We start from the raw sequence: 57,671 nt of genomic DNA, 5'->3' as shown, positions 1-57,671 counted from the left end.
ATCAGGATAAAAGCAAGTCGTTGAAGTATGATGAAATGCAATAGTTGAACAAAAGCATCCGTTGTTTGAAAGCAAAGGGTTGAAACGGCGAATCTCCATTAAACCTGCCTGGTGGCCCACGCAATGAACTTTAAAAAAAGGGGATGTAGAAACACCCCCTAAACCAAAACTAACTGTATATGAGAAAACTGATTAAGTTATTAGCTGTTTTGAGCAGATGTCGATTGTGATTTCATGTTCTGATGAAAGTCACAGTTATCTATGAGCTTGTAGGGATCGGGCTGAAAGGTGTTCGGGCAGACTGACCTTTGCGGTGTCTTTTTTGTTTGTTGTTTTTGTGAACGAACTGCATATCGACAGTCCGCCCACAACTACCGCGGCGGCTATGCCAACACGGGCAATATTCCGTCTGTCAGAATACGCTGCATTATCTATCCCCATTATCATTTCCCTCCTGATCTGTGCAAAGTTATGATCATGACCAGGGTATCCCCGGTTTCCTCCATCGTCGATGTCGTTATCATCCAACGACTCCCTGATAAGTTCCCTTAGTTCCGGCTCATTCAGTCTGTTCCGAAAGTAGCTTAAAAAACGGCTTACTTCCTCAGGCGAACACTGATCATTAAGGTATCTTCTGAATAAATCCTGCATACTTTGAGAAAGGTCACTAGCTATTACGATCGTTTCCAGGTTTTCCTCTGCTCAGCCGCGGGAATTATTTCGCTTCTTTATTTCAAACAGCGGATGGATTACTTTTTAAAAGCATTTTCCGGACGATGAGTGAATCAGCTATTTTTATCAAAATGATCCCTGATGGATTTTGTGCCTTTGACAATATGGTCACTGATAGTTGACACGCTGATGCCCAGCATTTCGCTCACTTCTTTATAACTTTTGGCATCGAGCTTGCACAGCCGGATAACCTGTCGACGTTGGGGTGGAAGCAATTCAATCGCCTGCCTGAGCATTACCAGGTGATTGCGATCGGCTGTGTTTTCAACGGTTACACACTGATCAACAGTTGCCAAAGCAAGCAGATTCGATTCAATAGTTTTCTCCCTCGCTGCTTTTCTGAAGAAATCATAAATTTTATTCTCGGCAATCTTAAACAGGTAAGATCGAAATGATTTTTCAGGGTCAATAAAACTTCGGTGTTCCCATAACTTAAGAAACACATCCTGTAGGATCTCTTTTGCCTGGGATTCAACCTTGACGAGCCTTATCAATTTTGCAAATAAGCGCGGGCTATACAAATGGTAAATTTTCTCAAAGGCTATCTCACTGCCCGAAACCATTTCCATTAAAAGGCTTTTTTCTTCCTGGATTGAGTGTAACAAAATTTCGATGATTTAAGTGAAATCAATGCATCAGACAACCTATCTGATATTTATCATTTTAAAGTCTGATAACCATTGCTTACTAACCAACCTCAAAACTATCTGATGAATACTTGTGTCAATTTTACAGAAAGTGTCGTCTGTGCCGGGAGTGAATGAAAGCACCAAAATGCTATAGGATTAGACGTATACAAATCCGCTTGCGTTTCTGTCGATGTGAAGGTAAAACCAATTCTGAATCCGATGCGTCAGTTCTTTGCCAAAATATCCAACCTTGCCCGTGTTATTGCCAAAAAAAACAACGGGAGCAGAGCATTTCTTATGAAGCTACGTAATAGCTATATCTATAGCTTCCACACCACTTAACAATTTATCATGGAAACGAAAACTGAATTTTCAGTAGAAGCCATCACCCAGCAAGCCAAGCGCATCCTTAGTTTTTCCATTTTTGTCAACTCCCCCGTGCTAAGCAGATTTCTTGAGTTTATTATTTATGAAACAATTCATAAAAAAGAAAGCCAGATTAAAGAATATGCTATTGCAATACACGTTCTTCACCGCTCAAGGGACTTTAATCCGAACGGAAATTCCATAGTCAGGATCCATGCAGGGAGGCTCAGGAGAGCCTTAAATGATTATTATCTTACGCAGGGTATTTATGATCCCATCATTATCCATATTCCCAAGGGTTGTTATGTACCCGAGTTTTGCGAAAGTGGAACGGCTAAACCCATCGACGAAGTATTACCCGTAATGTTGGAGCCAGCTTACAAGCCGCTGGTGGCTATTTTCCCATTCAGGGTTAGTACACAAAGAGAAGGGAACAACGAAATAGTCCTGATGCTTAAAGAATTGCTTTGCGAAGGGCTTTTAAGTTTTCATGACATTTCAGTGGTTGGTTACTATTCCCTCGAAATGAAAGCAAAAATCCGGGAGAACATTCTTGAGGCGGGGAAGGTGCTTGGTGCTGATTTCATTATTACTGGCAGCCTGATGTATATCGGAGAGCGGATCCGGGTGCTGATAAGTCTGCTCGTAACCGAAACCGGAGAACTGTTGTTATGTAAATCTTACGACAAGTCCGTTGATTGTAATTCAGTGTTTGATGTTAAAGATGATATTGTGCAACATTTTTCCGGTTTTGCAACCGATTGTTATGGAATACTCTTCCATGAATGGCAGAAGCATGTGATTTGATTTAAGAACATCCAAACGGTGAGAAACTATCCGGATGAAACAGGCTGTCAATGTTGCGCGGCCTGCTTTTTTTTTTTGGAAAGATGCTCTTTTAACTCATCGATTATCAATGTATTTAACGGTTAATCACTGAGCCGATTTCTTAACTGTTATCAGATTAGGTACATTGTCTTATATCGCAAGTATTTTCTTTACACCTAATAACAACAACCGTTATGAAAAGTATTATTCTCCTAGCACTTCTATTTGTCGTCACCCAGGCTTTCGGTCAGAAAAAAAAGAAAGTCGACCCCAAGGATGCCCAGATCGATTCTTTGACCAAAGCTTATAGCGCCTTGTCACTCCAGCTGGATTCCGTATCCAAAGATCAAAAGTTATATTATGGAGTGTACACAACCATAAAGGACAAGGTGTTACTGAAGGATTTCGATCCAGAGAAACTGCCTGTAATTATAGATTCGATAAGGGCGAGCCGGGATTCCACCTCTTCTCTGCTGGCGGCACCGATCGCTCCATTGAGAGATTCACTGGCCGCAGTATTAAAAGAGAACAATTCATTAAAGGCAAAACTCGACAGCATGAGCCTGGCCGGGGCAGCAGTAGCCGACAAATCCAAACTTGTTGCAGAGTTGAAAGAACTTAAGGGACTGCTCGATAGTAAACTGATCAGCCAGGAGGAGTTTGAAGCCAAGAAAAAACTGGTTATGGACAAGTGGAAATAAAACGCGGAATTTGTGAATAATTATAAGTATTGGCGTAATTGGTTACCTGTTTTCATTGAACAGTCCGTTTTGCTTTGATTCGGTTCCCCGATAGGACCGGAAAAAGAAGGTGCCGTTTTTTGTGTTCCAGAACATTTTCTGTAATTGATCGATCCCTTCTTTCGTGTACTGACTTTTATGACAATCCCAGGCCGTCCTGGCTTTCTGCATTTCTGCCTGGGAAACGGGAACTCGGATATTGAGGTAGGAACTGTCGACAGTAGCCACATACATTCCCCCCTGGGCTATCGATCCGGTGGGGACCTCGGTATAATATAAATTGGTTGGTTTGGCCCATTTCTTCATCGCAAAAACTTCGGTCACTACGTCACTTACACTACGATGATCAGGATGACCGGTTAACCCGGAAGAACCCCACGTAATGACCAGGTCGGGTTTGAGATCGTTAAATAACATGGTTATACTGCTGCGCATTTTTGCAAGCTGGCTGCTCAGGCTATCCATTCCTTCCTTCATGCGCATCTGGTCATGCAAACCCATGATGATCGGCTTGTTGATTCCAAGCGTGGTAGCCAGGCAATTGAGCTCTTCAGCCCGGACAGTGGCAAGGCTGTCCGGATCACGCATACCAAAATGCGGGGTGAAACCATAACGGCCGTCCGTAGCTACTGCAATGTACACGGCAGCTCCCGATGCGGCATATTTTGCCAGCACAGGCGAAACGGTTGATTCATCATCGGGATGCGCAAAAATCGCCAGGATTACCTTGTTTTGCTGACCGACACCCGGAATATATACCTGGAGCAGGCTGATCAGCATTCCTAAAGACAGGATTAAAGACTTTGGAGATTTCATATCATCCAAGTTACTAAATATGCCTGATGCCCGGGCTTGTGATTCAAGCAAGAAGTCAATGGCCTGGTGCCCTCGAAACTATGACTTAGGCCCCGGATGCATTTGCCTGAGGCCTGGTATTGGTGGCAGATCTTTTGAAAAAATTCCAGATGTACAGAAAGACGTCAATGTCGTTCGGATAATCATGATGTCCGCCGATCACTTTTAGCAGGGTGACTTCGGGTTTGTTCGGGGACTTGAAAGTGTAAGATTCGATCCGCTTTTTGTCCTCAGGATCAACATCCGGCAATAACTTTTTCACCGGCTTTCCTGTATAGCCGGCGAGGCGGGCCCAATACTCAAAACTTTTTTCGGTGCTCTGCACCACGCCAAAACTTGATTTGTTTACAAACATCTCACCGCCATTATAGGGGTTAACCTCATCGAGCGTGCCATTCACAATCATCACAGGCAAGGCTTTGCCCGAGGGTACGCAGTCCATAGATGCCGAGTCTGGCAGATTAGCAATAATCGCAGCTATGGCTTGAATTTGACCTGGCATTGTTAACCCTAGTTTGTACGCCATATGCCCACCCCCGGACATACCGGCAGCGAAAACCTTGTTTTTATCAACCTGGTAAAGGCTATCAAAATAATTGATCATTGCCTGGAAAAATGCCTGTTCATTCACATCTTCCTGGTTCGCCCGGGCGGTAGAATAGCGACGACATTCGTTCCAGAAATGCTGGTACCCGTCAGGATAAACAATGAGGAGTTTTTCTTCGGCAGACTTTGCCTGCAGTTTGGTACTGGACTTCGCCATATCTGATCCGGAACCTCCGGAACCATGCATGAGGAACAACAGGCTGCCGCCGGGTTGCGGATTGGCTGGTTTATTATAATGGAAACTTCTGTAACGACCTTCTATCAAAATGGAATCAGTCAGAAACTGGGCTTTGAGACTAGTGAAATGGAACAAGAAAAGGGGGATATATAGCAGGCATTTGCTCATGATTCAAATATAAGATGGTTGTCTTAAACAACCATTTCAATCATGCTGCAACCTTTTCATAGCCGGTGATACGGATTTCACTGATCTCCGAACCCGGGGTGACCGCAATCTTAATGCCCACCGGTCTGCCTTCTTTGAGCGCTGACTTATAATGTCGGATCTTATGATCACTATCAATAGTGTGCCAGCGAATCGAAATATTATTTTTCATTTCCGGACGCATCATGATGTGAACCTCGACCTTGTTTGAAAATTTTTCCTGGAATGCTTTGATGACTGTTATCCCATCCCAGCCGGTAATTGCTGTTCCTGTAATAACGCGATGGTGACCGGATCTGAAACAACTTAATAATAGCAGGGCAGATAGCAAGATGAATACTAATCTCATAGTCCGAATTTTAAATGAACGGAAGCTTTAGTGGCATATTGAGAAAGCCACCTTGAGATTAGTCGTCAATTGAAATAAAACAGTAACAGCTATTTTTTCTTTCTACCCAGTTGAAACGATCTTGAGATGTTGAAGCCAAACTGGATGTCTCCATCGAGCCAATCGTTGAAGGTCTCGGTAAGGAAAACTTTTTCATTCATGCCTGCGGCATTTGTGAAATGAAGCTGGAACACGTGCCCGCCGGTTTCGATATCAAAGCCAATGGAAAAGGGGTTATGGAATTCGTAGCTGACTGGCTGGTTAAAAACATAATAGTAGTCAACGTTCAGCGAAACGCGTTTGGACAGTTTTAATCTTCCACCAAGGCCTGCGGCAAAAACATCGTTTGGATCCTCAGCTGTCGGTACGAGGTTGCGATGAAGGTAAGTTGGATTCACTTGTAGTGTCAACGTCTCATTAAACTTCCTCCCGATGATAGCCTGAAAATAATATCCAAGCCGGTGCTTGAATTCGGGCTCCGGATCCTTTGAGCTCCATGATTCACCTATCATCGTCATACCTCCTACAAACACCAACGAAACAGGAACGTTTACAGAACCAACAGACTGTTGTAATGCGCGGTACTTCAAAAATCCATCTACCTCTTTGTGAAAACTGGCACGACCGATCCCCACGGTCAGATCTTTCGTAATTCCATAATCGAGACCAAGCCTGATCGTTGCTTCGTCCAGTCCAAAAAACTCTGAAATACCCTGGTTCACATTACCAAACCGGTGAAGGATGCGGAAATCCAATACGCCGGGCTTCAGCATCTCCAGGCTTTGAGACATAATAACCCGTGTTGACTTATATGCACCGGTAACATATTCACGCGATTTCGTACTGTCGGCAATGCCTTTCAGAAGATCATCATCCTGGCTATAAACATTGATATTTACGGAAAGGGCAAGCAGCAAATAAAAAACGCATCTCAACACTGGCTTATTGGTTTGATCTGAATTTTTCCGGGGTATAGGTCTTTTGGAAGAAATGTGCCTGCTCATAGGTTTGATTTGGTGCTGCATAGGTTGTCATTAACGGTTATATGGTTCGAGCCTGATCATTACGTCTGTTCTGACGGTTTTTGAAATCTTATCGGCCACCAATGATGGGATGGATATTTTATAATCTGCCACTAAAAGATTGAAGGTGGTTTGTGCCTCGATATTTTTTTCTGATATCTTCATTTTTGCTTTGGTAGATATAGGTTTAGTGACGCCATGTATGGTAAGGTCGCCCTCTACGTTTGCATCATAGCTGCCCGGTTTGGTATAATTTATGTCAGCATTGTTTGTTATTTTTCCCTTGAAGGTTGAATTCGGATATTTATCACTTTCGACGTAATTTTCGTTGAAGTGTTCCTGCATCAAACCTTTCCTGAACTCGAATGCTTTCATAGGTGCCGAAAATTGAATGGCTCCTGATTTTATATCAAGCACAGCAGTTACTATCTTATTGGTGGCTTCGACATTTTCAAGATCTGTACTGGCAAAAAAACTGATGGTACCAGTTTTGGTGAAGTACCTGTCCTGAGCATGAGCCAAAGATCCGGCGAGGATAAAACCTGCGAGTACGATTGCTACCTTTGATTTCATCGGTAAATTATTTTTGTATGTCTTTGATTCCTCCTGCCCGGAACCTGAGCGTTGCACCGAGTCCGGACAGCATATCATCCGCTGAAGCTTCATCCTTTGAATAACTGGCACAGATACCCTGGATAACTACTGCTTCTGATGTTGTTCGCCCTGCCAGTGTTTTCTTGTATCGGGGATCAATGGCTACGATGATCTCCCCTGGGTTTTCTGCCGAACCGATGGTCACCGATCCCGACGTGTCAACGGTTTTTATCGTGCCCGAAAACCTGATGATCTTGTCGATGTATTTTGCAGAGGCAGAAGCAGCATCCTTCTCAAATGCCGTTAGCAGGTCATTTGCCGTGACGGTATGATCAGGAGTTTTTGACACCTGGTCTGGGTTCTCCCGGTTATACATGAAGTAAGCCGTTAATGCTAACCCAAGTACCAGGAAGATTATAATAAACAACGCGGTTTTTTTCGACCTTTGCATCTTAGTTGTTTAAGGCACCCCGGTTGATCCATGCCCTGAATTGGTTGATATCACATTCAGGCATCTTGTTTCCACCCTGTGGCATGGGGCTGAAACCATTTGCATGAGAAATAGCTCCGAGGAGCCGGCCGTCATTGACCTTTGCCTTTACAGCGTTATAGCTGGTAAGAACAAACCCGCCAACCGGAGCCGTACCACTGTGACAACTTAAACAACCATGTTTCGTGATCAGGGGAGTAATGGTTGCCGAATAAGTGACTGTAGTGGTGTCGCAGGTGTTAGGCGTGGGATCATTCAGCATGTCTTCAGAGTCTGAGCTGCAGCTTGCCAGGGTGAGACATAGTGCAGCGAAAGCAAACACGGATTTTTTCAACATTCTTTGGTGATTTTATAGGTGATTGATACGATCAAACGGTTTGAATGATCGTTTGATAGTTAAAACGGCAATATTTGCGAAGGGTTGCCTTGATAATCACCCCGGATCCATGTTTTTTTATCCCAGGCAGCGTCAAAAATGCTGTCAGTCCATCCAATGAATGCGTAATTGTTTTTTTGGTTCGCCCAGGCAACCATCCATGAATATTATCGTATTTTGTTACAATCTGAGGTTACCAATTGGAAAATTTAAAAGAGATCATTTTAAACTGCGTTCTTAATAACCATAGAGATCAGAAGATCCTCTATGAGCAGTTTTATGGCTATTGCCTTAAAACTGTTTTCCGCTATATATACCACTACGACAAAGCTGTGGATATCGTGAACGATGGCTTCATTAAAATTTTCCGCAACCTGCACAAATTTGAATTCAAACAAGATGTAAACGTACAGATGCTCCTGATGGGATGGATGCGGATGATCATGGTGAATACAGCTATTGACCATCTTCGCCAGAATAATTTTATGCCTGAAATAGGCGAGATCTCAGAGCATGTCTGGGAAAGCCAGGATAAGTCCCAGTCCTCTGATCAGCATTTATTGTATAAGGAATTGATAAAAGAAATCAAGAAACTTCCACCGGGATACCGGGCAGTTTTTAACCTCTATGTAGTGGATGGATTTACTCATAAAGAAATATCGGAGTTGCTGGGAATTTCCATTGGCACATCAAAGTCAAATCTTTCCAAAGCAAGGGTGATTTTACAGAACATTATTAAAAAAAATGAGCAGGTTAGGGTATGCAACATCTGAAGGACGATATGGATGAGCTGTTCCGTAAGGCGGCGGATGAGTATCCGCTGAACACGGGAACCCCTGACTGGAACAAGGTGGCACAGGGTCTCGCGCAGGAGCAGGTTCCTGAACCTCCGGTAAAGAAAACTTACAGAAGATATACCTGGCTGCTCATATTGTTGCCTCTTGGCTTCTTGCTTATGGAAACAGTGAAACCCGGTGCGTTGAGGCGACTGGTTTCTCTTAACAGTGCGGAGATAAACACCGAAGCCCTTAGAAATCCAGTTCCGGCTGTCGATGACAGAAACAGTAATGAGAAAGAAAATGCTGCAAAGAAGACTATTGATGCTACGAAAGATAACGCTACCGGAGATGCAAAGATTGTTGAAGGTGTTAACACTAATGATAATGGAGTTGCAACCAACGAAGGAGTCGTCCGGGACAAACTAGATGCATCTGCAGAAGCAAACGCTATTAAAGAAGGAAACGATATTGAAGACGGTAACGATACTGAGGGAGGAGACCTTCCAAAAGAATTAAGCGATAACAGGGAGGCAAATGCAAATAAAAAAGGAAACAAGTCTGGTAAGGCTCCCGGAGAAAGAAATATCGCCGCACAAGGGCAAAGCCAACAAGGAACAACCGGAAGCTTGCCGGGGAATCTTCCGGCTGCGCCAGGAACGAAGGGTGGGGGAGCAACTGCATTCGCGACCAGTAAGCAAATTAACGAGCCCGGTATCACAGATCCTTCAGCAGCAGGCAATGATGCCGGAACGGTAAGTGCATTAATCTCACCATATACAAAACTTGGCCTGGCTGCATCCACGAACTCACCTGACCCCAGTCAGATCGCAATGCCGCAACTGACAAAGCTCGAGCCTGGCCCGATAAAAAAACAAAAGATCAAAACCAAAAACTTTTATGTCGGAACCATTGGGGGATTGGATCTGACCACCGTCAGCTTCCAGAAAACCTCGGATATCGGCTATCACTTTGGTGGATTAGCAGGATACACTTTCTCAAGGAAGTGGAGTGTTGAAGTTGGGTTTATCGTTGAGAAAAAGTCTTATTATACTGATGGCAAATACTTCGACAAAAGCGGGCTCCGCCTGGGTCCCAACACAACCGTTGTGTCTGTTGATGGCGACTGTAAAATGTTTGAGATTCCATTCAGCGTGAAATATGATATTACAAACACGTACAAATCAAACTTTTTTGTAACCGGGGGCTTCTCTTCTTATATCATGAAAAAAGAAGAATATGAAATGGTTTATCAATATGGTTCAGGTTCCCGTGGTACTCATTATTATCCATACAAAAATTCGTCAAAAAACTTCTTTGCTGAACTTCGGCTCACTGGTGGTTACGCTTTAAAGCTTCCCCAACATTTCTCGTTACGCATTGAGCCTTATCTCAACATCCCGGTAACAGGCGTTGGATATGGAAAACTTCACCTGATGAGTGCCGGCCTGAACGCAGGAATATTCAAAAGGATCTTCTAAATAATTTTTATCCCGGTTTCTCCAATGGCCAGCGTCTGTTTTTGTCGCGCTTATCCTGTGTGCATGATCCAAAGCCATGGCCTTCCGCTTCGCCGGGCGCCGTTTCTTTATTACCAACCAGGCCCTCACTTAGTTAGCCGGATAACCTGGCAATCATTTATGCATTGTAATTTCATCAACAGAAATCCACCATTTCAGTAGATTTGTATGCTCTTTAACAGCAAAACCTTAAAATTCAACAAAATCTGACTTATTTTTAATGCCTGAATGACCCTGTGTTTGCTGCGTTTGGTATCATATTAAAAAATATCGCTTTTGGATAAGAACTTTCTTTTAGAACTTCTTGCGCGTCAACAGGACAAGGAATCGGTACCCTCCAATGATGTGATTGCGGGATGGGCAACCCGGTTGATTCATTTGTTATACCCTGAAATGTCGACCAACAAATTCAGTTCGGTTGAAGAGATGAGCTATGCATTCACGAAACTCGAAAACGAGTTGCTTGATATATTGAATGCCACTACTGCCTGCGTCGATTGTAATAACAGGTTCGTGGTAAAACGTTTCTTCGAACATGTGCCGGAACTGCTTCGGTTACTCAATACCGATATTGATGCAATTATGAATGGTGATCCGGCGGCAAAAAATGAGTTTGAAGTGATCAGGGCGTATCCGGGTTTTTACACATTAGCCTTTTACCGGATTGCGCATAAGTTACTGAAACTGGATGTGCCTCTGCTGCCGAGGATATTGAGTGAGTTTGCACATTGCCGCACGGGTATTGATATACATCCTGCGGCGGAGATCGGTGAATATTGTTTCATCGATCATGGCACTGGCTCTGTGGTTGGAGAAACAGCAAAGATCGGCAACCACGTTAAAATGTACCAGGGAGTAACGCTTGGTGCACTGAGTGTTGATAAAAGTATGGCCAATACCAAGCGGCATCCCACCGTGGAGGACCATGTAATTTTATATGCAGGTGCCACGATCCTTGGTGGCGATACCGTTGTCGGGCATCACAGTATCGTGGGCGGCAATGTTTGGTTAACCCGGAGTGTTCCACCCGGTTCGCTGGTCTATCACAACCCTGAGATCGTCGTAGCGGAAAACAAAATATTAAATTAACTACATGGCAAGTGTCCTGGATACTGTTGGAAATACCCCGATAGTCGAAATCTTAAAACTGAATAAAAATCCCCGGGTCAAAATTTTTGCAAAGCTCGAAGGCAATAATCCAGGCGGAAGTGTAAAGGACCGGCCGGCACTGAATATGATCAGGAGTGCTGTTGAAAGGGGAGAAATCAATAAAGATATCACGCTTATCGAAGCCACCAGCGGCAATACCGGTATAGCGATGGCGCTGATCGCGAATCTGTTTGACCTGAAAATTGAACTGATTATGCCTTCCACCTCTACAAGAGAAAGAGTCCTTTCTATGGAGGCATTTGGAGCCAAAGTGGTCCTACTCGATAACATGGAGGTCTGTCGCGACTACGCGGAGCAACAGGCTGCCACGGGCAAATATTTTATGCTTAACCAGTTTGCCAATCCCGATAATTATCTGGCACATTATAAATCAACCGGGCCGGAAATCTGGCGTGACACAAATGGCGGAATTACTCACTTTGTAAGTTCAATGGGTACTACCGGCACCATCATGGGTACGTCGATGTTTCTCAAAGAAAAGAACCCTGATATCCAGATCATTGGGTGCCAGCCAACGGAAGAATCCTCTATCCCCGGGATAAGGCGGTGGCCGGAGGCATATTTGCCAAAAATCTTTGATCCATCGCGGGTTGACCGTGTGATGGATATCTCTCAAAAAGATGCGACAATGTTTACCCGCCGGCTGGCCAGGGAGGAAGGAATTTTCGCCGGGATGAGCAGTGGAGGCGCACTTTCTGCTGCCTTGAAATTAAGCGAAGAGCTTGACTCAGGCGTCATCGTTTTCATTTGCTGCGACCGGGGCGACAGGTATTTGAGTTCAGAATTGTTCGGATAACAATTTAAAGCAAGATGACAGTACAAATAACAGGGAATTTGCTATTGTGGTCTTAAGCTACTGATTTCCGGGTGCTGAAGTTATTCTTCTTCCAAAACAGATTTTCTTATTCCGATTACAAACAGTTTGTCCGATATCGGACAAATTTTTCCTTGCGATATCGCTTAAAACGCTGTCTTTCAACTTATTGACTCTGGCATTTCGATTGGAACCATTTGAGGCAAATACGCTTTATAATGGACATCGATATTGAACAGCAGGTTAACAGTAAGAAAAAGAAACGATTGGTGTTTTCAGTGCTGATTACCGTTCTCATAATAGCTGCGGTCATCTTTCTCCTTCGAACCGGGTTCTCGGCTTCTATTGCTCCTTCGGGCTTCAGTACAGCCATTGTTGAAATGGGCACCATTGAAAATACGCTCAATGCTTCCGGTGAGGTGGTGCCTGAATTCGAAGAAATCATCAGCAGTCCCATCGTTGCTTCTATAAAAAACGTGATCAAAAATGCCGGGAGCCCAGTGAACGCCGGTGAGTCGATACTGGCGCTTGACAAATCTGCTACCGCGAACGAACTGGAAAAACAAAAATTCCAGCTGGAATCAAAAAAGAACAATATCAGGAAGCTGAAACTTGAGCTTGAAAAAAGCTTCTATGATATAAAATCCAATAACGATATAAAACAACTTCGTATAAACAGTTTGCTCGCTGAAGTTGAAAATGCAAAACGTTTATACAAAGCCGGCGGTGGCACTCAGGAAGATATCGACAAAGCGGAACTTAATCTCAAGGTTGCAAGACTTGAAAAACAACAACTCGAAAATGAGATCAAAAGCAAACAGCAGACCATGCAGGTTGAAATGCGTGAGTCAGAGATTGAGGCTGCGATTCAGCAAAGTTCAGTTGCAGAGCTTGAAAGAAAGTTAAGTAATGCAGACATACTTACAACCCGGCCTGGAGTGATCACCTGGATAAATAAAAACATAGGCGCCCAGGTGAGTGAAGGTGAACCCCTGGCCAGGATCGCAGATCTGTCAGGGTTCAAAATAACCGGCAGCATATCTGACAATTATATGAACGACCTGCAGGAAGGGATGGTCGCCATCATTAAGATCAATGAAACCCAACTTCGCGGCCATGTGTCTCACATTTATCCTTCTGTTCAGAATAACATCGTTCAGTTTGATGTGAAGCCAGACAGCCAGGCTACAAAGCTGCTGCGACCCAATCTCAAGGTTGACGTGTTCCTGGTGACCTCATCCAAAAACAATGTTATGCGTGTCTCCAACGGCGCGGCCTTCAAAGGGAGCTCCCCGCAGGATGTTTTCATTGTTGAAAAAGGTAAAGCGCTGCGGAGAAAAGTGAATACCGGCATGTCCAATTTTGATTTCATCGAGTTGAAGGATAATGTAAAGCCGGGCGATAAAGTCATTATTTCTGATATGACCCGGTTCAAAAATGTAAATGAGATCACCATCACTGAATAATTGCCTGAGATGAAAATGATTTTATATAAACCCGTGTTGTTCGCCGGCACTTTGAGATTGCTTGTCTGTGCATTATTATCTAACCTTTCGCTTCATGCACAAACAGATTCAGTGGAGGTTGAGTTATCACTCGATCAGATTGTTTCAATGGCTAAAGCGAAGTCGATAGAATCCAAACAGGCATCTACACGTAAAGAAACAAAGTACTGGGAATATCGCGTGTATCGTTCGAATTACCAACCCCAACTATTGTTAAGCGGCACTGTGCCGGCTTATAGCAAAACTTTCAGCCAGGTGGTCCAGCCGGATGGTACGATCCTGTTTCAACCGATCCATAACAACAACTCATCGCTCGAATTGAACTTTAGTCAAAGCATTGCTGCAACAGGAGGAACAATCTTCGGTACTACACAGCTGCAACGATTTGATGATTTCGACCGGAAGACCCAATTGTACAACTCAGTTCCATTCGGTATCGGGTACAGCCAGCCATTGTTTCAGTTCAATACATTGAAATGGGATAGAAAGATTGAGCCCCTGAAATACAATGAGAGCCGGCAGGCATTTATTGAATCGATGGAAAACATTTCCATCTCTGCAACTGATTATTTTTTCGACCTGTTGATCGCACAGGTGAATTTCGACATTGCAAAAACCAACTTTGAGAATACCAAAAAGATAATGGCCGTAGCTATGGAGAAACTGGAAATCGGCAAAATTTCCAAGAACGAAATCCTCCAGCTGCAACTCGAACAATTAAAAGCAGAGAAATCGATCGGTATTTCGAAAAGAGATATGGAAATAGCACTGCTGAACCTCAAAGCTTATACAGGTATGAATGCGGTGAAAAGCATCAAACTTGCTCTGCCTGCAGAGATAACAACCATGACGGTGGAAACAGAGAAAGTGCTGGCCGAAGCTTATGCCAACCGCTCCGACGCAATCGCCTTTATGCGGCAGATTGCAGAAGCAAAAAGAGATCTTACCAAAGCAAAAGCAGATAACGGCCTGAACGCTGCTCTTACAGCCAGGCTTGGTTATTCCCAGGCAGGTGTCTCCATACCAAAAGCTTACCGGTCACCACAGGATCAACAGCTGCTTCAACTTGAATTTACCATCCCGATCATGGATTGGGGAAGATCAAAATCGAGAACAAAAACAGCGCAGGCAAATCTTAAGCTGGCCGAATACACCGTTGAGCAGGACAGGCAAAACTTCACACAGGAAATTGTTACCCAGGTAACGTTGTATGAAATGATGAAAGGGCAGGTTGCACTTTCTGCAAAGGCGGACAGCATAGCTTCTGAAAAATATAACATTGCACGGGAAAGATATGTACTCGGAAATCTTAGTATTACGGATCTCAGTATTGCGTTCCAGGAGAAGGACCAGGGCAAACGGGATTATATTGCCGCGCTGCGCGACTTCTGGGGTGCTTACTATCAGCTGCGTTATCTTTCTTTGTATGACTTTGAGAAAAACCAGAAAATAACCTATTGAAATACTCAAACCGGAGGTTATATACCGAACTATTAACTAAGTAACATATATACCGAAACAATTAAGTAACATCTATACTGAATCAATTAGCTAAGCAACCATATACTGAATCAAATAAATCACTAACCATCACAACACAATTATATGATAACACTAAGAAATATCGAAAAAGTATACCGGACAGACACCGTTCAAACACAGGCGCTGAACCAGGTAAACCTGGACATCGAAAAGAAAGAGTTTGTTTCTATCATGGGCCCTTCAGGCTGCGGTAAAAGCACCCTGCTTAATATTATGGGTTTGCTTGACAATCCCACAAGTGGTATGGTTACAATTGCAGATCAAAACACCACTAAGCTTAACGACAAAGACCTGGCCCGGTTCAGGAACAAAAAGATTGGATTTATTTTTCAAAGCTATCATCTTATCAATGACCTGAACGTGATAGATAATGTTGAGTTACCACTGCTTTACAGGAATACATCTGCAAAAGAGCGACGCGACCTGGCAAAAAGCGCTCTTGAAAAAGTGGGTCTGAGCAACCGGATGCGGCATTTTCCTTCACAACTGTCCGGCGGTCAGAAACAACGGGTGGCCATTGCCAGGGCAATAGTCGGTAACCCGGAAATCATACTCGCCGATGAGCCTACCGGGAACCTGGATAGCGCTATGGGTAACGAGATCATGAATATCCTGCTTCAACTGAACAGCGACGGAAACACAACCATTGTTATGGTCACGCATGATGAGTCCATGGCAAAAAGAACACACCGCCTGATCAGGTTATTTGATGGGAGCCAGGTTCAGTAAATCGTTCTGCTTTCAACCTTTCAACAATTTTTATGCTTAAGAATTATTTTAAAATTGCGATTGCGGTGTTGAGAAGACGCAAGTTCTTCACTTTCATAAGCCTTTTCGGCATCAGCTTTACCCTGACGATACTTATTGTACTCGCCGCGTTCATCAACAACATTGCCCGTTCAGATTATCCGGACCGCAAAAGGAACCGGAGCCTGTATATTATGCTCATGGATCAGCGCCAGGCAAAAACCGGTTATCGGATGACGGGCCCACCCAGCTTTTATTTCCTCGATAATTACGTGAAGTCCATGAAAACACCAGAGAAAATCTCTATTGCATCAGTGTTCAGTCCCACCAACACGTATATCAATAACAAGAAACTGGTGATCAATGTCAAATACACAAACGATTTATTCTGGGATGTAATGGAGTTTGATTTTATTGAGGGCAAGCCGTATGTGGCCCAACAGATCAACAATGCTGATAAGGTTGCGGTAATTACCCGCGACACCAGGGACAATTATTTCGGCGAAGGTGTTCCGGCAGTTGGCAAATACATTGAAACCGATAATGAATTGTACAGGGTGACCGGTGTTGTGGAAGATGTTCCTGTCACCATGTTATATGCCTATGGTGATATGTACCTGCCATATACACTTTCAAAGAGAGATTACAAAAGCAAAGAATTAGGTGCAGATTATACAGCGGTGCTGCTGGCCAGGTCCGAATCAGATCTTGACCAGATGAGAAACGAATACCAGGACGTTATTTCAAAACTTCCCACAAAAGGTAAGGAATACGATAAGATCTACAGTCATGCGGATAGCTATGTTGCCAGCTATACGCGAATGATCCTGGGAGATGGTGTGGATTCAGGCGTAGGAACACTGATAATCATACTTTCTTTGTTCGCCTTTCTGTTTATGTTGTTGCCTACTCTCAACCTCGTAAACATCAATACCAGCAGGATCATGGAAAGGTCGTCAGAGATCGGCGTCCGGAAAGCTTTTGGAGCTTCATCGGGAACGCTGGTGTTCCAATTCATAACTGAAAATATCATCCTGACTTTCCTGGGCGGTTTTATCGGTCTCTTATTATCATGGGGAATCATTGCCTATATCAATCAAAGCAACCTGATACCGAACATCAGGCTTACGATTGACTTCCAGGTATTGTTCCTCGGAATACTCTGTTGTTTGGTTTTTGGATTTTTATCAGGCGTATATCCGGCGTGGCGGATGTCCCGTCTTCATGTTGTTGCCGCGCTCAAAGCAAATTAATAATCAATAAATCTTCAGCCATGATAAGGCATCTGTTCAAAATGATCTGGAACAAAAAGAAGCAAAACTTTCTGCTGATGCTGGAAATGCTCGCTTCGTTCCTCGTAGTGTTTGCGGTTTTTACTTTGCTGGTCTATAATTATCAGAATTACAGGCGGCCAATGGGTTTCGACTATAATAATGTCTGGGTAATCAATTACAATAATTCAATAGACAATACCGGGCTCGATAGTGTTATTATGTTCAGGGAGGCTATCAGGAACCAGTTGAAGTCGATGCCTGAAATAAAAAGTGTTTCCTATACAAGCAACAACGTCCCTTTTTCCATGTCTACCAATAATGGAAATCTGACGGTTAACAAACAGTCAATCCCCTCGGTAAACCGTTACACGGCAGAAGACGACTATGATGATGTGCTGAATCTTGAAATAAAGGAGGGCCGTTGGTTCACTAAGGATGATCTGAGTTCCAAGGACTATGCTGTTGTCATCAACTCTGCGCTAAAGGAAAGGATCTTCGGATCCAAACCCGCAATAGGTGAATATCTGGGTGATGTTTCCGGTGAGGAGCGCCGGAATAAAATTGTGGGGGTTGTAGCCGACACAAAATTCAAAGGCGATTTCCAGGCTGTGGAATATGATATGTTCCACCGCGCAGACACCGGTGGGTTCAGGTGGCTTAACAGGATCATCATAAAGGTGGCTCCGGATGCCGGTGCTGATTTTGAAGGCAGGCTTCATAAAACCATGGCTTCTGCCCTGAAAAATTCAAACGTTGAAATTGAACATCTCGCAGAAAAAAGAGAAAGCCGGAACAACCTGTCCCTGGTGCCTATGGTTATATTGCTGGTTGTTGCCGGGTTCCTGATCATCAACGTTGCGCTCGGATTGTTTGGCGTGTTGTGGTATAATATCAGTAAGAGACGCGGTGAGATAGGACTGAGACGGGCAGTGGGCGCAAGTGGAAATGCTGTCTCGAAACAGCTGGTGGGTGAGGCCCTGGTATTATCAACCTTATCACTGATCGTTGGATCGTTTTTTGCCGTGCAGTTTCCCCTGTTGAATATTTTTGATCTCCCCTCCGGGGTTTACCTGATGGCATGGCTGCTATCATTGTTATTTATTTACATACTCGTAATGTTCTGTGCATTTTACCCCGGCAGACAGGCTGCCGCGATCAATCCCGCGGTTGCACTGCATGAAGAATAATTATTAATATTGCCCTCAACTATGATCCTGATTATTGACGACGATATTGCCGTTAGAACTTCGTTGGAGTTACTGCTTAGAGATAATGGTTATGAAACAGTTGCTGTTGGCAGACAATCAGAAGCGTTGGAGCATCTGGGTTCACACCCGGTTTCACTGATCATACTCGATCTTAATTTCAGCATTGAAACATCGGGCAGGGAAGGGATGCAGCTACTTACTGAAATACGGAAGGCAAATGCCGCGGTTCCGGTAATTCTCATCACCGGATGGGGAAGCATTGACCTGGCCGTTGAAGGAATGAAAAAAGGCGCAAATGATTTTATAACCAAACCCTGGACCAACGATTACCTGCTCCAATCAATCAAAACCCATATAAAGTTACAGACCCAGTCCAAAAACCGTTCGGGAAGGAAAGAACTTGACAGCATCTATAACCTGATGCATATTATCGGGGAAGACGAGAAGATGCTTGAATTACTGGAAACAGCGGGCAGGGTAGCAGCAACTGATGCTTCAGTACTGATCATGGGAGAAAGTGGAACGGGTAAGGAACTGATCGCTGAGGCAATACACCAGAACAGTACGCGGCTCTCCAAACCATTTGTGAAGGTGAACCTGGGAGGTATCTCAACGTCATTATTTGAAAGCGAAATGTTTGGTCACGTAAGAGGTGCGTTTACCGATGCACGCACTGACCGGATAGGGCGCTTTGAGATGGCCAATAAGGGAACCATCTTCCTGGACGAGATAGGTGACCTGGATCCGGGAAGCCAGGTGAAATTGCTGCGGGTATTACAGGATCGGACCTTCGAAGTGCTGGGTAGCAGCCGCAGCAAAACGGTTGATTTGCGCGTGGTAAGCGCTACCAACAGGGACCTGCAGGAAATGGTTGCAAGAGGTGCATTCCGGGAGGACCTCCTTTACCGTATAAACCTGATTACCCTTCATGTTCCGCCTCTTCGCGAGCGCGCTTCAGATATTCCAAGACTGGTTGATTTTTTTGTCACCAACCTCAAGGTAATCTATAAAAGGCCGGCTCTTACGGTTAACCGTGACGCGATCAGGTGGCTGCAAAAACTTCAGCTGCCCGGAAATATCCGCCAATTAAAAAACCTGGTCGAAAGAACTGTTCTGGTCAGCAAAAATGATGAACTTGGAATCGCGGATTTCCAGAAGCACCTGGAACTATCACCAGGCAAAAAGGGTGCAGTTCAGCTTCCCGACGTGGGAATGCTGACCCTCGAAGAACTGGAAGTGCTGATGATAAAAAAAGCCATGGAATTTCATAAGAAAAAAGTTTCGCGCGCTGCTGCTTCTCTTGGTCTCACCAGGAGCGCGTTATACCGGAGGCTGGACAAGTTTCAGATTCCCTACGACGAAGAGCAGGATTAAATAATGAAGATCAGTACTAAGTATATATTGTTCGTTGTCCTCATCCACCTGGCCGCGCTGGTACTTTCCTATTTTGTTTTCATTGATGAGAAGTGGATATTCCTTGTATCAGAGGCAGTGATACTGATCTCAATATACCTATGCTGGCAAATTTACCTGCAACTTATCCGACCGCTTAATCTGCTGGTGCAGGGGGCCGAGGCTATAGCTGACCGCGATTTCAATACCAGTTTCCTCGAAACGGGAAGTTATGAAATGGATAAACTCATAAAAGTTTATAACCGTATGATGGAAGAGCTAAGAGTTGAAAGAACCAAACAACAGGAACAGCATTATTTCCTGGAAAAGCTGATCCATACTTCACCAACGGGTATCCTTGTGCTGGACTATGATGGCAGGATTGAACAGGTTAATCCTATGGCAGCGACCCTCTTGCAAATCAGACTGGAAAATCTGGTTGATAAAGACATCAACGCGCTGGATCACCCGGTAATGATTAAGCTAAGCAATATGCAATCCGGTGAAGCAGCTACGGTGAAAATGGCGGCTGCCACCTATAAAGTGCATAAATCACATTTTATGGATCGCGGCTTCCCGCGGTTTTTTGTGATGATCGAAGTGTTAACCGCAGAGATCCTTGAAGCCGAAAAAAACGCCTACGGTAAAGTGATCAGGATGATGGCTCATGAAGTAAACAATACCATCGGGCCGGTGAATTCAATCATGAATTCGGCTTTGAACAAAATTACATCAATACAGGGGGTTACACCATTGAGTGAAGCATTGCAGATTGCAGTTGAAAGAAACAGTAATCTCAATATTTTCATGCGGAATTTCGCAGACCTTGTTCGTTTACCGCCTCCCAAAAAACAACAGGTCGATATTATGTCGGTTCTGATATCAACAGCAAAACTTATGGAAACCCGCGCAGTTGATAAAAAGATTCGTTTTATTTACCCGGCTAATGTTGGTCCCGTTTTTATTTCGGCCGACCAGCAACAAATAGAACAGGTACTGATCAACATCATAAAAAATGCGGTGGAGTCTATCGACGAAACGGGGGAAATAAGTTTCAGCCTGGATCCCGTTTCAAAGATCCTTATCATTTCCGATACCGGTAAAGGCATTGATGATGAACTTGCGCAAAATCTGTTCAGACCATTTTTCAGCACAAAAAAAGATGGCCAGGGTATTGGACTAACCCTCATACGTGAGATCCTTTATAATCACGGGTTCAATTTTTCCTTAAAAACAAAAGAAGAATTATCAGGCGATGAGGAATCACCAAAAAAACACACCGATTTCCAGATTCAATTCTCCACGCAATAACGCAAAATATCCTTCCCCAAATCAGACACAACATTCACCCCTGAATTACGCATAACATTCCCCCTAAGTCAAGTACACTATTCTCCGTTAATTTCGAACAATTCTCACCTCAATAACGCACAACAATTGTATCGAAAGCGTACAGCATTTTGCTGCCATGAAATGATAACTTTTTAGGAACCAGTAATTTGCTCATCGGGCATCCAAATTGGTACGATGAGATCATACCCTTAAGCATTAATCAACTCAAACATTGGTATGATCAGGAATTATTTTGTTACGATTTTCAGGAACCTCACCAGAAACAAACTCGGCACATTCATAAATGTAACGGGCCTTGCGGTCAGTATTGCCTGCTGTATCGCTATATATGTTTTCCTGAAGCATGAAAAGACCTTCGATCATTTTCATTCCAAAGCCGACAGGATCCACCGTATTGTTTTTGAAGATAAAACATCACAGGGACTCGAATTCGGCGGGTACACGAGCTTTCCGGTGGCCAGGGCGCTGAGAAACGATTTCCCGCAGCTCGAAACCGTTACCCAGGTGTATGTGCGGAATACCGTTGTAGTGCAGATCGGAGAGGGAGCTGGTCAACGAAAACTGTTCGAAGAAAAAGAAGCTACTTATGCTGATGAATTCTTTTTCAATACTTTCGATTTTCCTCTTATTGCCGGGGATCCCAAAGGACTACTATCTTCTCCGGACGAAGTTGTGCTGACCAAAAAACTGGCAGACAAGTTTTTTGGGCAGGGTACAACTGATTACGGAAGCCTGGTGGGCAAGTCTGTTATTGTTAATAAAGAGCCTTATCGTATTTCTGCTGTCATTGCTGATATGCCAAGAAACAGTAACATCCCCTGTAATTTGTTGCTCCCATTTAAAGATTTTGAAAGAAAGAATCCGGCTACTGTATCAAAGTGGCTTGACAATTATTCTGAAAGCTATACGTTTGTGACCCTTCCTGAAAACTTAAGCGCCACAAAATTGGATGCACAGCTTGTTGGTTTTAAAAATAGGTATCTGCCCGCTGATTACGCAAAACGGATAACCTACCACTCCCAACCGCTTAAACAGGTGCACACTGATGAAAAGTATGGTGGAACCCTGTATGCCACCCCAGGTATCCTGGTGATCGCTTTTATTGTTATGGGTTCAATAGTGCTGTTAACAGCCTGCATAAACTTTGTAAACCTGGCAACGGCCCAGTCTATCAATCGTTCACGGGAGATTGGGATCCGCAAAACGCTGGGAAGCCGGAAATGGCAATTAATCACGAGGTTCCTTAGCGAAACCTTCATCCTTACTTTGCTGGCCTCTGTACTGGCTGCATTGATGGCTGACTGGTTCCTGGACGCCTTCAATAATTATCTCGCTTTTGTTGTTGATTTCGGATTGCACCTGGATTGGACCGTGATTGTCTTCCTGTTTGTGCTGGCCTTGTTTATCACCTTTGCGGCAGGTTTTTATCCGGCCAGTAGAATGGCTTCCTTCAAACCGATCCTGGCCTTAAAAAATGGCATCAGGTCAAAAAACACCGGGTTCACAAACCGTTTCTCACTTAGGAAAGCACTCGTGGTTACCCAATTTATTGTGACGCAGCTACTCATCATTGGAACAGTGGTTGTTGCTACTCAAATGAATTATTTCTATAGCAAGGACCCCGGATATCAAAAGGAGGGAGTGCTGACGGTTGAAATGCCGGGTAATGACCAGCAGAAACTGGAGCGGTTCAAAACATTACTCGGCTCAAGACCAAAGATTGCTGCAGTCAGTTTTAATTCCGGCCCCCCGACTTCGGCAAGCACTGGGTTCAGCGACGTGAGACTGCCGCAGGCGGCAATTGCAGACAACCTGGCTATGGAAAGAAAGTTTGTTGACAATGACTATCTGAAGACTTTTGATATCAGGCTGATAGCTGGCAGAGATTTGCTTAAGTCTGACCAGGTGATGCTAAACGATAGCATGCTTCAATACAATGTGCTGCTAAACAAAAAGGCTGTTCAGAAAATGGGTTTTGAGTCACCGGATGCCGCTATTGGAAAACAGATCCTTGTAAACAACCGTGACCATGCCACTATCGTTGGGGTAACAGACGATTTTTATAATACTTCGCTGCAGCAGGAGGTTCAACCCTGCCTGTTGTTCTACGGGCTCAATTGGGTGAACATGGCCGGAATACGCTTAAGCCAACCGGCCGATGCATCGTTGCATTCATTTATAAAAACCAGTTGGGAATCTGTATACCCTGATAATATTTATAAAATGAATACCCTCAACGACTACATTAAACATAAGGCGTTTTATGTGTTGGAAGATGTCATGTTCCAGGGCTTCAAGATCTTTGTGGTTATTGCCATAGTTATTGGTTGTATGGGACTTTACGGACTCGTTGCTTTCCTGGCAGCGCAAAGACAAAAGGAAATTGGAATACGAAAGGTGCTTGGCTCTTCGGTTAACGGGATTGTTTATCTTTTTTCAAAGGAGTTTACCTGGCTGATATTAATCGCCTTTGTAATTGCCACACCGCTCGGATATCTCGCAATGAGTTCATGGCTCCAGACTTTTGTAAACCGGATAGATCTCCATGCCGGCTATTTCCTGGTTGCATTTATGCTATCCCTGTTGGTCGCTGCAATAACCATCAGCTTTCAATCCATTAAAGCGGCATCAGCTAACCCTGTAAAATCCCTGCGATCAGAATAGTGTAACCAGTCACTTCGCTGTTTTACGGTCGATAAGCCATTGTTACGGGTAAAAGAAGAGCCCGGTGGCCGAATGAAGTAGTGATCAAGATCGAAAATGCATCATTCACTCCGAACGATCACGCCGGAGATAACCAGAAGGGCATTGATGGCGCCAAATGACCAGGCATGTCCCGTAAAAAATCACAGCATAATTTCATCCGGGTGACTATTGTTTAAGTCCGGAAGCGGTTACCTTCGCGGATCATGAATGTATTTAACAGCCCGGCACCGATTACCATCACCTGTCACAAAAGGCTGGCTTCATATCTTGAGGCAGAGGTAAGGGAACTTGGATTCACGGTAGAGGAAACCTTCATAACGGGAGTGCGCGTAACAGGCACAGTTACGGACTGCATCCGCCTGAATTTAAGTTTACGATCCGCCAGCCAGGTACTCTATAGCCTTGGGAGATTCCGCGCGGAGAATGCGGATGCCATCTACCGCGAACTAAAAGACTTTCCCTGGGAAAATCTTGTTCCTGATCCCGGTTATTTTTCGGTGACAAGCAATGTGATGAACGACACCATCAATAACAGCATGTTTGCGAACCTGAGGGTTAAAGATGCGATAGTGGATCGCCTCCGGGATCAGAGAGGTAGCAGGCCGGCAACCGGAGCCGAACTTAACGGGACCGTCATTCATCTTTTCTGGAAAAACGATCAGGCTGAAATTTTTGCGGATACTTCAGGTGATTCGCTGGCAAGACATGGGTACCGGAGGATACCGGGAAGAGCGCCGATGCTTGAGGCGCTGGCTGCATCCACAATAATGGCCACAAGGTGGAACCGAAGTGCACCATTTGTGAATCCCATGTGCGGGTCAGGCACACTCGCTATAGAAGCAGCCATGCTGGCAACGAATACCCGCCCCGGCTTATTCAGGACGAACTTTGCATTCATGCATCTTCAACAATACAACGAGCAGGATTACCTGGAAGAACGGGGACGGCTGGAAAATCAAATCATAGATGTCCCGGATCTTACTATTATAGCTACCGACTATAGCAACCAGGCCATTGAAAATGCGCGTAAAAACGCAAGGGCAGCAGGGGTGGATGACATGATCCGCTTCGATGTTTGTGATTTTGCAGATACAGAGGTTCCTGAAGGAAAGAAGGGAGTAATGTTTATTAATCCGGAATACGGTGAGAGGCTCGGGCAAAGCGCTGAACTAACGCAAACCTATAACCGAATAGGGGATTTTATGAAAAAGAAATGTGGTGGTTATTTTGGATATGTGTTTACCGGGAACCTTGAACTTGCCAAAAAAATCGGGCTGAAGGCTTCGAGAAAAATAGAATTTTACACCAGTACCATCGATTGCCGTCTGCTTGAATACGAATTATATGAAGGCAGCAGAAGGGCCGGATGATGAGCTGACTTTTTTGTTTTGATGTATATTTGCCATTGCTTATGAGAACATTTGAAGACAATTACCGCCATAAGGGGTTGCGAAAAAAACTCGTTGATACTGTTCGTGATAAAGGCATTACAGATGAGCGCGTGCTTGCTGCTATTATGAATGTTCCAAGGCATTATTTCCTGGATTCAGCATTCGATAAATCAGCTTATGAAGACAAAGCGTTTCCGATCGCAGAGGACCAGACTATCTCGCAGCCTTATACCGTAGCTTACCAGACACAGCTTCTCGAACTGAAACCTTTTGAAAAGGTACTGGAGATCGGCACCGGTAGTGGTTACCAGGCAATAATACTGGCCGAGCTGGGTGCGCAGGTTTTCACCATTGAAAGGCAGCGGAAATTATTTGAACAGCATAAGAGTTTTGTATTACGGAACAAGTACACGAGTATAAAATACTTCTACGGGGATGGATATGAAGGATTGCCAACGTTTGCACCTTTCGATAAAATCATAGTTACGGCAGCTGCTGAATATGTTCCGCCCAAACTGATCGAACAACTCAAAGTAAACGGGAAGATGGTTATACCCGTTGGCGGACCCGAAGTTCAGCAAATGTTACGTTTAACGAAACACAGTGATGGGACGGTCGAAGAGGAAGTCTTTGATAATTTTTCGTTTGTACCGATGATCAAGGGGCGGAATAACTGAGTTGATCAGTTTTTCAGAAAATCCATCACCTTTTGGATTACCACTTCATCCTTGTAAATCCTGCGATGACCGAGGCCGGTGGTTTGAAGAAATTCGAGGTGGGAATGACCATCATTTTTTACCCTTATTGCATCCTCAATCGGGGTGATCTTGTCGGTATCGTCATGTATCCATAATATGGAAGCTCTTGTATGGTTAATCGCGCGCCTTATAGAATAATGCGCCGTTTCCTCCCCACCTCGTTTGATCACCAGTTCATCAAAATGCTTTCTTACAGCGTGGTTCAGATTGAAAATTCTGAAAAACCTGTCAACCGCAGAGGTGGTTTCGGTTGCTGGTGCAATGAGTGCTACTTTGCTGATCTCTGCATCGGGAATAGTTTCCAGTGCGTGCATCAGTGCGAGGCCGCCAAATGAATGCGCGATGTAACAATCGACTGGTCCGAATCTTTCAATGGCCGCATGAATAGTATTTACATAATCGGGCAGGAGAATTCTTTTGCCTCCCGATCGGCCATGTGCCGGCGCATCAAAAGCAAGCACCTCAAAATCAAGTTTTATGAGTGCGCTGATATACTGGTGAAAATTTGTTGAACTTGATTCAAAGCCATGAACGATCAGTACTTTTTTTCGGGCTGGATGGTTCCAGCGAAAGCCACTGATCAGTATATTGTCCAGATGAAAACTTAGTAATTCACCTTCTTCAAATATAGGTGCCGGGATGCCTGAAGATCCGTTGAAAGGAGTAGAGAATATTTTGAAGGCTTGTTTTGCGGCTTTTTTTGGCGACACCAGTGAAAGCAGCTGAAGGTTGGCCCTATAGTATGCAAGCCCTAATTTTTGTACTAACTTCATGATCTGGCAGGTTGTAAGCGCAAATCTATCGGCACAGGCACGAATACCAAAATATATTATGCGTATAGTCATCATAGGGTCCGGCAATGTAGCTACTGTTCTTGGTCGAAAGATTTATGTTGCCGGCCATGACATCATCCAGGTCTATAGCCGGAACGGAAGTGCCGCTGCAAGGCTTGCCAAAGAAACCGGTGCATTGCCATGCATTGAACCCGTTGCCGTGAACAGGACGGCCGACCTTTACCTGGTCTCGGTTGCTGACAACGCTATACCCGGAATTGCAGAGTGGCTCAGGGTCAGTGATAAACTTGTGGCCCATACTGCAGGTTCCGTTTCAAAGGATGCTCTTCAAGGCTGTAGTGCGCAATATGGAGTGATATACCCTTTACAGACAATCAGGAAAGAATCTGTTACGCTACCGGAGATACCGCTGTTGATTGATGGAAATGATGAACCGGCAAAAACGGCGTTATTTGATTTTGCACAAACGATTTCAGGTAACGTGCACCTGGCCAATGACAAAAAAAGATCTCAGCTTCATATTGCCGCCGTGATCATGAATAATTTTTCAAACCATCTTTATACACTGGCGGCAGATTATTGCGCAAATGAAAACCTTGACTTCCGCCTGTTAACCCCGTTGATTGCTGAAACTGCAGAGAGACTAAACTATCTTAAGCCAAACCAGGTGCAGACGGGACCTGCCATGAGACATGATCATTCGACCATTGCCGGTCACCTCGAGAGCCTGAAAAATTATCCGGACCTGGCAGAACTGTATGCTGTTTTTACGAAAAAAATTCTTGCCTATTACGACGGCAAAAGTCACAGTCCGGATGTGGAGAGCATTCATCAGATCTAAACTCAGACCTTCTTCTTTTTCTTTCCGGCTTTAAGATCTACATCTGCAAGATATCGTTCGAGCATGATATTCATATGATGTGTTACGTGTCCTGAACAAACAAATGCAAGCGCCATTGCGTTCATTGCTTTCCCGTTCGCGATACCGGCATGTAGCAGCTGATCTTCGTCCAGCGAAGCAAACATAAATTCAGTGGAGGCCCGGAGACACTCAAACTCATCAACAAGGTCATCCCATTTACGTTTGACGGCTTTGGAGGTAATCGCCCATTCGTTTTCATCAAACCCCGGTAGCTGAGCAGCATCCTTACGGGAAAACGTCAGTGCGCGGTAGGTAAACACCCGCTCTGCATCAATAATATGCTGCATCATCTCTTTTAATGTCCATTTACCTTCGGCGTAGCTGAAATTGATTTTCTTGCGGGGTATTCTTTTGAGGAGTTTGCGAAAACTTTTTGTGTTTTTCTTCAGGGCAACTATCGGATCTTTTTCTTTGACGAGGTTGATATAGGTCCAAAAAGATTCAGCGGCGATAGCATCAGGTCTGGAGATCATAATACTCAATTAATGTTAGGTGTTATGAATATATGCAAATATGGCCTAATTCGGGTAGAGGATAAAACAGGAGCCATAAAATCACCCGCTGTGATCTTATGGCTCCCGTTATGTTTCGAAAAAATAATAATTTATTAACCCCGGAACCTATCCTTTTTTGTTCTTCATCGTCGGTTTAGGATTTTTAGTCGCTGGTGTCTCTGTGCCCTCAGGCTTCAATGCAGACGCAATTTTTGCTGCTTCATATACATTGATCACACCACCGGTACGGCTTATCTCTGACAGATTTACCATCTCATCAGTTCCTGGCTTTCTGACTTTAGCAGACAGCGGCTGTGCCGATTTTTCCAGGCAATATTTAACTTGTTTAGGACTCAGGTAAGGAAAATATTCCAGCAGGAAAGCCGCAGCGCCTGCAACAACCGGCGATGCCATAGAGGTTCCCTGCGCGTTGCCATAGGTTGTTCCACCGGGGATTGTAGAATAAATTCTGACACCAGGTGCGAACACATCAACCTGGTCTTTACCATAGTTTGAGAAGGATGCAGTGATACCACCGGCTTTATCATCACCGCTTGCGCCAACTGTAATCCAGTTTGAAGCCCGGTTATTTGTCCCTGCTTCGATGTTATTTGGAAAGTTATCTGCAGTATCAATATTTTTTGCATCGTTGCCTGCTGCATGGACAAGCAGAACACCTTTTGACTCTGCATATTTTACCGCTTCATCAACCCATTTTTTCTCAGGAGAAAAATCCTTGCCGAAAGACATATTGATGATCTTCGCACCATTGTCCACCGCATAGCGGATTGCAAGTGCAACGTCTTTATCATGTTCATCACCATCCGGAACCGCGCGGATCATCATGATCTTAACGTTGTCGGCAATGCCATCTATACCTTTGCCATTAGCTCTTGAGGCGGCTATGATACCCGAAACGTGCGTGCCATGGAATGGGGTAGTGGCCATCACATCGCCGTTGCCATAGAATTTATCATTTATATCACTCTCATTATCCCCGGTTATTTCGCCGCGATAATTTTTTGGAGCACTTGACTTTGCTGTTGTCTTGCCTTCTGCTTTTGCTTCCTCACCACTGATAAATTCACCAAAACCTTCAAGGAATTCGACATTGCTAACTTCCATCATATTGTTAGCCTTAAAGAGGTACAACATGGAAGCCTTCGCGCTTTTCGGTCCGGATTCAGCTGTTTCAAATTTTTCAAGATCCAATCCGGTGAAAGTATCTTTTTTGAGTGCGATACGAAGCGTACTGTCATTTTTCTGAGCGCTCCTCAACACGCGGCGTAACAAAACTACATCTACCGTTTCTTCATCTGTGTCACCTTCAATCCTTGCTTTCGCTTTCAGCCATGTTTTATATTCAGCGAGTTCTTCTCCTTTCAGGGTTGCCGTATCAACAACCTTATCGCCATACTTTGTTTTCAATTTATGATAAACTCTTGCACCCTCATATGAGTCTTTGGTAACATTCCTGCCATCCTTGTTACCAAGAAAATTCCATCCATAAATGTCATCTACATACCCGTTGCCATCATCATCTTTCCCGTTGCCCGGAATTTCTTTCGGGTTCCGCCACAAAACTTCTTTCAGATCTTCGTGAAGTGTGTCAATACCCGAATCGATCACTGCCACAACCACAGTCTTACTCTTCAGATTTTTTGACTGGATAAATTCATAGGCTTTGTTCAAACTTATCCCGCTGTAACCTTCAGAGGCTTTATCCAGCAGGTGCCATCCTTTCGGTACTTCGCCACTCCTCGGATTCTTATCCTGTTGAGCCTGCGCAAAAGTGCCGGTGATCGCCAGGAGGCATGCGGCAAACGTTAATTTAACCATTTTACTCATTGTGACTGTTTTTATGACTTTCGGTGTTAGATGTATAGAAACACAGTTTCGTTGGACTGTACGTTCCAAAATAGACAATTTTGGGAATTCTTAACGATAATCCGGCAATTTATCAAAAATGAAGCCACTCATGCCTTTATTACATGAGTGGCTAATTATTGTTCACAACTATTGTCACTGATCAAAAAAAACTGCAGTGTGCGGGCTAAACTAGTCTTGTTTTAACTTCATTTCGACCCTTCTGTTTGTACTTTGTCCCAGTTTGGTGGAGTTTTCTGCGAGTGGCTTTTGATCGCCATAACCGGTGGCGCCCAGTCTGTCTGCAGCTATGCCTTTGGAAACCAGGTACTTTTTGACAGCCTCCGCTCTCTGTTGTGAAAGCCGGAGATTTCTCGAAGCCTGGCCGGTATTATCGGAGTGCCCGTCAATCTGCAGCTTCAGTCCCGGAGATTTCTGCATGATAGATGCGACCTCATCAAGGCCCGGATAGGATTTCCGCTGGATCTGGTCGCTGCCCGTGTTGAAAAAGATGTTTCTCGCTGCGTAATTCACTTTCTCTATTACTTCCTGCCTGATCTCAGGGCAACCCCTGTTCGACGCAACACCCGCTGATTCCGGACATTCGTCTTCTTCATCATTTACACCGTCACCATCCTTGTCGGGAACCGGGCAACCATTGTATTTAGGTACGCCTTTTTCAGCAGGGCACTGATCAATTTCGTCATTGATACCGTCACCGTCTGTATCGGGTATAGGGCATCCTTCATATTTAAGCGTACCTCCCAGCGCCGGGCATTTATCCAACTCATCATTTACACCATCATTATCCCCATCGGGAACCGGGCAACCGCTGTATTTCACCAAACCTGGCACAGCCGGGCATGGATCTGATTCATCGGGTACTCCGTCATTATCAGTATCGGTAGCAGGACAACCAAGATATTTTTGAAGCCCAGCAATCTCAGGACATTTGTCGGACTTGTCCGGCACACCGTCTGCATCAAGGTCCCTGGGAACGGGCGGCGGAATTTTATTCAGCCAAACCGAAAGTGAAGCGCCTATCACCCTGTTTTTAAAATCTGCCGTATAAGCGCTTTGGTAGAAACTGGTGAGTCCTTCACTGTAGAAGCCGGTAAGCATTACATTTCCGATATCAAAGCCGGCCCTGAGATTATAGCCCAGATCCAGTGTTTTGATTTTATTCTCGCCTTTACCGACCTCTATGATTGTTTCCTGGTTGATGTTTTTTACTGTCTCTTCAAGTTCGTAATCGGGATTAGCGCCCATGTCTCTCCTGAATGTGCGGGTGGCAGAAGTTTCCTTGCCATTAAAGAAGAAAGAGACATAGGGTCCTGCCGAAACCATTAAGCCGGCCTTTTTACCGAGCTTTAATCGATAGGCAAGGTTCAGTGGTACCTCAATATAACTCGTAAAAAAATTATTGCTGTAAAACACTGAATCCACAGGCTTGTAGGAGGTGGTGTCGTTTTGTTTATAATACTTGTTGCCCTTGGTCGTGTACAAAAATGCGGGTTGGAAAAATACCGTCTGGCTGTTGTTGAGTGGAGCGGAAAGCATAAAGCCGAGATGAAACCCGCTACGATTTTGATAAAATGGCTTTTTGTCTTTTTCCCAATCCGGAATGTCGTTTGTTTCCTTAACCGAAGAGGATTGAGGGCCACCCAGGAGGGAGACCCGCACCTGTGACCAGGAGTTATTGGACAAGGCAAGGATGATCAACAGGAGGGTACAGGTTTGTTTCATAGCAGTATCTTCTCAGGCCATAAAACGCTGTCAATGTTGTTTTATTGCCAGTTTGCTGTGAGCTTTGGCGTCAATTTCTCAGGATCAGGGTATAAACTGGATTCCCTGCGCAAGCGGCAACTGGTCAGAATAATTTATAGTATTTGTTTGTCTCCGCATATAGTTCTTCCAGGCATCACTACCTGATTCCCGGCCACCGCCGGTTTCTTTTTCCCCACCAAACGCTCCGCCGATTTCGGCTCCGGAAGTACCGATGTTCACATTGGCAATCCCGCAATCACTTCCCGTGACAGATAAAAAGATCTCTGCTTCCCGGAGGTTAAGTGTCATTATGGATGAAGACAAACCTTGCGGAACATTATTCTGTATGGCGATCGCTTCTTCAAGGGTTTTATACCTGAGCAGATAGAGAATAGGTGCAAAGGTTTCGTGTTGCACAATTTTGAAATGAGGTTCAACCTCAGCGATACATGGTTTTACATAACATCCGCTTTCATAACCATTTCCTTCGAGCTTGTTTCCTTCGATAATAAACCTTCCGCCTTCCTGTTTACATTTCTCAATCGATTCAAGATACATAGCCACAGCATCCTGATCTATCAGGGGCCCGACATGATTTTGTTCATCGAGGGGATCTCCTATCCGAAGTTGTGCATAGGCAGCGACCAGTTTTTCTTTTACCTGGTCGTAAACAGATTCATGTACGATGAGCCGCCGTGTGGTGGTACAGCGTTGGCCTGCTGTACCGACTGCTCCGAAAACAGCACCGCGTATTGCAATATTAAGATCGGCATCTTTAGAAATGATGATAGCGTTATTTCCACCGAGTTCAAGCAAGGCCCGGCCGAGTCTGGCACCAAGGGCGGCACCAACCGCTTTGCCCATGCGCGTTGACCCGGTAGCAGAAACCAGTGGAATTCTTGTATCCGCAGCCATCCACTCGCCGGTTTCACGACCACCCGTAACAAGGCATGAAACACCTTCAGGGACATTGTTGGTCTTAAATACACCGGCAACAATGTGCTGGCAGGCAATTCCGCAGAGCGGCGTTTTTTCTGATGGTTTCCAGACACACACATTTCCGCAAACCCAGCTCAACATAGCGTTCCAGCTCCACACGGCAACCGGAAAATTAAATGCAGAGATAATACCGGTAACACCCAGGGGATGCCATTGCTCATACATGCGGTGTAATGCTCTTTCGCTGTGCATGGTCAGTCCGTGTAACTGCCGGGATAAGCCTACAGCAAAATCACAGATGTCAATCATTTCCTGCACTTCACCATAACCTTCCTGTAAACTTTTACCCATTTCATAGGAAACCAGTTTACCAAGTGGTTCTTTTAATCTACGGAGCGAGTCGCCGATCTGTCTGACGATTTCACCTCGTTTCGGTGCGGGCCATTTGCGCCATTCAGTAAAGGCCTCCTGGGCAGTCACCATCACTTTTTCATAATCTTCCCGGTTACCTGGCTGAACCGTTGCTATAAGTTTTCCATCGACAGGCGAATATGATTCCAAAACCTGGCTTCCATTTGCAAACCAATCTGATCCGGTTGAATCGCCCGGGTTAGCAGATTCTATATTAAGTGACTGCAAAAAATCTTTCATAAATCGTTTTATTAGGCGCAAGATACGTAAGCAAGTTGTAATTAGTCGCTCGCCAAACTGCGTGGAAACCAACCTCGTGCACGCTTTTAACAAAAAAAAATTTGTAAAAGTTATGACATATGAAAACTTATTGCAAGATTTACATCATCCTAATCTGCTATGAAAGACCTGCCATCAGCAGGTTTTTTTATGTCCTGCCTCCGGCGTTCTGCAATCAAGTTCTGATCATCCTCTAGAAACCGTAACCCTATTTTCTTAACTTGATTAATGCTGTACCATGAAACTTACATTCCCTAACCGGATCATGCTTGCCATGCTCCTCCTCGTGTCTTTTCATTCCCTGGCAAACGACCTGGGAGCACTTCCCAAAAAAATCCTTTTTTATTCTCCTGTGTTTGTCACCAACTTAAAAACCTATGACACGAATTATGATATTAAACCAGAAATGAAGGTTTGTGCCTGCCAGTTGCTAACGGTAAAATCAAACAATCAACAAACCGAAAACGTTGCTGTTTTTGCAGAGAAGGTTAATAACGGTGATCTGACAGCTGATTTTGCAATAGCCATCGAGGTACTTGAAAAAGAGAAAAAGCACATGAAAATGTTTTTTTACGAAACAGTTAAAGTGATTGGTAAACAAGTGGTGGCCACTGATTGTAAAACGTTCTATAAACAACTGAAGGTCCGTTATGATGATCTGAAGATGTACGAATTGCTCGACGCAGATGCGATCAGCCGGTTTAACAACCTGAACAAGTAAATTTATCGTATATGCTGCAAGGCGAATAATCTGCAAAGGCATAGAATATAAACCCTATGACGCTTTGTATCTAAGGCTGCATCCCCAAAGGATGCAGTTTTTTTTTCGATCGGGCCTGATTTTTACTTTTGCCGGTTCTGTTATAACTAATTATTTTTGGCTCGAATGAGATTAGGAGCAATAGATATCGGAAGTAACGCCGCCCGCCTTTTAATAACGGAAGTGGTTCCCGGAGACAATGGAAAGCCACAGTTTCAGAAACTTAACCTGGTTCGTGTTCCGCTCAGATTGGGTTTCGATGTATTTGAGAACAAAACGATCTCCCCTGAGAAAGAAGCGATGATCCTTGAAACCATGCATGCTTACCGGCATTTGCTTGGTGCCTATGAAGTAAAGCACCTGAAGGCTTGTGCCACATCGGCCATGCGGGACGCCGATAATGCCTCAAGAATCATCAAACATGTGGAACAGGAAACAGGTATCCGGATAGAGGTTATCAGCGGCGATACGGAAGCCAGCTTTATATACGAAAATCATATAGCCGAAAACCTGAATAAGGAGCTTTCTTACCTGTATATCGATGTTGGTGGCGGCAGCACAGAACTTACTTTTTTTGCGGAAGCCAGGATGATCTTTAAAAGGTCTTTTAACATTGGTACCATCCGCTTGTTAAAGAACCAGGTAGATGATTTTCTTTGGGACGAGATGAAAGACTTCCTGAGACGTGAAACCAGGACCTACCCGCAAAATATCGTTGCCATCGGGTCGGGTGGAAATATTAATAAGATATTTTCCCTGTCAAAAAGGAAAGAAGGCAAGTCACTCAATGTCGAGTCTCTTAAAGACTATTATAAAGAATTCAGCAGTTTCAATCTTAAAGACAGGATGCGGGTTTACAAACTGAGAGAAGATCGTGCCGACGTTATTGTACCCGCGCTTTTAATTCATATCAATGTAATGCGCTGGGCCAATATCAGCGAAATCTTTGTTCCAAAAATAGGTCTCGCTGATGGATTGATTCAACACCTTTACCAGGAAGTAACCGCCACAACAACCAACGCATGAGCATACACAAGGAAGTAAAAAAAATAACGACAAACACACTGCTGAAAATGAAGGCCAATGGTGAAAAAATATCTATGCTGACCGCATACGATTTTTCTTTCGCCCGTTTGTTTGACCAGGCAGGTGTGGACATTATACTGGTTGGTGATTCGGCTTCCAATGTAATGGCCGGACATGAAACGACATTACCGATCACCCTTGACCAGATGATCTATCACGCCGCTTCGGTTATCCGTGGTGTTAGCCGAAGCTTTGTCACAGTGGATCTGCCTTTCGGTTCTTATCAGTCGAATTCCCGCGAAGCTCTGTCTTCTGCAATAAGGATCATGAAGGAAACCGGCGCACACGGAATCAAGCTCGAAGGTGGGGAAGAAGTTCTTGAATCCATTAATCGTATAGTGGCTGCGGGTGTACCCGTTATGGGACATCTGGGTCTCACCCCTCAATCTATTTATAAATTCGGAACATATACTGTTCGTGCCAAAGAAGAGGAAGAGGCCGAAAAGCTGAAACGCGATGCCAGGCTTCTCGAAAAGGCTGGTTGCTTTGGAATTGTTCTTGAAAAAATTCCAGCCACGCTCGCAAAGGAAGTGTCTGAATCATTATCGATACCAACAATAGGCATTGGTGCCGGGAAATATTGCGATGGCCAGGTGCTGGTAATGCACGACATGCTTGGCATCAATACAGAGTTCAAGCCACGCTTTCTCCGGAAATACCTAAATCTCCACGAGCAGATCACTGAAGCTGTTCAACATTATATCAGTGACGTAAAAAATAAGGACTTTCCGAATGACTCTGAACAATATTAGGCACTAAGATTTACTCAGCAACTCTTCCTGGAACCTGGCTACGTTTATGGCATGTTCACTTTTCTGATGCAGGTAATTATAAATCTCCACCTGTGACCTGACCTTTTTATGATCAGTGTTCCGCACATAACGGTTGCTGAGTTCATTGTCCAGCAAGCGTGCCTTTACATTATCATTCAACTGTATCTGAAGTATGGTTTTCACTACCTTTTTGATGTTTTCATCCAGGATCGGGCAGGTTACTTCTATGCGGTGGTCAAGGTTACGAACCATCCAGTCGGCCGATGAGATAAAGAGCTTCTCATCACCAAGATTATGAAATACGAAAACCCTGGCGTGTTCGAGATATTCATCCACAATACTGATCGCCTTAACCGGATGTTTGAACTTTTTGTTTTTGGAATACAGGCAGAAAATTCCCCTTACTATCAACCTGAGCATTACGCCGGCCTTGGCAGCCTCATACAATTTCTCAATCAGTTGCTCATCGGCTATCGAATTGCTTTTGATAATGATTGAGGCAGGTTTGCCTTCCCTGGCATGTTTTATTTCACGATTGATGAGCCTGTTCAATTCACGACGCAGAAAGGTGGGGCAGGGGATCAGGGTTTTGCATGTTTTTAGCATGTCTGTTCCTTCCTTCCATTTTTCCATATAGGCAAACAGGCGGTTCACATCTGCCATGATATGTTTGTTTGCGGTTAGCAGGCAGTGATCCGCGTAAACAGTGGAAGTTTTTTCGTTCAGGTTACCTGTGCTCACAAAACCATAAAGCAGGGTTGTATTGTCGATGCGTTTTTTTATCATGCAGATCTTCGCATGTACTTTCATGTTAGGAATGGACATTAGCACTCTTACACCTTCTTCCTCCAGTCTTTCTTTCCACTCAAGATTGGCTTCTTCCTCGAACCTGGCCCTCAGTTCCAGCATCACGGTAACCTTTTTCCCATTTCTTACCGCGTTGATCAGGGCATTGACAATTTTAGAGTTGGAGGCAAGCCGGTATGCGGTGATCTTGATCTCGACAACATTGGGATCAATGGCCGCTTCCCGCAGGAAGTCGATCACGGTATTGAATGAGTGATAAGGAAAATTCAGCATGATGTCTTTCGCGAGTACAACATCTGTGACACGGATAGAATGCCTCAGCATCGGATGAGTGAATGGTTTTTTCCGATGACTTTTTTTGGAGAACACATCCGGGAAATCCATGAAATGCCTGAAGTTGTGGATACGCCCGCCGGGTATCAGGCTGCTACGTTTAGAAAGATTGAGTTTTTTCATAAGGAAGCTCAGCAGGCCGCTATCCATCTGCTGGTCATATACGAACCGGACCGTTTTGCCCTTCCGGCGGTTTTTCACACCTTTCTCGATCTTCTGGATCAGGCTGGTCGATATATCATTATCTATATCTATCTCAGCATCTTTTGTCACCTTAAAAACCCATGACTGGTAGCTGGTAAATCCGAAATAGGAGAATATGCTCTTCAGGTTATAACGGATAACATCTTCCAGCAGGATAATATGATGTTCTCCTTCCGGCGATGGTAATTTGATAAATCTACCAATAGCTTTGGAAGGTACTTCAATAATGGAATACGTCTTGAGCATCTTCTCATTTTTCCTGGACATCACGACGCCGAGATAAATGGACTTATCCCTCAGGTAAGGAAACTGCGGGATGCTTTCAATCATCAATGGAATAATATTGGAACGAACCTCTTCCTCAAAGAAAGTCTGTACGAACTTCTGCTGTTCCTTGTTCAGTCTGCGCTCGGTAATAAGGTGAATGTTATCGTTCTGAAGTTCCCGGCGGATACTTTCCCAGACCGAAGCAAACACCTCCTGTTGTTCTAGTACGATCTCCTGGATCTGGTCAAGAATTTTTTCAGGCGAAATTTCCATATGCATGTTCCTTATCCTTGGGCCTACATCTGCCATCCTTTTTAAAGTGGCTACCCGCACACGAAAGAACTCGTCCATATTGTTTGAGAATATGCCGAGGAACCTCACTCTTTCCCGAAGTGGTACTGTTTTATCGGCTGCCTCTTGTAATACCCTGCCGTTGAATGAAAGCCAGCTTATATCCCTTGCGATGGTTTTTCTCCTCATTAATGACATTAATAGACTTTTATGCAATAATATCTCATCTCACGTAACAACGAAGTTAAGTTAGTGCATAACGACCGTATGACATAGCGCGCACGTTACCGTAACTGTGCACTTTGAAATTCATATCCCGTTAACAACTGCCGGACAGGTTTGGTTTTGGCGTGGATGCCCCCGTTAAATGTCTGCCCCACGGTTCACTCCGCCAGCCTGATTAAAATAACTTTGTAGTGATCTATAAATATTACCAATTCGTTAAATGGCTAAATTATAAAAAAATGAAAATCGTCAGGGTGCAATACACAACAACCGAATCTTATGCCGGTACCAATAAAAAAAATATAGGGGAACTGGTGGAGGCGCTGAAAAAGATCAACCATCCCGGAATCAAATACAGCGTGTATATTATGGAAGATGGAAAGACTTTTATGCACCTGGATCATTTTGCCGGTGAGGCGGAACACGAATTTCTCCAGCAACTTCCTGAATTCAAGAAATTTGCGGCCGAACTCTGGGACAGCCGGATGGAGGTAAAGCCGAAACTCGACTTGCTGTCCATTGCCGGGTCCACCGTAGAATTTGCCGGTTAGCACATGGCTGATTCCTGGTCTTCTGGACTATGTGTTGACCCTGAAAAACGATTCAAACTATTTTTTTCAAGGATTGTTCTCTTTCAGAAGGCTTTACTGGCCGACCGGAAGACGGAGCAATTGGTGTAAATTCGCAATGTACAACACCGGCGGCGGTAACTTTTTGAACGCTGATAACAATACAGGCATGGAAAAATACGTCCCGATAAATTGTGATTTTTATGATGAGCTGGAAGCGCTGGCAACCATCGGAAAAAAAGTAAGGTTGGTTTTCCTTGATGAGAGCGCCAGGGTCGAGACCCAGGGTATAATACGGGACCTTTATACAAGGGATTCCGTTGAATACATGAAGCTCGATTCAGGCCTGGTTATCAGGCTTGACAAATTGGTGGAAATTGATGGCAAACTGCCACCGAATGTCTGTTAATCAACATTGTGGACAATCAAATCCAAAAAATCCTGAATTCTTTTTGATTATTGGATAGATTTTACGACCTTTGCCGTCCAAAATTTTAGGAAGTCATGGCAAGAGTATGCAAGGTTACAGGGAAAGTTCCAATCGGTGGTCACACCGTTTCCCACTCAAATATCAAGACTAAGCGCCGGTTTTTACCAAACCTGCAGACAAAACGCTTTTTTCTTGCTGAAGAAGATAAATGGATTACCCTGAAACTGTCTACTGAAGGTATCCGTACCATCAATAAAAGGGGCCTTCTCAACGTCGTTAAAGAGCTGAGAAGCAGAGGTGAAAAAATCTAATTAAACGTCTAAAGCAATAACAAATGGCAAAGAAAGGAAGCAGGGTTCAGGTGATATTGGAGTGTACCGAGCACAAAACAAGTGGCAAACCTGGTACAAGCCGCTATATCAGCACCAAAAACAAAAAAAATACCCCTGAAAGACTGGAGCTGAAGAAATTCAATCCGATCCTGAAGAAGTATACAGTGCATAAAGAAATTAAATAAGCGCAAAAAGGAAACTGTTTTATAAAAGTTTCAAACTCATATCATGGCAAAAGCAGCAAAAACAGCGATAAAAAAAGATACCAAGGCCGCAGCAGAAGCGAAAAACTGGACTAAAGTTATTCGTGCCGTACGTAGCCCTAAAAGCGGTGCTTACACGTTTAAGGAACAAATCATTCACAAAGACAAGGTGAAAGATTTCCTGGCTCAAAAATAATGTGTGACTATATCATTATAGGAAAGCTGTTCTTTGCGGAACGGCTTTTTGTATTTTGGCTAAATCATCCTTGCCCCTGTAAATTCACCGCCTATTAAATTTCAACTATGGGATTTTTCGACAAAATTTTCGGTAAGAAAGAAAAAGAAACCCTTGACCAGGGCCTTCAGAAAACGAAAGAAAATTTCTTCTCAAAAATCACTAAAGCCGTTGCGGGGAAAAGCACCGTTGACGAGGAGGTGCTGGACAGCCTTGAAGATGCATTGGTCAGTGCCGATGTCGGCATTGATACAACAGTGGAAGTGATAGATCGGATAGAAAAAAGGGTTGCCAGGGACAAATACCTTAACACAAGCGATCTAAACCGCTTATTGCAGGAAGAGATCGTGGCCATGCTGGTGGATGCTCCGCAAAAAAATGCTTACACCTTTGATTCTGCATTACCGGCCAAACCATACGTAATCCTGGTGGTCGGCGTGAACGGAGTGGGTAAAACCACAACCATTGGAAAACTCGCTTATAACTTCAAGAAGGCAGGCAAATCGGTGTTGCTGGGAGCTGCTGATACCTTCCGTGCGGCTGCAGTGGAACAATTGTCAATATGGAGTGAGAGGGTGGGTGTGCCGATCGTAAAGCAGCCACAGGGTTCCGATCCTGCCTCTGTTGCTTTTGATACGGTTTCGAGTGGTGTATCCCGGGGAAGCGACATCGTGATCATTGATACCGCGGGCAGATTGCATAACAAGGCTCACCTGATGGAAGAGCTGAGTAAGATCAAAAGGGTTATTCAAAAACATATTCCGGATGCACCGCACGAAATCATGCTGGTGCTTGATGGTTCTACCGGCCAGAACGCGCTTGAACAGGCGAAGCATTTTACAGCGGCTACTGATGTGACCGCTTTAACGATTACCAAACTGGATGGCACCGCCAAAGGTGGCGTCGTTATGGCAATAGCTAACCAGTTCAAAATACCGGTAAAATTTATCGGGGTAGGGGAAAAGATGGAGGACCTGCTTGTTTTTAACAAACATGAGTTTGTCGACAGCCTCTTTAACCTCGAAGCTAAAAACACATAATTGGTACCTTTGCAGACTTTGTTTGGGAGCACGGCGTTCCATTCGACCATAGAAAATAATTGAGAAGGAATGAAACGCCTCGCAAAGGCATCCGACGGTAGAGAGGTGAGTCAGGGCGTTCCATCTGGCAATTGAAAATAATTACGAACAGATGAAAGTAAAAACTTTAAAGAGAGACAAGGTCAACATCATTACGCTGGGTTGCAGCAAAAACATGGTTGACAGCGAGGTGCTGAGTGGTCAGTTATTGGCCAATTCAATTGACGTGGTTCATGAAAACAGGAAACTTGATCATAATATAGTGGTCGTGAATACCTGTGGATTTATCGATAAGGCAAAAGAAGAATCAATAAATACTATTCTTGAGCAGGTTGATCTGAAACGCAAGGGGAAACTGGATAAGGTCTATGTTACGGGCTGCCTGAGTGAACGTTATAAAAATAACCTTGAGCAGGATATCCCGGAGGTTGATGCTTATTTCGGCACCATGGAACTGCCGATGATATTAAAGCAGTTTGAAGCGGACTACAAAGCCGAATTGTTGGGAGAGCGCCTGCTTTCAACACCGTCTCACTACGCTTACTTAAAAATCTCGGAGGGTTGTAACCGCACCTGTACTTTTTGCGCTATACCGTTGATGCGTGGTCAACATACCAGCAAGACTATCGAGGCACTGGTAAGGGAAGCAGAGCACCTGGTGAGATCAGGGGTTAAGGAAATTATGCTCATTGCCCAGGAACTTACCTATTACGGCCTCGATATCTACAAAAAGCGAATGCTGCCGGAACTGCTCAACAGGCTCGCTGACATCCCAGGCCTCGTTTGGATAAGATTGCATTACGCTTATCCCTCAAAGTTCCCCATGGAGATTCTCGATGTAATGCGCGAACGCGATAATATCTGCAATTATCTTGACATGCCTTTGCAGCACGCAAGTGATGAAATGCTGAAAGCCATGCGCCGCCAGATAACGCAGGGAGAAATGAATGAACTTATCTATGCTATTCGTGAGAAAGTGCCTGGCATTTGTTTGCGGACCACCCTCATTGCCGGTTTTCCGGGAGAAACTGAACAGGATATCGAGGAGATGAAACTGTTTTTACAAAAACACCGGTTTGACCGCGTTGGTATATTCACTTACAGCCATGAAGAAGGAACCGGTGCTTATGGATTAGAGGATAATGTGCCGCAGGATATCAAAGAATCCCGTGCGCAGGAGGTAATGGAGGTTCAGCAGGAGATCAGCCTCGAAAAGAACCAGGAAAAGATCGGACAGACCTTCAAGGTACTCGTTGATAAGAAAGAGTCCGGCCGTTACCTTGGACGGACAGAATTCGACAGCGTTGAAGTTGACAACGAAGTGATCATTGCCGGCTCGCAAAAGCTGCAGCCGGGTCAATTTGTAAATGTAAAAATCACGAAAGCATACGACTACGACCTGGAAGGAGAGCTGGTATAACAGCCGCTTTATACTTAACGTTTCGTTTGTAAACGAATAGTTTCATGTTTCGTCCTATATGTATAAAAACAAATTGGAGGAAACAAGTTATGAAAAGAATTTTTACACTCGCAGCCCTGTTCATTAGTATGGTCTCATTTGCCGCTGCTCCTCCCAGAGCAGGCCGCATGATCATCAACAACGGAGATTACAACAATATCGTGATAAGGATCAACGGACGTTCGTATAACGTTGATCAACAAACGCTGGTTCTTAATAATCTTGCTGGTGGACGCCACCACCTCGAAGTGTTCAGGATTGAAAGAAAACCGCGTTCTTTTGGCAGATCCAAACCCGTGTTGATTTATAGCTCGGCCGTTTATGTGGATCCCTCATTTATTGTAGATGTAAACGTTAGTCGTTTTGGTAGGGTGTCAGTGGGAAAGTCCATGATCGTCAGAAATGGTAGCGACAGGTACGGAAATGACAGGTATGGCAATGACCGGTATGACAACGACCGCGATAGAAACTACGGTGATGATCGTTACGACGGCAACAGGAACCGGAACGACAGATCAAATGACGAAAAAAGATATGATGATAAAACCTACCCGGATAACGGAAAAGCTAACCGCCCTTCCAGGTTCTAAAGACTAAGATTCAAAGCTTCTTTTCAAGAACCCCGCGTCTGCGGGGTTTTTTGCTTAAATTCAGGCCCCGCAATCGGGGGTCCGATTGCTGCCGTTATTTCTGTATAGCAACCATTACATTTGTAAAAATAAATTTCTATGGCTATTAACTGGAAAGGTATATTCCCGGCACTAACTACCAAGTTCACCGCAGACGATGAACTGGATCTCGCGATGTTTGAAAAGAACCTTGATGCCCAGTTAAAAGCCGGTATTCATGGAATAATTCTTGGCGGTACCCTTGGGGAAGCGAGTGTATTGACGAACCCGGAAAAAGAGCAGCTTGTTAAGTTTGCAGTCGGGACCATTAACGGCAGGATTCCCACCATACTAAATATAGCAGAGGGGTCTACCAGCGTTGCCATCGAACAGGCCAGACTTGCGGAAGCATGGGGTGCCGAAGGACTCATGTTGCTACCCCCGATGCGTTATAAAAGTGATCATCGTGAAACAGTTGAATACTTTAAAGCTATCGCCAGGTCAACTTCATTGCCAATCATGATCTACAATAATCCTATCGACTATAAAACCGAAATTACGGGGGATATGTTTGAAGACCTGGTGGCGATGCCGAATATCCAGGCCGTGAAGGAATCAACAAGGGAAGTGTCAAACGTTACAAAGCTGATCAACCGTTTCGGTGACAGGTTGAGTATACTTTGTGGTGTCGATACCATCGCCCTTGAAGAGTTGATGCTTGGAGCCAATGGTTGGGTAGCAGGTCTTGTCTGTGCTTTCCCTGCCGAAACGGTGGCAGTATACCGGTTGGTTAAAGCCGGACGATTAGCCGAGGCGATAGATATCTATCGCTGGTTCATGCCACTGCTCGAATTAGATCTGCATCCTAAACTTGTTCAATATATTAAACTGGCAGAGGCAAAAGCAGGTATCGGATCAGAGTTTGTAAGAAGTCCGAGGCTGGCGTTGATTGGTGAAGAAAGGGAGCGTATACTAAAGATCATTGAACACGGAATCGCAACCAGGCCATCACTGCCAGACTATAAATCAATTAACGCCGGGATCAATTCACCCGCTACGGTGAACTAAGTGACTTTTTCATTCAGGTGAACCAGGCTACTGCTTCGCCCAATTAAATTAAGCGACTGGTCCACCTAAGTAAACCAAGGGTACTATTCCACTTAAGTTTACCAGGCGACTATTTATTCATAAGATCATCAATAACCAGATTAAAATTTTACAGCATGTTTCAGGAAAATACACAAGAGGAGATCGGGCAAATGTTGGAGAGCGCCTGGAAGGCTTTCCATGAATACCGGAAATTGTCTTTGAAGGACCGTGCAGGCTTCATGCGCGCCATTGCCATTGAACTGGAGAACTGCGGTGATGAGTTGTTACACACAGCAATGGAAGAGACCCATCTGCCCGAGGCCAGGGTCAGGAACGAAAGGGGACGTACAATCAATCAACTCAATAATTATGCAACAGCCTGCGAAGAAGGTAGTTGGCTGGAAGCAAGGATAGACACTGCAGATCCTTCAAGAAATCCTCCCAAACCAGATATCCGCAAAATGCTTGTGCCCATTGGGCCGGTGGTTGTATTTGGTGCCAGCAATTTTCCTTTTGCTTATTCAACTGCGGGTGGTGATACTGCTTGCGCTTTTGCAGCAGGCTGCCCCGTGATAGTGAAAGCTCATCCGGCGCACAGCAAAACAAGTGAGATAGTAGCCAACGCTATATTGAGGGCCGCCGAAAAGACCGCTATGCCTGACGGAATATTTCATCATGTTCATGGCAGTTCGTTTGCAACCGGAAAAACGCTTGTAACACACAAGTATACCAGGGCCGTTGGTTTTACCGGTTCCACTGCCGGTGGCCGGGCACTTTTTGACTGGGCCAATCAAAGGCCCGATCCTATCCCGGTATTTGCAGAAATGGGTAGTATCAACCCGGTATTCCTGATGCCTGAGAAATTAAAGGAATCCCCGGGAGAACTGGCCAAACTTTATGCGGCTTCAATAACGCTTGGTGTCGGCCAGTTTTGTACAAATCCGGGTCTTGTTGTCGGTATAGACGGAACGCACCTTGAAAACTTTGTCCAGGCACTGGGAGCAGAGATAAGGCAAGTTGCCCCGGGTTATATGCTCCATCCGGGAATAGCGAAAGCGTATGTTCAGAACCGTGAGAAAGCACTTTCACAACAGGAAGTCACCACAATTGCTGAATCTGAAACGGCTGCACAGGAAAACCAGGGCGTGCCAACCATTGCTTCCGCAACCGGCAAAGCGTTTTTGAATAACCCGGTACTGCACCAGGAAGTTTTTGGCCCTTACTCACTGGTGATCCGTTGTGCCGATGCTGCGGAAATGCTTGAAATCGTTAATAAACTTGAAGGACAGCTGACAGCAACGCTGATGGCTACCGAAAATGATGTAAGGTCAAACGAGGACTTTGTTGAAGCGGTCAAAAACATCTGCGGAAGATTCATATTGAATAATGTTCCCACCGGAGTTGAAGTCTGTTTAAGCATGCAACACGGCGGGCCATATCCTGCCACAACAGATTCCAGGTTCACCTCGGTCGGAGCAGACGGTATAAAAAGATTCGCGCGACCCGTAGCCTTTCAAAACTGGACCGACTCATTGCTGCCGGAAGAACTGCAAAACAGCAATCCACTGAAAATATGGCGGACCGTTAACAATGTATTCACCAAAGAACAACTTTAATGGCTGATATGAAAAGAACTGTAACTGTATTTTTATCAAACCTGTGCCTGCTGACGGCAGTATTTTTCAACCCCTTTCATTCCTGCAACGATCAATCCGGAAAAAACGATAATCAAAAAAATAACGACACAGTGGTAGCATCTAATCAAATCATTGAAAACACCATCATCGGGCAGAAAGACGGAATTGAGATCGTCCAGTATACACTGACGAACAAAAACGGAATGGCAGTGAAGATCATCAGCCTTGGCGCAACCGTAACCGGCATCATGGTTCCCGACCGAAATAAGGAAATGGGCGATGTGGTATTAGGTTTTGACTCGCTGGCCGGTTACATGGATCCTTCCAACTCTTTTTTCGGAGTGATAGCCGGAAGATATGCCAACCGTATTGCCAAAGGGCAGTTTGTACTTAACGGTGAAACATACACGCTTGCTAAAAACAATAATGGTAATAGCCTGCACGGCGGGCTCAAAGGATTTGATAAAGCAGTGTGGAACGCTACTACATCGCTTGCAGACAGTTCCCTTACGCTAAAGTATGCGAGTAAAGACGGCGAGGAAGGTTATCCCGGCAACATGAATGTAGAGGTGCGGTACAAATTAAGAGATGACAATGCACTTGAGATAAATTACACGGCTACTACAGACAAAGCAACTCCGGTTAATCTTACGAATCACAGTTATTTCAATCTTTCTGCGGGTAAGAAATCCGACATCCTCGATCATGTATTGCAACTGAAAGCCAGCAGGTTCACCCCGGTAGATAAGACGCTTATCCCAACCGGGAAAATCGACAACGTGTCGGGTACCCCTATGGATTTCAGACAACCAAAACCAATTGGACAGGATATCGCGAAAGTAGAAGGTGGCTTTGATCATAACTGGATCTTTGATAAAGACAGTGCAGCACTGGAATTGGTTGGCAAACTCGTTGACCCATCCAGTGGAAGAACAATGGAATTGTGGACCACGGAGCCAGCTGTACAGTTTTATTCAGGAAACTTCCTGAAAGGGCAGGAGGGAAAAAATGGAATGAAATACAACAAACATGCAGGTCTTTGCCTTGAAGCACAGCATTATCCTGACTCACCCAATCAACCTTCCTTTCCTTCAACTATACTGGAACCCGGACAAACCTATAAGCAAACAACCATTTATAAATTCGGCGCAGAATAAGCCACGATGAAACTACTCACAGCGATTTGTATTTTTTTGTTACCCGCAGTTTTATCCGCACAGGTAACAAAAGCCCCTGCTTACCCTCTTATTACTCATGATCCGTATTTCAGTATATGGTCGTTCAGTGACTCACTCAATAAGACGCCCACGAAACACTGGACGGGAACAGAACACGCTTTATCCGGACTGATAAGGGTCGATGGCAAAACATATAACTTTCTTGGAGATCCCAGGTACGAGGCTAAGGTTCTTGTTCCGGCAGGTGAAGACAAACCTTTTGATTGTTATTATACGGAAGCCAGGCCTTCGGGCAACTGGGCCGACCGTTCTTTCAAACCAACAGCCTGGAAAAAGGGAAGGGGACCATTTTCCGATAAACCGGTTAAAGGAGGAACAAAATGGAACTCAAAAGAAATCTGGGTAAGACGGGATTTTTTGGTTGAAGACCTGGACATCGAAAAGCTGATTCTGCGGCTCAAAAATGATGATGATGTAGAAGTGTACCTCAATGGAGCGCTGGTTTATAATTGCGGTCCTTGCGTAAACAGTTCATTTGACGAGATAGACCTGGCAGACAGCATAAAGTCAAAGTTGGTAAAAGGATCAAACCTGCTCGCACTTCATTGTGTGAACACGGGCGGAGATGCCTTGCTTGATGCGGGATTCTCAAAACGAAAACTTTTAAAAACTATTACACAGGCTGTGCAGCAATCTGTGGTAGTAACGGCCACGGCTACGCGCTATAACTTTGTATGCGGGGGAGTGAACCTTGCCCTTTCATTCATCTCACCCTTATTACTGGATTCGCTGGAACTGGTCGGCCGGCCGGTTTCGTATATAGACTACACTGTAAGTTCAAACGACGGAAAAACGCACGATGTGCAGGTATATTTAGGTGCTTCATCCACTATCGCTGCAAACACACCCCGCCAAAAAATCCATATAGATCAGTACAAACTCAATAGCAGGCAGATTCTCAAAATCGGAACCGTTGAACAACCCGTTCTTCAAAAAAAGGGTGACAACCTGCGTATTGACTGGGGGTATCTGTATATGACTGTTCCGGAAGATCAGGCCATACAACAGCAAAGTGCGGGGGTTGATGAATCGATAGACAATTTTGTACTTACCGGGCGTGGTGGAACTTCAAAGAACGTTGGTGAAGGGTACAATATTATGGCCGGGAATTACTGGCAAATTCCAGGTCTTGGCAGTTCTCCGGTTTCAAAACAATTGATACTCGCTTATAATGACCGCTTGTCGGTCCAGTTTTTTGGACAGAACCTGCGTCCGTGGTGGGCAAGGGACCGCACCGTCACATTTGAAAGGATGATGCTCGATGCCGCTAATCATCACGATACCATTGTTGGTCTTTGCGACCGTTTCGACAAGCAAATGTTCGCCCAGGCTCAACAGGCCGGTGGCGATGAATACGCCAAACTCCTCGTTATGGCATACAGGCAATCCATCGCAGCTCACAAGCTGGTAAGAAGTCCTGACGGAGATATCTTATTCTTATCGAAAGAGAATTTTAGTAATGGATCGATAAACACCGTTGATGTCACCTATCCGTCTGCACCTCAGTACCTGCTTTATAATCCTGAATTGCTGAAAGGCATGTTGAACGGAATTTTTTATTACTCCGAGAGTGGTAAATGGACCAAGCCCTTTCCGGCTCATGACCTGGGAACCTACCCGATTGCCAACGGTCAGACATATCCCGAGGATATGCCGGTGGAAGAGGCGGGCAATATGATCATATTAACTGCAGCGATAACCCGGGCTTCGGGCAATATTGATTATGCAAAAAAGCACTGGCAGACCTTAACACAATGGGTTGACTTTCTCGTAAAAGATGGACTTGATCCCGCAAATCAGTTATGTACCGATGATTTTGCCGGTCATCTTGCCCGTAACGTAAACCTCTCCATGAAAGCGATTGTTGGCATTGGCTCATACGCGATGATGGCCGAGAAAGCCGGCCTGACTGATTCTGCCGCCAGGTATCGAGCCATAGCTGTTGATTATGCTAAAAGATGGATGCAGATGGCTGATGACGGCGATCATTATACGCTCGCTTTTGACAAAAAAGGAACCTGGAGCCAGAAATATAATCTTGTCTGGGATAAACTTTTAGGATTGAACCTGTTTCCGGCAGAAGTTTACCAGAAAGAGATAAAGTTTTATCTTAGTCACCAGAACGCTTATGGATTGCCGTTAGACAGCCGGCGGACATACACCAAATCTGACTGGATTTTATGGACGGCCACACTTGCCAGTGACAGCGCCGACTTCACGGCGCTGGTTAAACCCGTGTATAAATATGCCTCGGAAACCAGATCCCGTGTACCGATCAGCGACTGGCATGAGACCATCAACGGTAACCAGGTTGGGTTCCAGGCGAGGAGCGTCGTCGGAGGTTATTTTATCAAATTGCTTGCAATAAAATGGGGTAAGTAATATATATGCGAAGTCAGGTAACAATAATTGGTGGTGGAGTAATAGGGCTTTGCTGTGCGTATTATCTTCAGAAAGAAGGATACCGGATCACCGTAATTGAAAAAGGTAGTCTGACCAACGGTACCTCTTTTGGAAATGCAGGCTATATCTCACCTAGCCATATAGTTCCACTCGCATCTCCGGGCATAGTTGCAAAGGGATTGAGCTGGATGATGAGTTCATCAAGCCCGTTTTATATCAAACCAAGGCTCGATCTCGACCTGGTGAGATGGGGCCTAAGGTTTTATAAAAGCGCAAATCATAGTACGGTAGCAAGAAACACCCCACATCTCGCAAAAATTTTACTGCTCAGCCGCGAATTGACCAGCCAGATAAAAAATGATCTTGGCAATCATTTCAGGATGGAAGAAAAAGGTTGCCTGATGTTATACAAGTCAGCCCTCACCGAAAAACACGAAATCGAACTGACTCACGAGGCTGCAAGGTTCGGCATTGAAACAAAAATGCTGTCCGCCGCTGAAGTACAGGCTTTGGAACCATCGCTTGAAGTGAACGTAAAAGGCGGGGTTTTATATCCCATAGATTGCCATCTGCATCCGGGAGATTTTATGCAGACCCTGAAAGATCACCTTACCCGTCATGGCGTAAATATCATGCTGAACACAGAGGTTATTGGCTTTGAAAAAGTAGGTAACAAGGTAACCGCTGTAATCACGGACAAAGGCAAGGTGGAGACTGGTGAACTGGTGCTTGCTGCTGGATCCTGGCTACCACTGATTGCTAAAAAACTGGGAGTCCATCTTTTGCTCCAGGCGGGTAAAGGATATAGTATTACTTATGAGAACGTCGCCCGCAATCTGAATTATCCGGCCATACTGGTAGATGACAGGGTTGCTATGACACCCATGGGTGGAGATCTCAGGATGGGAGGAACTATGGAGATAAGTGGCATCAACAAAAATGTTATGCTTAAACGTGTTCAAAGTATTTTCAGAGCCGCAAAAAGTTACTATCCGAACCTGGATGTACAGTTCCCTTCACCTGACAGGATCTGGAGCGGTCTAAGACCACTTACCCCGGATGGGTTACCATATATAGGCAGACACACGAAATTTGGCAATCTTACTATTGCCGGTGGTCATGCGATGCTGGGTCTGTCCCTTGCTGCTGCTACCGGTAAGCTGGTCGAGGAAATTGTCGGGTATAAAAACACCAGCATGGACATTGTGGCCTTCGATGTTGAACGCTACAAATAGTTTATAGCCGGAATCTTTGACCGGCGTGCCCCGACAGATAAAAAAATATAAATCAACGGATGAATTGAATAACTTTAAAGCTCAACATGTTTGTTATGAAAAGTCTTTCTCTGCTTCTCAGCCTTGCGCTGATCTTTGCTCTACAGGTAAACGCCCAAAATCACCAGTTAGTTAAGCTTTGGCAAACGGATTCTGTTTTCAAGGTTCCGGAATCAGTGTTGTATGATCAGAAAAACCAGGTGCTTTATGTAACGAATATAGATGGCACCGATCCATGGGGTAAGGATGACAAAGGTTCAGTTGGTAAACTGGGTTTGGACGGGAAAGTGATCCAGGTGGAGTGGGTTAAGGGCCTTCATTCACCTAAGGGCATGGCGATACATAACGGAACACTGTATGTTGCCGATCTCCAGGAATTGGTCTCCATCGACATCAGTAAAGGGCAGATCGTAAATAGGCTCCAGGTTGAAGGTGCTACCGGCCTCAATGATGTATCCATCGATAGCAAGGGTGTGATTTACGTGACTGATTCAAAAGGAAAAAAACTTTTCCGGGTTGAGAACGGCAAGGCCGCGCTTTATATCGATCCACTTAAGGGGCCCAACGGTGTGCTTGCAAACAACAACAATCTCCTGATTGTAGATAACGGCGGACTTTATAAGATCGGAGCTGATAAATCCCTGAAATTAATTGCAGATGGAATGGAAGGCGGAACAGATGGTATCGAACATGTTCAGAATGATGAATACATTGTGTCATGCTGGGCGGGTGTTGTATATTATGTAAAACCGGATGGTAGCAAACAGGTCTTATTAGATACAAGGGAAGCGAAAAGTAACACTGCTGATATTGGTTATGATCCACAGAAGAAAATTGTATATGTTCCAACATTCTGGCGAAACAGTGTTGTGGCCTACCAGCTTAAATAACGCTCATAACCATGTTGAAATCGGAAGATTCCGTTAAAAATGGCATCGGGACGGATTTCGGTTTACCGGAGTCCTTATTTTTATCAGCTAATATGGATTGTAACTCTACTCAGATTTCATACGGGGCAAGTGGATATTTCTCGAAAATTATAGTTGACTACATTGAAGGGTCCGCAAACCTGTCAGGCTTTTACAAACACAGGGTGAATATGGAAGGGATGGCTGCCTCGATAAAGGCGAGGGAGCATTTTGCCACTGACAGGTCATTATTGGTCCAGGCACTAACAAAACAATACCAGCATATAGAAACCTCCGGTTTGGTATTGGATAACATAAAATCACTCAATTCAGCACATACTTTCACTATCTGCACCGCCCATCAACCGGTAATCTTCACAGGTACCCTGTATTTTATCTATAAAATTCTGCACGTTATTAAGCTGGCAAAGGAATGTGAGCTTAAATTCCCGGGCAAACATTTTGTACCTGTATTTTATATGGGCAGTGAAGATGCAGACCTTGAAGAGCTCGGAAAAATATACATGGATGGTGAGAAGATCATCTGGCAAACAAAACAAAAAGGAGCAGTGGGCCGGATGAAAACCACAGGGTTATCTGAGATCATTACTGCTCTTGAAGGACAGATAAGTATTCACGAGTATGGCGGTGAATTAATTAAGTTATTCAGGGATACTTATCTCAGCAGTCCCGATATACAAACAGCCACATTCCGGCTATTGAATATTCTTTTCAAAGACTATGGGCTGATCATCCTGGTTCCAGATAATGCAGACCTGAAACGTGCCATGTTACCGGTGTTTGAAGATGATCTGTTTAATCAGACGCCTTCGATCATCGTTGAGAAAACGGCCAGAAAACTTGGTGAGCATTATAAGGTTCAGGCAAATCCAAGGTCGATCAATTTGTTTTACCTGAAAGATGATATACGCGAACTTATCTCTTTCAATGGGTCTGTGTTCGAAGTAAGGCATACTGACCTGCGATTTACGGAAGAACAACTGCGCAAAGAACTGAATGATCACCCGGAAAGGTTTAGTCCTAATGTAATTTTACGCGGTCTTTTCCAGGAAACTATTCTGCCTAACATCGCATTTATTGGTGGGGGTGGTGAAACAGCCTATTGGCTTGAGTTGAAAGACTTGTTTGATCATTATCAAACACCTTTTCCAATGCTTGTGTTACGCAATTCTTTTTTGATCGTTGAAAAGAAATGGGCAGAAAAACTTAAGCATCTGGGAATTTCAACAACGGAGATTTTTCAACCGGCAGAGTTGCTTATCAACAAGCTGGTGAAAAAAAATACGGATAAACAGCTTGACCTCTCAAACGATATCTCAGCATTCCGTTCGGATTATCTGAAACTAAAAAAAGTTTCAGAGAGCATCGATCAGACCCTGGTGAAACATGTAGCAGCACTTGAAGCGCGTGCCATCAAAGCCATTGAAACGCTTGAGAAAAAGTTACTCAAAGCTGAGAAGAGAAGATTTGAAGCACAGAACAGGCAGGTAACGCAGGTTAAATCAGCTTTGTTCCCCCTTAATGGTTTGCAGGAAAGAATAGATAATTTCATTCCCTGGTATTCGAAGCATGGAAAAGCGTTTCTTGAGACAATCTATAATCATTCACTTTCCCTGGAGCAACAATTTGTAATTCTCGAAGAAAAGGGTTGAGCAAGGCAGGACGAAGTGGTATAGCCTAGTGCTTGATCCTGATCTTAAAAATTTGCGTTCCACCTTCGTGGTGATCGGCGATCATGTACAATTTGACTTTGCCTCCTTTATCCGCCTGGATACAGGTTGCCTTTATCTCTTGTCCCACCAGGTGTTTACTTATTTCAGCAAGGTCCACGATTTCATTGATCTTAACCTGCTTGCGGGCAACCTTCCTGGATGCATTTTCAACCAGGCCAAGGTATGAAGTAGGCGACGATGATTCGCCGTTACCTGAAGACCCGGTTTCGGAGATGAAGGTCAGGATCAACCAGTCATTTTCCGGGGAATAACTCATACCTGACAGCAGGATTCCTTCTGGGGTGGATTCAGGATATTTAACCGGGAGTAAACTTATTTCTTCTGTATCCTGTTTTTTCCACAGGTCTATATCAGTAACAACGAAGTTATTGTCTGTAGTACCAGCATTTCCACGATTGCCAAGAACAAGTTTACCAAGAATAATGGCAGCCGTTCTTATGTTAAGCTGATCCAGCCCAAACACTTTTAATCTTTCATCAAACTCATCGATGGTAAAATCTTCGCGGGTACGGTCATCAAGGTTCAATAATACAGCCTTGTTATGTTTGGCTTCATTTGTATCTGTACCCAATGCAAGTAGTCTTGGGATACTGTTTATTTCAACAATGGTTGCGGCTTCGAGATCTTTGTGTTCATTATTATTGTTAATGCCGTTTGATTCAAACAAAGGTATCCTGTCAACCTCTTTCCACTTCTGGGACAACACCAATATTTCGTTCGATCCCATATCCGTGAGGTAGAGGTTTTCTGCGTGGAACTGAAATCCGGAGCCACTGTTGAAGCCAGGAATATGTTTATGATCCAGAAGTTTAATTTTCATGACTTTGCTATTGCCCTTATCCTTAACCTAAAAGTTACAAAATTATTTATCAATCGAATTCGTTGCTCCAGCCATTTGCTTTCAGCGTAGCCGCCTTATTGAGCACTTCGTTTTCCAGTTGTTTTTTATATGCTTTGATCTTATCACCTGTCTCTGCATTGAAAGCGCCAATAATTGTTGCGGCAAGGATGCCCGCATTTTTAGCGCCATTCAGCGCAACTGTTGCCACAGGAATACCATTTGGCATTTGAAGTATCGAAAGAATTGAATCCCAGCCATCGATTGAATTGGATGATCTGACCGGGACACCTATCACCGGTAGTGACGTAATAGAAGCAACCATTCCTGGTAAATGAGCGGCGCCGCCTGCTCCAGCTATGATAACCTTCAGACCCCGTTCCCTGGCTCCATTGGCATAGTCGAATAACCGTGACGGGGTGCGGTGCGCCGATACGACAGTCAGTTCATAAGCTATCCCGAATTCTTTCAGAATTTCCGCCGCCGGCTGCATTACCGGAAGGTCACTGTCGCTGCCCATTATTATTCCAACCAGAATATTCATTCCCAAATATTAGGAATGCAAAGAAAGGACAAAAAAAACAAATGCTGTGTTATCAATCTATCTGACCAGGTCCCCTTTCAACCGGAGTAGTTCAGTTTCTGCGAGTTTAGTGTTATATCGCGCGGCAATTAACCTGTTGGCTGCCGTGGCAAGGCTTATCTGGGCTTCCCGCAATTCTATATAACTGGCAACACCCTGCCTGAACCTGGCAAAGGCTATGTTTACGTTTTCGCGGGCCAGGTTGATATTTTCTTCCTCCAGCGCCAGTGCCTGCTTTTGATATTCGTAATCCTTGAACGTATTGCTCAGATCCACGTCGATTAAACTTTTTTGATTATCGTACGACAGTTGCTGATAACGGACATCAATCTGTGCTATTCTGAGATTACGTTTAACTATAAAATTATTTAGTATGGGAATTGAGGCTCCAAACCCGTAGTTGAAACCGTTATTCTGGCTAAAAAGAGGGGTGAATGGATTTACAACCGCCTTATTGTTGAGCCGGGAATAGTTATAAGCGCTGTTGAACGTTATCACCGGCCAGCGTTCGCCTTTTCGTTCTTTAACCGTAAGATTAGCGACATCAATATTTTTCCTCAAAGCAAGCAAAAACGGGTTTGTTTCTACGAGGTTTTCGCTTAATGCCCCATATTGAAGGTCCAGATTCAGCGGAATACTGTCTGAAACGACATAATTGGTCGACTTTATTGGCTGACCCATAACCTGGTTCAGGCTTTCGGTGAGCTGCACAATCAACGTACGTTGCTGCAGCTGCGCGGCCTTATATGCATTCAGATCCACCTTTGCCTGTAACAACTCAGGTTTACTACCCAATCCAACTGAAAGTTTTTTGTCCGCAAGCTTAACCCTCTCTTCACTGATTGTCATCTGTTCTTCAACTGCTTTGAGCTGTTGTTTTGACTGAACAACGTTATAGTAGTTGTTTATTACCGCTGAAACAGTGTTACCAATTTGGTTTTTTACATTATAACTTCCCAGTTGAACAAGTTCTTCAATCTTTTTCCTGGTGGCGAACATCCTCAGACCATCAAAAAGTACCCAACTAAGTCCAAGTGACGATGTCAGGTTGCTTGACTTGGCATTATCCAGCTCCCGTTTGCTGCCGTCAGCAAGCTGTTGTCTTTGATTATTCTGGTTCCAGACTTTATTAACATTTGCATTTAACGTTGGGAGAAAGGCACCCCAGGCAAGTTCATTATCGGTACCATAAACTGAAGAGTCGGTCCTCACGAGCTGGATATCAAAGTTGTTTTTCAGTGCTATGGCTATAGCCTCTTCAAGTGTAAGTTGTTCCTGCGCATAAATAAGCCCGGAAAAAATAAGTAAACAAAACAGCATTAACAATCTTCGCATATTCATATTATTTAAGCCCGGCGAGCGGCGGCTTCATCCATTAATTCCAGTTCGTTCTTTTGTTTTTTGCGCGAAAGGAAAGAGTACATTGCCGGGATTACATAGAGAGTAAGTATCAGTGAAAACATTATACCACCTACAATAACAATTCCCAGGGGTATACGGCTGGTAGCCGCGGCACCAAGAGAAAGCGCAATCGGCAAAGCTCCCAATGCCATTGCAAGGCTGGTCATGAGGATAGGTCGCATACGCGCTGTGGCTGCGACAATAACTGCTTCGGTTTTGTTGAGTCCTGCCGCCCTTTTCTGATTTGCAAATTCGACGATAAGGATACCGTTTTTTGTAACCAGTCCAATCAACATGATCATGCCGATCTGTGAAAATATATTGAGCGTCTGTCCGAATATCCAGAGCGATAAAACGGCGCCTGCTATTGCCAGCGGCACGGTTAACATGATCACAAACGGGTCGATAAAACTTTCAAACTGTGCTGCAAGTACAAGAAAGATCAGGCCGATAGCCAGGATGAAGGCAAATGCAGTATTACCGGAACTTTCTGCATAGTCACGCGAAGCGCCGGAAAGTGAGGTTGCAAATGATTCATCCATCAATCTTGAAGCGATGGCCTGCATTTCGGCGATACCATCACCCAGTGTTTTCCCCGGCGCAAGCCCCGCAGAAACTGTTGCAGATTTATACCGGTTGAAATGGTAAAGGGTAGGAGGGGTAGTTTGCTCAGTAATGCTAACCAGGTTATCCATGGAAATGATCTCACCACGGTTGTTACGGACATAAATGTTTTTGAGATCGGTGGGATCATCCCTTTCGCTCCTGGCAACCTGGCCCATCACCTGGTATTGTTTACCATCCTTAATAAAATATCCAAGTCTACGATTGCTCAGAGCAAGCTGCAGCGTTTGCGAAACATCACCAACACTTACACCAAGCTCACTGGCCTTCAACCTGTCGATAACGATATTCAGCTCAGGTTTGTTGAATTTAAGATCAACATCAACACCCTGGAAAACCGGGCTTTTATTTGCCTCTTCCAGGAATTTTGGAATCACTTCCCTGATCTTATCAAAATTGTTATTCTGGATCACGAAGGCCACGGGCAACCCACCGCGACGGTTTACAGATATTGTTTGTTCCTGTATAGCAAAGGCCCTGCCTTCCTGGAATTTTGGCAGATTCCTGTTGATCATGTCGACCAGTTCCTGTTGGGATTTGTCGCGGTCCTTTGGATCGACCAGGCTAACACGCACCATTCCCGTATTTACTGAACCACCACCAAAACCCGGGGCGGTCAGCG

54 protein-coding genes (1 of these 54 only partly in view) are annotated in these 57,671 nt (G+C 44.5%); 35 read left to right on the top strand and 19 right to left on the bottom strand.

Annotation, left to right across the window (positions count from 1 at the left end; all coding sequences use genetic code 11):
• Positions 1–255: 255 nt before the first annotated feature.
• Complete coding sequence (locus tag ACX0G7_RS16095) at positions 256–651, bottom strand: hypothetical protein (RefSeq protein ID WP_458924528.1); 396 nt, start codon at positions 649–651, stop codon at positions 256–258.
• A 134-nt stretch (positions 652–785) separates the two neighbouring features.
• Positions 786–1,337, bottom strand: a complete 552-nt coding sequence (locus ACX0G7_RS16090) for an RNA polymerase sigma factor (protein ID WP_458924527.1) — start codon at positions 1,335–1,337, stop codon at positions 786–788.
• Between the two features lie 375 nt (positions 1,338–1,712).
• On the opposite strand from ACX0G7_RS16090, the gene ACX0G7_RS16085 reads away from it, so the two are divergent.
• Positions 1,713–2,534: a hypothetical protein gene (locus ACX0G7_RS16085; protein WP_458924526.1), complete on the top strand. Its 822-nt coding sequence runs from the start codon at positions 1,713–1,715 to the stop codon at positions 2,532–2,534.
• A gap of 215 nt (positions 2,535–2,749) precedes the next feature.
• On the top strand, positions 2,750–3,256 hold the full coding sequence (locus ACX0G7_RS16080) for an SHOCT domain-containing protein (RefSeq protein ID WP_458924525.1): 507 nt from the start codon (positions 2,750–2,752) through the stop codon (positions 3,254–3,256).
• Between the two features lie 42 nt (positions 3,257–3,298).
• Here ACX0G7_RS16080 and ACX0G7_RS16075 read toward each other — a convergent pair whose 3' ends face one another.
• From ACX0G7_RS16075 to ACX0G7_RS16045, 7 genes are all read right to left on the bottom strand, one after another.
• The gene (locus ACX0G7_RS16075; protein WP_458924524.1) at positions 3,299–4,111 is read right to left on the bottom strand and encodes a PIG-L deacetylase family protein; all 813 of its coding nucleotides are present in this window, start codon (positions 4,109–4,111) and stop codon (positions 3,299–3,301) included.
• Positions 4,112–4,196: 85 nt separating this feature from the next.
• Positions 4,197–5,102, bottom strand: a complete 906-nt coding sequence (locus ACX0G7_RS16070; RefSeq protein ID WP_458924523.1) for a CE1 family esterase — start codon at positions 5,100–5,102, stop codon at positions 4,197–4,199.
• Between the two features lie 40 nt (positions 5,103–5,142).
• On the bottom strand, positions 5,143–5,490 hold the full coding sequence (locus tag ACX0G7_RS16065) for a hypothetical protein (protein WP_458924522.1): 348 nt from the start codon (positions 5,488–5,490) through the stop codon (positions 5,143–5,145).
• Between the two features lie 89 nt (positions 5,491–5,579).
• A complete protein-coding gene (locus ACX0G7_RS16060; RefSeq protein ID WP_458924521.1) occupies positions 5,580–6,533 on the bottom strand; it encodes a DUF5777 family beta-barrel protein in 954 nt (317 codons plus the stop codon).
• Positions 6,534–6,563: 30 nt separating this feature from the next.
• Complete coding sequence (locus ACX0G7_RS16055; protein WP_458924520.1) at positions 6,564–7,124, bottom strand: YceI family protein; 561 nt, start codon at positions 7,122–7,124, stop codon at positions 6,564–6,566.
• A 7-nt stretch (positions 7,125–7,131) separates the two neighbouring features.
• Positions 7,132–7,596 (bottom strand): OB-fold protein, encoded by a 465-nt coding sequence (locus ACX0G7_RS16050; protein WP_458924519.1) that lies wholly within the window; start codon positions 7,594–7,596, stop codon positions 7,132–7,134.
• Position 7,597: 1 nt separating this feature from the next.
• Positions 7,598–7,972 (bottom strand): hypothetical protein, encoded by a 375-nt coding sequence (locus tag ACX0G7_RS16045; RefSeq protein WP_458924518.1) that lies wholly within the window; start codon positions 7,970–7,972, stop codon positions 7,598–7,600.
• A 239-nt stretch (positions 7,973–8,211) separates the two neighbouring features.
• Here ACX0G7_RS16045 and ACX0G7_RS16040 point away from each other — a divergent pair, with 239 nt between their 5' ends.
• The 14 genes from ACX0G7_RS16040 (at position 8,212) to ACX0G7_RS15975 (ending at position 26,086) form a co-directional block, all read left to right on the top strand.
• On the top strand, positions 8,212–8,784 hold the full coding sequence (locus tag ACX0G7_RS16040; protein ID WP_458924517.1) for an RNA polymerase sigma factor: 573 nt from the start codon (positions 8,212–8,214) through the stop codon (positions 8,782–8,784).
• Positions 8,772–10,268, top strand: coding sequence for an outer membrane beta-barrel protein (locus ACX0G7_RS16035; protein WP_458924516.1), 1,497 nt, complete (start codon positions 8,772–8,774; stop codon positions 10,266–10,268). The genes ACX0G7_RS16040 and ACX0G7_RS16035 overlap by 13 nt, the downstream gene beginning before the upstream one ends.
• A gap of 315 nt (positions 10,269–10,583) precedes the next feature.
• Positions 10,584–11,396 carry a serine O-acetyltransferase EpsC gene (gene epsC / locus ACX0G7_RS16030; RefSeq protein WP_458924515.1) on the top strand — a complete coding sequence of 271 codons (813 nt, stop codon included), beginning with the start codon at positions 10,584–10,586 and terminating at the stop codon, positions 11,394–11,396.
• A gap of 4 nt (positions 11,397–11,400) precedes the next feature.
• Entirely contained in the window at positions 11,401–12,273 is an 873-nt protein-coding gene (cysM, locus tag ACX0G7_RS16025; RefSeq protein WP_458924514.1) for a cysteine synthase CysM, read from the top strand.
• 236 nt (positions 12,274–12,509) lie between these two features.
• Entirely contained in the window at positions 12,510–13,757 is a 1,248-nt protein-coding gene (locus ACX0G7_RS16020; RefSeq protein WP_458924513.1) for an efflux RND transporter periplasmic adaptor subunit, read from the top strand.
• A 9-nt stretch (positions 13,758–13,766) separates the two neighbouring features.
• Positions 13,767–15,257: a TolC family protein gene (locus ACX0G7_RS16015; protein WP_458924512.1), complete on the top strand. Its 1,491-nt coding sequence runs from the start codon at positions 13,767–13,769 to the stop codon at positions 15,255–15,257.
• Between the two features lie 144 nt (positions 15,258–15,401).
• On the top strand, positions 15,402–16,067 hold the full coding sequence (locus ACX0G7_RS16010) for an ABC transporter ATP-binding protein (protein ID WP_458924511.1): 666 nt from the start codon (positions 15,402–15,404) through the stop codon (positions 16,065–16,067).
• Between the two features lie 32 nt (positions 16,068–16,099).
• Positions 16,100–17,338, top strand: a complete 1,239-nt coding sequence (locus tag ACX0G7_RS16005; RefSeq protein ID WP_458924510.1) for an ABC transporter permease — start codon at positions 16,100–16,102, stop codon at positions 17,336–17,338.
• 20 nt (positions 17,339–17,358) lie between these two features.
• Entirely contained in the window at positions 17,359–18,546 is a 1,188-nt protein-coding gene (locus ACX0G7_RS16000; RefSeq protein ID WP_458924509.1) for an ABC transporter permease, read from the top strand.
• A gap of 21 nt (positions 18,547–18,567) precedes the next feature.
• Positions 18,568–19,941 (top strand): sigma-54-dependent transcriptional regulator, encoded by a 1,374-nt coding sequence (locus ACX0G7_RS15995; protein WP_458924508.1) that lies wholly within the window; start codon positions 18,568–18,570, stop codon positions 19,939–19,941.
• 3 nt (positions 19,942–19,944) lie between these two features.
• Complete coding sequence (locus ACX0G7_RS15990; RefSeq protein WP_458924507.1) at positions 19,945–21,270, top strand: sensor histidine kinase; 1,326 nt, start codon at positions 19,945–19,947, stop codon at positions 21,268–21,270.
• A gap of 258 nt (positions 21,271–21,528) precedes the next feature.
• A complete protein-coding gene (locus tag ACX0G7_RS15985; RefSeq protein ID WP_458924506.1) occupies positions 21,529–23,976 on the top strand; it encodes an ABC transporter permease in 2,448 nt (815 codons plus the stop codon).
• A gap of 245 nt (positions 23,977–24,221) precedes the next feature.
• Positions 24,222–25,388: a THUMP domain-containing class I SAM-dependent RNA methyltransferase gene (locus tag ACX0G7_RS15980; protein WP_458924505.1), complete on the top strand. Its 1,167-nt coding sequence runs from the start codon at positions 24,222–24,224 to the stop codon at positions 25,386–25,388.
• A gap of 41 nt (positions 25,389–25,429) precedes the next feature.
• Positions 25,430–26,086 carry a protein-L-isoaspartate(D-aspartate) O-methyltransferase gene (locus tag ACX0G7_RS15975; protein WP_458924504.1) on the top strand — a complete coding sequence of 219 codons (657 nt, stop codon included), beginning with the start codon at positions 25,430–25,432 and terminating at the stop codon, positions 26,084–26,086.
• Positions 26,087–26,091: 5 nt separating this feature from the next.
• On the opposite strand, the gene ACX0G7_RS15970 is transcribed toward ACX0G7_RS15975, so the two are convergent.
• Complete coding sequence (locus ACX0G7_RS15970; protein WP_458924503.1) at positions 26,092–26,940, bottom strand: alpha/beta hydrolase; 849 nt, start codon at positions 26,938–26,940, stop codon at positions 26,092–26,094.
• A 58-nt stretch (positions 26,941–26,998) separates the two neighbouring features.
• Here ACX0G7_RS15970 and ACX0G7_RS15965 point away from each other — a divergent pair, with 58 nt between their 5' ends.
• A complete protein-coding gene (locus ACX0G7_RS15965; RefSeq protein ID WP_458924502.1) occupies positions 26,999–27,802 on the top strand; it encodes a Rossmann-like and DUF2520 domain-containing protein in 804 nt (267 codons plus the stop codon).
• A 2-nt stretch (positions 27,803–27,804) separates the two neighbouring features.
• Here the strand turns inward: ACX0G7_RS15965 and ACX0G7_RS15960 are convergent, their stop codons facing one another.
• The 4 genes from ACX0G7_RS15960 to amaB all read right to left on the bottom strand — a co-directional run bounded on the left by ACX0G7_RS15960 (position 27,805) and on the right by amaB (position 33,600).
• A complete protein-coding gene (locus ACX0G7_RS15960; protein ID WP_458924501.1) occupies positions 27,805–28,356 on the bottom strand; it encodes a DinB family protein in 552 nt (183 codons plus the stop codon).
• Between the two features lie 147 nt (positions 28,357–28,503).
• Positions 28,504–30,225 carry a S8 family peptidase gene (locus ACX0G7_RS15955; RefSeq protein WP_458924500.1) on the bottom strand — a complete coding sequence of 574 codons (1,722 nt, stop codon included), beginning with the start codon at positions 30,223–30,225 and terminating at the stop codon, positions 28,504–28,506.
• Positions 30,226–30,435: 210 nt separating this feature from the next.
• Entirely contained in the window at positions 30,436–31,989 is a 1,554-nt protein-coding gene (locus ACX0G7_RS15950) for an OmpA family protein (protein WP_458924499.1), read from the bottom strand.
• 84 nt (positions 31,990–32,073) lie between these two features.
• Positions 32,074–33,600 carry an L-piperidine-6-carboxylate dehydrogenase gene (gene amaB, locus ACX0G7_RS15945; protein WP_458924498.1) on the bottom strand — a complete coding sequence of 509 codons (1,527 nt, stop codon included), beginning with the start codon at positions 33,598–33,600 and terminating at the stop codon, positions 32,074–32,076.
• Positions 33,601–33,877: 277 nt separating this feature from the next.
• On the opposite strand from amaB, the gene ACX0G7_RS15940 reads away from it, so the two are divergent.
• The 3 genes from ACX0G7_RS15940 (at position 33,878) to panB (ending at position 36,237) form a co-directional block, all read left to right on the top strand.
• Positions 33,878–34,360 (top strand): hypothetical protein, encoded by a 483-nt coding sequence (locus ACX0G7_RS15940; protein WP_458924497.1) that lies wholly within the window; start codon positions 33,878–33,880, stop codon positions 34,358–34,360.
• A gap of 165 nt (positions 34,361–34,525) precedes the next feature.
• Complete coding sequence (locus ACX0G7_RS15935) at positions 34,526–35,425, top strand: Ppx/GppA phosphatase family protein (protein WP_458924496.1); 900 nt, start codon at positions 34,526–34,528, stop codon at positions 35,423–35,425.
• The gene (gene panB / locus ACX0G7_RS15930) at positions 35,422–36,237 is read left to right on the top strand and encodes a 3-methyl-2-oxobutanoate hydroxymethyltransferase (protein ID WP_458924495.1); all 816 of its coding nucleotides are present in this window, start codon (positions 35,422–35,424) and stop codon (positions 36,235–36,237) included. Before ACX0G7_RS15935 ends, panB begins: the two co-directional genes overlap by 4 nt.
• Positions 36,238–36,240: 3 nt before the next feature.
• On the opposite strand, the gene ppk1 is transcribed toward panB, so the two are convergent.
• A complete protein-coding gene (gene ppk1 / locus ACX0G7_RS15925) occupies positions 36,241–38,349 on the bottom strand; it encodes a polyphosphate kinase 1 (protein ID WP_458924494.1) in 2,109 nt (702 codons plus the stop codon).
• Between the two features lie 275 nt (positions 38,350–38,624).
• On the opposite strand from ppk1, the gene ACX0G7_RS15920 reads away from it, so the two are divergent.
• The 15 genes from ACX0G7_RS15920 (at position 38,625) to bshC (ending at position 53,522) form a co-directional block, all read left to right on the top strand.
• A complete protein-coding gene (locus ACX0G7_RS15920) occupies positions 38,625–38,936 on the top strand; it encodes a hypothetical protein (protein WP_458924493.1) in 312 nt (103 codons plus the stop codon).
• 187 nt (positions 38,937–39,123) lie between these two features.
• Positions 39,124–39,363 carry a hypothetical protein gene (locus ACX0G7_RS15915; RefSeq protein WP_458924492.1) on the top strand — a complete coding sequence of 80 codons (240 nt, stop codon included), beginning with the start codon at positions 39,124–39,126 and terminating at the stop codon, positions 39,361–39,363.
• Positions 39,364–39,458: 95 nt separating this feature from the next.
• A complete protein-coding gene (gene rpmB, locus ACX0G7_RS15910) occupies positions 39,459–39,695 on the top strand; it encodes a 50S ribosomal protein L28 (RefSeq protein WP_458924491.1) in 237 nt (78 codons plus the stop codon).
• A 23-nt stretch (positions 39,696–39,718) separates the two neighbouring features.
• On the top strand, positions 39,719–39,901 hold the full coding sequence (gene rpmG, locus ACX0G7_RS15905; RefSeq protein ID WP_458924490.1) for a 50S ribosomal protein L33: 183 nt from the start codon (positions 39,719–39,721) through the stop codon (positions 39,899–39,901).
• A gap of 43 nt (positions 39,902–39,944) precedes the next feature.
• Positions 39,945–40,115, top strand: coding sequence for a DUF4295 domain-containing protein (locus tag ACX0G7_RS15900; RefSeq protein ID WP_458924489.1), 171 nt, complete (start codon positions 39,945–39,947; stop codon positions 40,113–40,115).
• A 107-nt stretch (positions 40,116–40,222) separates the two neighbouring features.
• Complete coding sequence (gene ftsY, locus ACX0G7_RS15895; RefSeq protein WP_458924488.1) at positions 40,223–41,194, top strand: signal recognition particle-docking protein FtsY; 972 nt, start codon at positions 40,223–40,225, stop codon at positions 41,192–41,194.
• Positions 41,195–41,345: 151 nt separating this feature from the next.
• A complete protein-coding gene (rimO, locus tag ACX0G7_RS15890) occupies positions 41,346–42,653 on the top strand; it encodes a 30S ribosomal protein S12 methylthiotransferase RimO (protein ID WP_458924487.1) in 1,308 nt (435 codons plus the stop codon).
• Positions 42,654–42,742: 89 nt separating this feature from the next.
• Positions 42,743–43,282, top strand: coding sequence for a hypothetical protein (locus ACX0G7_RS15885; protein ID WP_458924486.1), 540 nt, complete (start codon positions 42,743–42,745; stop codon positions 43,280–43,282).
• Positions 43,283–43,420: 138 nt separating this feature from the next.
• On the top strand, positions 43,421–44,368 hold the full coding sequence (locus ACX0G7_RS15880; protein WP_458924485.1) for a dihydrodipicolinate synthase family protein: 948 nt from the start codon (positions 43,421–43,423) through the stop codon (positions 44,366–44,368).
• A 155-nt stretch (positions 44,369–44,523) separates the two neighbouring features.
• A complete protein-coding gene (locus ACX0G7_RS15875; protein ID WP_458924484.1) occupies positions 44,524–46,005 on the top strand; it encodes an aldehyde dehydrogenase (NADP(+)) in 1,482 nt (493 codons plus the stop codon).
• Between the two features lie 8 nt (positions 46,006–46,013).
• A complete protein-coding gene (locus ACX0G7_RS15870) occupies positions 46,014–47,183 on the top strand; it encodes an aldose epimerase family protein (RefSeq protein ID WP_458924483.1) in 1,170 nt (389 codons plus the stop codon).
• Positions 47,184–47,189: 6 nt separating this feature from the next.
• Entirely contained in the window at positions 47,190–49,646 is a 2,457-nt protein-coding gene (locus ACX0G7_RS15865; RefSeq protein WP_458924482.1) for a glutaminase domain-containing protein, read from the top strand.
• 5 nt (positions 49,647–49,651) lie between these two features.
• Entirely contained in the window at positions 49,652–50,902 is a 1,251-nt protein-coding gene (locus ACX0G7_RS15860) for an NAD(P)/FAD-dependent oxidoreductase (protein WP_458924481.1), read from the top strand.
• 95 nt (positions 50,903–50,997) lie between these two features.
• Positions 50,998–51,831, top strand: coding sequence for a strictosidine synthase family protein (locus ACX0G7_RS15855; protein WP_458924480.1), 834 nt, complete (start codon positions 50,998–51,000; stop codon positions 51,829–51,831).
• Positions 51,832–51,842: 11 nt separating this feature from the next.
• Positions 51,843–53,522: a bacillithiol biosynthesis cysteine-adding enzyme BshC gene (gene bshC / locus ACX0G7_RS15850; protein WP_458924479.1), complete on the top strand. Its 1,680-nt coding sequence runs from the start codon at positions 51,843–51,845 to the stop codon at positions 53,520–53,522.
• A gap of 25 nt (positions 53,523–53,547) precedes the next feature.
• On the opposite strand, the gene ACX0G7_RS15845 is transcribed toward bshC, so the two are convergent.
• The 4 genes in view from ACX0G7_RS15845 to ACX0G7_RS15830 are tightly spaced (at most 57 nt apart) and all read right to left on the bottom strand, a layout consistent with a single transcriptional unit that may run on beyond the window.
• Positions 53,548–54,423, bottom strand: a complete 876-nt coding sequence (locus tag ACX0G7_RS15845; RefSeq protein ID WP_458924478.1) for a DUF6929 family protein — start codon at positions 54,421–54,423, stop codon at positions 53,548–53,550.
• A 49-nt stretch (positions 54,424–54,472) separates the two neighbouring features.
• Positions 54,473–54,985, bottom strand: a complete 513-nt coding sequence (gene purE / locus ACX0G7_RS15840; protein ID WP_458924477.1) for a 5-(carboxyamino)imidazole ribonucleotide mutase — start codon at positions 54,983–54,985, stop codon at positions 54,473–54,475.
• A 57-nt stretch (positions 54,986–55,042) separates the two neighbouring features.
• Complete coding sequence (locus ACX0G7_RS15835) at positions 55,043–56,359, bottom strand: TolC family protein (RefSeq protein ID WP_458924476.1); 1,317 nt, start codon at positions 56,357–56,359, stop codon at positions 55,043–55,045.
• A gap of 11 nt (positions 56,360–56,370) precedes the next feature.
• Positions 56,371–57,671 carry the 3' portion of an efflux RND transporter permease subunit gene (locus tag ACX0G7_RS15830; RefSeq protein ID WP_458924475.1) on the bottom strand. 1,789 nt of this gene lie beyond the right edge of the window, so only the last 1,301 of its 3,090 coding nucleotides appear in the window; its start codon lies off the right edge, out of view — the gene reads right to left on this strand; the stop codon is at positions 56,371–56,373.

The sequence above is a fragment of the Flavitalea antarctica genome (assembly GCF_054461535.1).
The sequence above is the reverse complement of the archived record's forward strand: the minus strand, read 5'-3'. Positions and strand labels throughout refer to the sequence as shown.

Coding starts and splice junctions, on each gene's coding strand:
- ACX0G7_RS15940 (WP_458924497.1), top strand. CDS start 33,878: ATGAAACTTACATTCCCTAACCGGATCATGCTTGCCATGCTCCTCCTC.
- purE (WP_458924477.1), bottom strand. CDS start 54,985: ATGAATATTCTGGTTGGAATAATAATGGGCAGCGACAGTGACCTTCCG.
- ACX0G7_RS15980 (WP_458924505.1), top strand. CDS start 24,222: ATGAATGTATTTAACAGCCCGGCACCGATTACCATCACCTGTCACAAA.
- rpmG (WP_458924490.1), top strand. CDS start 39,719: ATGGCAAAGAAAGGAAGCAGGGTTCAGGTGATATTGGAGTGTACCGAG.
- ACX0G7_RS15935 (WP_458924496.1), top strand. CDS start 34,526: ATGAGATTAGGAGCAATAGATATCGGAAGTAACGCCGCCCGCCTTTTA.
- ACX0G7_RS15990 (WP_458924507.1), top strand. CDS start 19,945: ATGAAGATCAGTACTAAGTATATATTGTTCGTTGTCCTCATCCACCTG.
- rimO (WP_458924487.1), top strand. CDS start 41,346: ATGAAAGTAAAAACTTTAAAGAGAGACAAGGTCAACATCATTACGCTG.
- ACX0G7_RS15835 (WP_458924476.1), bottom strand. CDS start 56,359: ATGCGAAGATTGTTAATGCTGTTTTGTTTACTTATTTTTTCCGGGCTT.
- ACX0G7_RS15995 (WP_458924508.1), top strand. CDS start 18,568: ATGATCCTGATTATTGACGACGATATTGCCGTTAGAACTTCGTTGGAG.
- ACX0G7_RS15870 (WP_458924483.1), top strand. CDS start 46,014: ATGAAAAGAACTGTAACTGTATTTTTATCAAACCTGTGCCTGCTGACG.
- ACX0G7_RS15970 (WP_458924503.1), bottom strand. CDS start 26,940: ATGAAGTTAGTACAAAAATTAGGGCTTGCATACTATAGGGCCAACCTT.
- ACX0G7_RS16060 (WP_458924521.1), bottom strand. CDS start 6,533: ATGAGCAGGCACATTTCTTCCAAAAGACCTATACCCCGGAAAAATTCA.
- amaB (WP_458924498.1), bottom strand. CDS start 33,600: ATGAAAGATTTTTTGCAGTCACTTAATATAGAATCTGCTAACCCGGGC.
- ACX0G7_RS15955 (WP_458924500.1), bottom strand. CDS start 30,225: ATGAGTAAAATGGTTAAATTAACGTTTGCCGCATGCCTCCTGGCGATC.
- ACX0G7_RS16015 (WP_458924512.1), top strand. CDS start 13,767: ATGAAAATGATTTTATATAAACCCGTGTTGTTCGCCGGCACTTTGAGA.
- ACX0G7_RS16095 (WP_458924528.1), bottom strand. CDS start 651: ATGCAGGATTTATTCAGAAGATACCTTAATGATCAGTGTTCGCCTGAG.
- ACX0G7_RS15985 (WP_458924506.1), top strand. CDS start 21,529: ATGATCAGGAATTATTTTGTTACGATTTTCAGGAACCTCACCAGAAAC.
- ACX0G7_RS16020 (WP_458924513.1), top strand. CDS start 12,510: ATGGACATCGATATTGAACAGCAGGTTAACAGTAAGAAAAAGAAACGA.
- bshC (WP_458924479.1), top strand. CDS start 51,843: ATGTTGAAATCGGAAGATTCCGTTAAAAATGGCATCGGGACGGATTTC.
- ACX0G7_RS15900 (WP_458924489.1), top strand. CDS start 39,945: ATGGCAAAAGCAGCAAAAACAGCGATAAAAAAAGATACCAAGGCCGCA.
- ACX0G7_RS16010 (WP_458924511.1), top strand. CDS start 15,402: ATGATAACACTAAGAAATATCGAAAAAGTATACCGGACAGACACCGTT.
- ACX0G7_RS16085 (WP_458924526.1), top strand. CDS start 1,713: ATGGAAACGAAAACTGAATTTTCAGTAGAAGCCATCACCCAGCAAGCC.
- ACX0G7_RS15855 (WP_458924480.1), top strand. CDS start 50,998: ATGAAAAGTCTTTCTCTGCTTCTCAGCCTTGCGCTGATCTTTGCTCTA.
- ACX0G7_RS16080 (WP_458924525.1), top strand. CDS start 2,750: ATGAAAAGTATTATTCTCCTAGCACTTCTATTTGTCGTCACCCAGGCT.
- cysM (WP_458924514.1), top strand. CDS start 11,401: ATGGCAAGTGTCCTGGATACTGTTGGAAATACCCCGATAGTCGAAATC.
- ACX0G7_RS16045 (WP_458924518.1), bottom strand. CDS start 7,972: ATGTTGAAAAAATCCGTGTTTGCTTTCGCTGCACTATGTCTCACCCTG.
- ACX0G7_RS16050 (WP_458924519.1), bottom strand. CDS start 7,596: ATGCAAAGGTCGAAAAAAACCGCGTTGTTTATTATAATCTTCCTGGTA.
- ACX0G7_RS15875 (WP_458924484.1), top strand. CDS start 44,524: ATGTTTCAGGAAAATACACAAGAGGAGATCGGGCAAATGTTGGAGAGC.
- ACX0G7_RS15915 (WP_458924492.1), top strand. CDS start 39,124: ATGGAAAAATACGTCCCGATAAATTGTGATTTTTATGATGAGCTGGAA.
- ACX0G7_RS15960 (WP_458924501.1), bottom strand. CDS start 28,356: ATGATCTCCAGACCTGATGCTATCGCCGCTGAATCTTTTTGGACCTAT.
- ppk1 (WP_458924494.1), bottom strand. CDS start 38,349: ATGAGGAGAAAAACCATCGCAAGGGATATAAGCTGGCTTTCATTCAAC.
- ACX0G7_RS15885 (WP_458924486.1), top strand. CDS start 42,743: ATGAAAAGAATTTTTACACTCGCAGCCCTGTTCATTAGTATGGTCTCA.
- ACX0G7_RS16055 (WP_458924520.1), bottom strand. CDS start 7,124: ATGAAATCAAAGGTAGCAATCGTACTCGCAGGTTTTATCCTCGCCGGA.
- ACX0G7_RS16000 (WP_458924509.1), top strand. CDS start 17,359: ATGATAAGGCATCTGTTCAAAATGATCTGGAACAAAAAGAAGCAAAAC.
- ACX0G7_RS15920 (WP_458924493.1), top strand. CDS start 38,625: ATGAAAATCGTCAGGGTGCAATACACAACAACCGAATCTTATGCCGGT.
- ACX0G7_RS15950 (WP_458924499.1), bottom strand. CDS start 31,989: ATGAAACAAACCTGTACCCTCCTGTTGATCATCCTTGCCTTGTCCAAT.
- ACX0G7_RS15965 (WP_458924502.1), top strand. CDS start 26,999: ATGCGTATAGTCATCATAGGGTCCGGCAATGTAGCTACTGTTCTTGGT.
- ACX0G7_RS15845 (WP_458924478.1), bottom strand. CDS start 54,423: ATGAAAATTAAACTTCTGGATCATAAACATATTCCTGGCTTCAACAGT.
- ACX0G7_RS15975 (WP_458924504.1), top strand. CDS start 25,430: ATGAGAACATTTGAAGACAATTACCGCCATAAGGGGTTGCGAAAAAAA.
- ACX0G7_RS15880 (WP_458924485.1), top strand. CDS start 43,421: ATGGCTATTAACTGGAAAGGTATATTCCCGGCACTAACTACCAAGTTC.
- ACX0G7_RS15865 (WP_458924482.1), top strand. CDS start 47,190: ATGAAACTACTCACAGCGATTTGTATTTTTTTGTTACCCGCAGTTTTA.
- ACX0G7_RS16035 (WP_458924516.1), top strand. CDS start 8,772: ATGCAACATCTGAAGGACGATATGGATGAGCTGTTCCGTAAGGCGGCG.
- ACX0G7_RS16070 (WP_458924523.1), bottom strand. CDS start 5,102: ATGAGCAAATGCCTGCTATATATCCCCCTTTTCTTGTTCCATTTCACT.
- ftsY (WP_458924488.1), top strand. CDS start 40,223: ATGGGATTTTTCGACAAAATTTTCGGTAAGAAAGAAAAAGAAACCCTT.
- ACX0G7_RS16005 (WP_458924510.1), top strand. CDS start 16,100: ATGCTTAAGAATTATTTTAAAATTGCGATTGCGGTGTTGAGAAGACGC.
- ACX0G7_RS16065 (WP_458924522.1), bottom strand. CDS start 5,490: ATGAGATTAGTATTCATCTTGCTATCTGCCCTGCTATTATTAAGTTGT.
- panB (WP_458924495.1), top strand. CDS start 35,422: ATGAGCATACACAAGGAAGTAAAAAAAATAACGACAAACACACTGCTG.
- ACX0G7_RS16075 (WP_458924524.1), bottom strand. CDS start 4,111: ATGAAATCTCCAAAGTCTTTAATCCTGTCTTTAGGAATGCTGATCAGC.
- rpmB (WP_458924491.1), top strand. CDS start 39,459: ATGGCAAGAGTATGCAAGGTTACAGGGAAAGTTCCAATCGGTGGTCAC.
- ACX0G7_RS15860 (WP_458924481.1), top strand. CDS start 49,652: ATGCGAAGTCAGGTAACAATAATTGGTGGTGGAGTAATAGGGCTTTGC.